This is a genomic window from Aquimarina sp. Aq78, from assembly GCF_900299525.1.
Taxonomy (GTDB): Bacteria; Bacteroidota; Bacteroidia; order Flavobacteriales; family Flavobacteriaceae; genus Aquimarina.
In genome coordinates this window covers 1-57,671 of record NZ_OMKA01000017.1, presented here as the reverse complement: position 1 = coordinate 57,671, position 57,671 = coordinate 1, and the positions used below count along the sequence as shown (strand labels likewise).

Annotated in this window: 54 protein-coding genes (1 of these 54 running past the window's edge); 39 read left to right on the top strand and 15 right to left on the bottom strand. The window is 32.8% G+C overall.

What is annotated here, in order from left to right:
- Positions 1 to 432: the 5' end (the start) of a PD40 domain-containing protein gene (locus DG435_RS11135; RefSeq protein ID WP_106794036.1), read on the bottom strand. The gene continues 501 nt to the left of window position 1, outside the view; 432 of the gene's 933 nt are visible here — the first part of the coding sequence; its start codon is at positions 430 to 432; the stop codon falls past the left edge of the window.
- A 13-nt stretch (positions 433 to 445) separates the two neighbouring features.
- Positions 446 to 1,123 carry a hypothetical protein gene (locus DG435_RS11130; RefSeq protein ID WP_106794035.1) on the bottom strand — a complete coding sequence of 226 codons (678 nt, stop codon included), beginning with the start codon at positions 1,121 to 1,123 and terminating at the stop codon, positions 446 to 448.
- A gap of 263 nt (positions 1,124 to 1,386) precedes the next feature.
- Here DG435_RS11130 and DG435_RS11125 point away from each other — a divergent pair, with 263 nt between their 5' ends.
- Positions 1,387 to 2,487, top strand: coding sequence for a DUF2911 domain-containing protein (locus DG435_RS11125; protein ID WP_159025692.1), 1,101 nt, complete (start codon positions 1,387 to 1,389; stop codon positions 2,485 to 2,487).
- A 47-nt stretch (positions 2,488 to 2,534) separates the two neighbouring features.
- Here the strand turns inward: DG435_RS11125 and DG435_RS11120 are convergent, their stop codons facing one another.
- The gene (locus DG435_RS11120) at positions 2,535 to 2,906 is read right to left on the bottom strand and encodes a hypothetical protein (RefSeq protein WP_159025691.1); all 372 of its coding nucleotides are present in this window, start codon (positions 2,904 to 2,906) and stop codon (positions 2,535 to 2,537) included.
- Positions 2,907 to 3,074: 168 nt separating this feature from the next.
- On the opposite strand from DG435_RS11120, the gene DG435_RS11115 reads away from it, so the two are divergent.
- The 5 genes from DG435_RS11115 (at position 3,075) to DG435_RS11095 (ending at position 9,327) form a co-directional block, all read left to right on the top strand.
- Positions 3,075 to 4,178, top strand: coding sequence for a sensor histidine kinase (locus DG435_RS11115; protein ID WP_106794032.1), 1,104 nt, complete (start codon positions 3,075 to 3,077; stop codon positions 4,176 to 4,178).
- A gap of 2 nt (positions 4,179 to 4,180) precedes the next feature.
- The gene (locus DG435_RS11110) at positions 4,181 to 4,948 is read left to right on the top strand and encodes a LytTR family DNA-binding domain-containing protein (RefSeq protein ID WP_106794031.1); all 768 of its coding nucleotides are present in this window, start codon (positions 4,181 to 4,183) and stop codon (positions 4,946 to 4,948) included.
- Between the two features lie 110 nt (positions 4,949 to 5,058).
- A complete protein-coding gene (gene nrdG, locus DG435_RS11105; RefSeq protein ID WP_106794030.1) occupies positions 5,059 to 5,508 on the top strand; it encodes an anaerobic ribonucleoside-triphosphate reductase activating protein in 450 nt (149 codons plus the stop codon).
- 6 nt (positions 5,509 to 5,514) lie between these two features.
- Positions 5,515 to 7,371: an anaerobic ribonucleoside-triphosphate reductase gene (nrdD, locus tag DG435_RS11100; RefSeq protein ID WP_106794029.1), complete on the top strand. Its 1,857-nt coding sequence runs from the start codon at positions 5,515 to 5,517 to the stop codon at positions 7,369 to 7,371.
- A gap of 162 nt (positions 7,372 to 7,533) precedes the next feature.
- Positions 7,534 to 9,327, top strand: coding sequence for a hypothetical protein (locus DG435_RS11095; RefSeq protein WP_108840606.1), 1,794 nt, complete (start codon positions 7,534 to 7,536; stop codon positions 9,325 to 9,327).
- A gap of 20 nt (positions 9,328 to 9,347) precedes the next feature.
- On the opposite strand, the gene DG435_RS11090 is transcribed toward DG435_RS11095, so the two are convergent.
- Positions 9,348 to 9,797 (bottom strand): Rrf2 family transcriptional regulator, encoded by a 450-nt coding sequence (locus DG435_RS11090; RefSeq protein ID WP_024772234.1) that lies wholly within the window; start codon positions 9,795 to 9,797, stop codon positions 9,348 to 9,350.
- Between the two features lie 102 nt (positions 9,798 to 9,899).
- On the opposite strand from DG435_RS11090, the gene DG435_RS11085 reads away from it, so the two are divergent.
- The 6 genes from DG435_RS11085 (at position 9,900) to DG435_RS11060 (ending at position 16,813) form a co-directional block, all read left to right on the top strand.
- A complete protein-coding gene (locus DG435_RS11085) occupies positions 9,900 to 10,274 on the top strand; it encodes a hypothetical protein (protein WP_106794028.1) in 375 nt (124 codons plus the stop codon).
- 260 nt (positions 10,275 to 10,534) lie between these two features.
- Positions 10,535 to 12,601 (top strand): TonB-dependent receptor, encoded by a 2,067-nt coding sequence (locus tag DG435_RS11080; RefSeq protein ID WP_234387151.1) that lies wholly within the window; start codon positions 10,535 to 10,537, stop codon positions 12,599 to 12,601.
- A gap of 25 nt (positions 12,602 to 12,626) precedes the next feature.
- Positions 12,627 to 13,475, top strand: coding sequence for a hypothetical protein (locus DG435_RS11075; protein ID WP_106794060.1), 849 nt, complete (start codon positions 12,627 to 12,629; stop codon positions 13,473 to 13,475).
- A gap of 161 nt (positions 13,476 to 13,636) precedes the next feature.
- Positions 13,637 to 14,581 (top strand): quinolinate synthase NadA, encoded by a 945-nt coding sequence (gene nadA / locus DG435_RS11070; protein WP_106794026.1) that lies wholly within the window; start codon positions 13,637 to 13,639, stop codon positions 14,579 to 14,581.
- 7 nt (positions 14,582 to 14,588) lie between these two features.
- Positions 14,589 to 16,178: an L-aspartate oxidase gene (gene nadB / locus DG435_RS11065; RefSeq protein ID WP_106794059.1), complete on the top strand. Its 1,590-nt coding sequence runs from the start codon at positions 14,589 to 14,591 to the stop codon at positions 16,176 to 16,178.
- Between the two features lie 11 nt (positions 16,179 to 16,189).
- Positions 16,190 to 16,813, top strand: coding sequence for a thioredoxin family protein (locus DG435_RS11060; RefSeq protein ID WP_106794025.1), 624 nt, complete (start codon positions 16,190 to 16,192; stop codon positions 16,811 to 16,813).
- Between the two features lie 65 nt (positions 16,814 to 16,878).
- On the opposite strand, the gene ric is transcribed toward DG435_RS11060, so the two are convergent.
- The 3 genes from ric to DG435_RS11045 are packed head-to-tail and all read right to left on the bottom strand — an operon-like array spanning position 16,879 to position 20,382.
- Positions 16,879 to 17,634 (bottom strand): iron-sulfur cluster repair di-iron protein, encoded by a 756-nt coding sequence (gene ric, locus DG435_RS11055; RefSeq protein WP_106794024.1) that lies wholly within the window; start codon positions 17,632 to 17,634, stop codon positions 16,879 to 16,881.
- A gap of 11 nt (positions 17,635 to 17,645) precedes the next feature.
- Positions 17,646 to 19,889 carry a nitric-oxide reductase large subunit gene (locus tag DG435_RS11050; RefSeq protein ID WP_106794023.1) on the bottom strand — a complete coding sequence of 748 codons (2,244 nt, stop codon included), beginning with the start codon at positions 19,887 to 19,889 and terminating at the stop codon, positions 17,646 to 17,648.
- A gap of 58 nt (positions 19,890 to 19,947) precedes the next feature.
- Complete coding sequence (locus tag DG435_RS11045) at positions 19,948 to 20,382, bottom strand: Rrf2 family transcriptional regulator (RefSeq protein ID WP_106794022.1); 435 nt, start codon at positions 20,380 to 20,382, stop codon at positions 19,948 to 19,950.
- A gap of 219 nt (positions 20,383 to 20,601) precedes the next feature.
- On the opposite strand from DG435_RS11045, the gene nirK reads away from it, so the two are divergent.
- The 18 genes from nirK (at position 20,602) to DG435_RS10955 (ending at position 37,363) form a co-directional block, all read left to right on the top strand.
- Positions 20,602 to 22,077 (top strand): copper-containing nitrite reductase, encoded by a 1,476-nt coding sequence (gene nirK / locus DG435_RS11040; protein ID WP_106794021.1) that lies wholly within the window; start codon positions 20,602 to 20,604, stop codon positions 22,075 to 22,077.
- A gap of 13 nt (positions 22,078 to 22,090) precedes the next feature.
- On the top strand, positions 22,091 to 22,882 hold the full coding sequence (locus DG435_RS11035) for a formylglycine-generating enzyme family protein (RefSeq protein ID WP_369871941.1): 792 nt from the start codon (positions 22,091 to 22,093) through the stop codon (positions 22,880 to 22,882).
- A 48-nt stretch (positions 22,883 to 22,930) separates the two neighbouring features.
- Entirely contained in the window at positions 22,931 to 23,554 is a 624-nt protein-coding gene (locus DG435_RS11030) for an SCO family protein (protein ID WP_234387150.1), read from the top strand.
- Between the two features lie 223 nt (positions 23,555 to 23,777).
- Positions 23,778 to 24,290 (top strand): c-type cytochrome, encoded by a 513-nt coding sequence (locus DG435_RS11025; protein ID WP_106794019.1) that lies wholly within the window; start codon positions 23,778 to 23,780, stop codon positions 24,288 to 24,290.
- Positions 24,291 to 24,338: 48 nt separating this feature from the next.
- On the top strand, positions 24,339 to 24,842 hold the full coding sequence (locus DG435_RS11020) for a hypothetical protein (protein ID WP_106794018.1): 504 nt from the start codon (positions 24,339 to 24,341) through the stop codon (positions 24,840 to 24,842).
- Between the two features lie 69 nt (positions 24,843 to 24,911).
- Positions 24,912 to 25,487 (top strand): fasciclin domain-containing protein, encoded by a 576-nt coding sequence (locus DG435_RS11015; protein WP_106794017.1) that lies wholly within the window; start codon positions 24,912 to 24,914, stop codon positions 25,485 to 25,487.
- A gap of 24 nt (positions 25,488 to 25,511) precedes the next feature.
- A complete protein-coding gene (gene nosZ / locus DG435_RS11010; protein WP_106794016.1) occupies positions 25,512 to 27,479 on the top strand; it encodes a Sec-dependent nitrous-oxide reductase in 1,968 nt (655 codons plus the stop codon).
- 102 nt (positions 27,480 to 27,581) lie between these two features.
- Positions 27,582 to 28,196 carry a hypothetical protein gene (locus DG435_RS11005; RefSeq protein ID WP_234387149.1) on the top strand — a complete coding sequence of 205 codons (615 nt, stop codon included), beginning with the start codon at positions 27,582 to 27,584 and terminating at the stop codon, positions 28,194 to 28,196.
- The gene (locus DG435_RS11000) at positions 28,183 to 28,629 is read left to right on the top strand and encodes a nitrous oxide reductase accessory protein NosL (protein WP_106794015.1); all 447 of its coding nucleotides are present in this window, start codon (positions 28,183 to 28,185) and stop codon (positions 28,627 to 28,629) included. Before DG435_RS11005 ends, DG435_RS11000 begins: the two co-directional genes overlap by 14 nt.
- 131 nt (positions 28,630 to 28,760) lie before the next feature.
- The gene (locus DG435_RS10995; RefSeq protein ID WP_106794014.1) at positions 28,761 to 29,999 is read left to right on the top strand and encodes a nitrous oxide reductase family maturation protein NosD; all 1,239 of its coding nucleotides are present in this window, start codon (positions 28,761 to 28,763) and stop codon (positions 29,997 to 29,999) included.
- Entirely contained in the window at positions 29,996 to 30,703 is a 708-nt protein-coding gene (locus DG435_RS10990; RefSeq protein ID WP_106794013.1) for an ABC transporter ATP-binding protein, read from the top strand. Before DG435_RS10995 ends, DG435_RS10990 begins: the two co-directional genes overlap by 4 nt.
- Positions 30,696 to 31,478, top strand: coding sequence for an ABC transporter permease (locus DG435_RS10985; protein ID WP_024772213.1), 783 nt, complete (start codon positions 30,696 to 30,698; stop codon positions 31,476 to 31,478). The genes DG435_RS10990 and DG435_RS10985 overlap by 8 nt, the downstream gene beginning before the upstream one ends.
- A 32-nt stretch (positions 31,479 to 31,510) precedes the next feature.
- A complete protein-coding gene (locus DG435_RS10980) occupies positions 31,511 to 32,719 on the top strand; it encodes a hypothetical protein (RefSeq protein WP_106795064.1) in 1,209 nt (402 codons plus the stop codon).
- Between the two features lie 188 nt (positions 32,720 to 32,907).
- The gene (locus DG435_RS10975; protein WP_159025806.1) at positions 32,908 to 34,167 is read left to right on the top strand and encodes an outer membrane beta-barrel protein; all 1,260 of its coding nucleotides are present in this window, start codon (positions 32,908 to 32,910) and stop codon (positions 34,165 to 34,167) included.
- Between the two features lie 189 nt (positions 34,168 to 34,356).
- The gene (locus tag DG435_RS10970) at positions 34,357 to 34,941 is read left to right on the top strand and encodes a HupE/UreJ family protein (protein WP_106795066.1); all 585 of its coding nucleotides are present in this window, start codon (positions 34,357 to 34,359) and stop codon (positions 34,939 to 34,941) included.
- 85 nt (positions 34,942 to 35,026) lie between these two features.
- Positions 35,027 to 35,458: a dCMP deaminase family protein gene (locus DG435_RS10965; protein ID WP_106795067.1), complete on the top strand. Its 432-nt coding sequence runs from the start codon at positions 35,027 to 35,029 to the stop codon at positions 35,456 to 35,458.
- Complete coding sequence (locus tag DG435_RS10960; RefSeq protein ID WP_106795068.1) at positions 35,458 to 37,041, top strand: S41 family peptidase; 1,584 nt, start codon at positions 35,458 to 35,460, stop codon at positions 37,039 to 37,041. Before DG435_RS10965 ends, DG435_RS10960 begins: the two co-directional genes overlap by 1 nt.
- Positions 37,042 to 37,057: 16 nt before the next feature.
- On the top strand, positions 37,058 to 37,363 hold the full coding sequence (locus DG435_RS10955; protein ID WP_024772207.1) for a hypothetical protein: 306 nt from the start codon (positions 37,058 to 37,060) through the stop codon (positions 37,361 to 37,363).
- Positions 37,364 to 37,406: 43 nt separating this feature from the next.
- Here the strand turns inward: DG435_RS10955 and DG435_RS10950 are convergent, their stop codons facing one another.
- Positions 37,407 to 37,607, bottom strand: a complete 201-nt coding sequence (locus DG435_RS10950; RefSeq protein ID WP_106795069.1) for a hypothetical protein — start codon at positions 37,605 to 37,607, stop codon at positions 37,407 to 37,409.
- A 14-nt stretch (positions 37,608 to 37,621) separates the two neighbouring features.
- Complete coding sequence (locus DG435_RS10945; RefSeq protein ID WP_024772206.1) at positions 37,622 to 38,194, bottom strand: MarC family protein; 573 nt, start codon at positions 38,192 to 38,194, stop codon at positions 37,622 to 37,624.
- A gap of 114 nt (positions 38,195 to 38,308) precedes the next feature.
- Between DG435_RS10945 and DG435_RS10940 the strand changes: the two genes are divergently transcribed.
- From DG435_RS10940 to dgt, 6 genes are all read left to right on the top strand, one after another.
- Entirely contained in the window at positions 38,309 to 38,878 is a 570-nt protein-coding gene (locus tag DG435_RS10940) for a DUF3109 family protein (RefSeq protein WP_106795070.1), read from the top strand.
- A 398-nt stretch (positions 38,879 to 39,276) separates the two neighbouring features.
- Positions 39,277 to 40,254, top strand: coding sequence for a ribonucleotide-diphosphate reductase subunit beta (locus DG435_RS10935; protein ID WP_106795078.1), 978 nt, complete (start codon positions 39,277 to 39,279; stop codon positions 40,252 to 40,254).
- Positions 40,255 to 40,624: 370 nt separating this feature from the next.
- The gene (locus DG435_RS10930; protein WP_106795071.1) at positions 40,625 to 43,087 is read left to right on the top strand and encodes a ribonucleoside-diphosphate reductase subunit alpha; all 2,463 of its coding nucleotides are present in this window, start codon (positions 40,625 to 40,627) and stop codon (positions 43,085 to 43,087) included.
- 143 nt (positions 43,088 to 43,230) lie between these two features.
- Entirely contained in the window at positions 43,231 to 43,728 is a 498-nt protein-coding gene (locus DG435_RS10925) for a zinc-ribbon domain-containing protein (protein ID WP_106795072.1), read from the top strand.
- Between the two features lie 7 nt (positions 43,729 to 43,735).
- A complete protein-coding gene (locus DG435_RS10920; RefSeq protein WP_106795073.1) occupies positions 43,736 to 44,476 on the top strand; it encodes a type II CAAX prenyl endopeptidase Rce1 family protein in 741 nt (246 codons plus the stop codon).
- A gap of 8 nt (positions 44,477 to 44,484) precedes the next feature.
- Positions 44,485 to 45,828 carry a dGTP triphosphohydrolase gene (gene dgt / locus DG435_RS10915; protein WP_106795074.1) on the top strand — a complete coding sequence of 448 codons (1,344 nt, stop codon included), beginning with the start codon at positions 44,485 to 44,487 and terminating at the stop codon, positions 45,826 to 45,828.
- Between the two features lie 7 nt (positions 45,829 to 45,835).
- On the opposite strand, the gene DG435_RS10910 is transcribed toward dgt, so the two are convergent.
- Positions 45,836 to 47,602, bottom strand: coding sequence for a 1-deoxy-D-xylulose-5-phosphate synthase (locus tag DG435_RS10910; RefSeq protein WP_106795075.1), 1,767 nt, complete (start codon positions 47,600 to 47,602; stop codon positions 45,836 to 45,838).
- A 98-nt stretch (positions 47,603 to 47,700) separates the two neighbouring features.
- Between DG435_RS10910 and DG435_RS10905 the strand changes: the two genes are divergently transcribed.
- A complete protein-coding gene (locus DG435_RS10905; protein WP_106795076.1) occupies positions 47,701 to 48,150 on the top strand; it encodes a nucleoside deaminase in 450 nt (149 codons plus the stop codon).
- An 84-nt stretch (positions 48,151 to 48,234) separates the two neighbouring features.
- Here DG435_RS10905 and DG435_RS10900 read toward each other — a convergent pair whose 3' ends face one another.
- From DG435_RS10900 to aspS, 4 genes are all read right to left on the bottom strand, one after another.
- The gene (locus DG435_RS10900; RefSeq protein ID WP_074409501.1) at positions 48,235 to 48,432 is read right to left on the bottom strand and encodes a cold-shock protein; all 198 of its coding nucleotides are present in this window, start codon (positions 48,430 to 48,432) and stop codon (positions 48,235 to 48,237) included.
- A gap of 88 nt (positions 48,433 to 48,520) precedes the next feature.
- Positions 48,521 to 48,775: a hypothetical protein gene (locus DG435_RS10895; protein ID WP_106795077.1), complete on the bottom strand. Its 255-nt coding sequence runs from the start codon at positions 48,773 to 48,775 to the stop codon at positions 48,521 to 48,523.
- A 103-nt stretch (positions 48,776 to 48,878) separates the two neighbouring features.
- Positions 48,879 to 50,666: a chloride channel protein gene (locus tag DG435_RS10890; RefSeq protein ID WP_108840605.1), complete on the bottom strand. Its 1,788-nt coding sequence runs from the start codon at positions 50,664 to 50,666 to the stop codon at positions 48,879 to 48,881.
- A 60-nt stretch (positions 50,667 to 50,726) separates the two neighbouring features.
- Complete coding sequence (aspS, locus tag DG435_RS10885) at positions 50,727 to 52,475, bottom strand: aspartate--tRNA ligase (RefSeq protein WP_106795095.1); 1,749 nt, start codon at positions 52,473 to 52,475, stop codon at positions 50,727 to 50,729.
- Positions 52,476 to 52,829: 354 nt separating this feature from the next.
- Between aspS and DG435_RS10880 the strand changes: the two genes are divergently transcribed.
- Both DG435_RS10880 and DG435_RS10875 read left to right on the top strand, forming a co-directional pair.
- Positions 52,830 to 55,805, top strand: a complete 2,976-nt coding sequence (locus tag DG435_RS10880) for a SusC/RagA family TonB-linked outer membrane protein (protein WP_234387197.1) — start codon at positions 52,830 to 52,832, stop codon at positions 55,803 to 55,805.
- 16 nt (positions 55,806 to 55,821) lie between these two features.
- Positions 55,822 to 57,165: a RagB/SusD family nutrient uptake outer membrane protein gene (locus DG435_RS10875; protein ID WP_106795096.1), complete on the top strand. Its 1,344-nt coding sequence runs from the start codon at positions 55,822 to 55,824 to the stop codon at positions 57,163 to 57,165.
- Between the two features lie 83 nt (positions 57,166 to 57,248).
- Here DG435_RS10875 and DG435_RS10870 read toward each other — a convergent pair.
- On the bottom strand, positions 57,249 to 57,671 hold a 423-nt coding region (locus DG435_RS10870), incomplete at its 5' end, for a T9SS type A sorting domain-containing protein (protein WP_159098259.1).

The following is a 57,671-nucleotide window of genomic DNA, read 5'->3' as shown; positions in this document are numbered from 1 at the left end:
CATAGTATTAGTAAGTATGGTTTCGTTTTTTCCGTTTTTATCGGCTATAAAAATATGAGTGTCTCTTCCTACGTTTTTTTCATAAACGATCATATCTCCTTTTGGAGAAAATACACCATTGGTGTAGTAGTTTGACGAATGACTGATTTTTTTTGTAGAGGTAGTAGTAAGATCATGGATAGCCAATTTCCAACCACCATAACGATAGGTGTTAAAAAGAATTGTTTTTCCGTCTGGTGAAATATCGGGATTATATTCTCCCATCCCAGATGAATAAGGAATAACTACTTTTTCACTAGAACCGTTTGGATCTATACTTAATATAGACCACCCTCTATCATTGTTTAGTTTTCTGGCAAAAAGAATTTTGGATTGCGAATATCCTCCAATAGCTATTAAGCAGAAAAGAAAGGTTGTTTTAAGCAAATTCATTGATTTTAATTCTCTATTTCTTAGTTAACAAGTTATCTAATTCTTCAACATAAGTGTCGATTATTTTATACTGTACATCTATATTCAAACTCTTTAATTTTTTAACTATATTTTGCTTTATCTGCAGTGCATTTTTATCTTTTTTAGTGTAAAACAATCGTATTGGGATTTTTAGTTTAGTCAATAGATCGTACTCTTTGTTATTATAATGCTCCCAATAATTACTAGATAATAGAGTAAGAGAGGCTGGGGGAGATTCTAAGACAGTGATATATGTTTGTGCAGGAATACAACCATCTTTATACCCTATAAAATGAATCTTTTGATGTTTTACTTTATAGTTTTTCTTTACGAATTTTAAAAAGTCGTTGAAACCATGATGAATTGGATGACTTATCCAATCTGGTTGGCCAATAGGAACTTTTGGTACAATAATTATAAAATCATAATTTTTGTGATTCATCCATAGGTTATTTACCGACCAAATCGCTTGATCTTTTTTAGCATCAACTGCAGCAAATGCTACTGCTGTATTATATGTTTTGTTGTTATCATAACCTTCGGGAAGTAGTACCGTATACTCAAATGTAATACCGTTAAATGCTTTATATCTTTTAAATCCCTTCGCTTGCGCTGATAAAAAACTTGTATTTACAAAAAGGGCTACTATGAATATTAAAAATGATTTCATTTTATGTTTTTAAGGGTGTCTAAATCTTATATCTCAACAAAATTATAGAAGATGTACTTTTTAAAAAACCAATTTGTGACAGATGGTTGATGATGTGACGATTGGTTAATTTGGATCATTTTTTTATGCTGTATAAAGCAAGTTGTCACAAAGTTAACAGTCTGCCACAATCTTCTTTCTAAGAGCATACTCCTGTGATAATTTTACATCCATAAATAAATTATAAAATCATATTTAGAATGTTAAACGGTAAATCTATCAACATGAAAACATTAAAGATTAATCTGTGGCTTGTCACTGTTTTACTATTGACAACTTACAGTTACGCACAGGCTGTGGTAACTACTCCTAAGCGAAGTCCAAGAGCCGAGTTTAGTCAAACTTTTGGTATAACAAAAGTTACTATTGAGTATGGAGCACCAAAAGTAAAAGTAGCAAGAGGAGACAGAACGGGTAAAGTTTGGGGTCAACTAGTACCTTTTGGATTGCAAAAAATAAATTTTGCTGGTAAAGGAGAAATCCCATGGAGAGCAGGAGCTGATGAGAACACTACTATTACTTTTAGCACGGATGTTAAAGTAGAAGGTAAAGATTTAAAAACAGGAACGTATGGTTTGCATATGATCATTAAGGATGAGAAAAATGCTACAGTGATCTTTTCTAAAAACACGAGTTCATGGGGGAGTTTTTGGTATACTCCGAATGAAGATGTTTTACGAGTGGATGTAGTAATGAGGGACAATGCATTTCATGATGTGTTGAATTATAGTGCTACCAAATTAGATACCAAACAAGCCGAATTTTCTTTAAGTTGGGAACATAAACAAATCCCCTTTAATGTTAGTGCAGATACACCAGTATTAGTAACCGACAATCTAAAAGATGAATTGAGAGGACAATTTGGTTTTGGGTGGAAAGGTAAATTCCAGGGAGCTCAATACCTTACAAGAGTAAATCATGAACCAGAATTGGCATTACAATGGATAAACGAATCTATTGGAGTGCAGAAAATGTTTCAAAATTTAAGCTTAAAAGCTAATATCCTATTTCAACAAGGAAAAACAAAAGAAGCAATGCCTTTTTTGGATGAAGCTGCAGATATGGCAAATAATAATCAATTAAATGGATTAGGGTATTTACTTATGACTAATAAGCAGTTGGATAAAGCAATATCTTATTTTGAATTAAATGTAAAACGAAACCCTAAAGATGCAAATGTACATAACAGTTTAGGTGAGGCATATAAAACTAAAGGTCAAAATAAAGAAGCACTTAAAATGTTTAAAAAATCAAACACATTAAATCCTCCAAAATTTGTAAAAGATAGTAATGATCAATTTATTAAAGAATTACAAGGGAAATAATTAAATACTAAAGAACCCGATTTGTTAGAGATTGATTGATAACAGGGTTATTTAGAGTAGCCGGCAGAAATAATATCTTTTTTGATATCATATTCTTTATTAGCATAGCATAATTTAGAATATCCAATTGAGATCTTATCTGCTGGCTTTATAGTATATGCTCTTACCATTTCATTTGTTGGATTACCAGGGAAATTAAATGAAGCTTTTACAGCCAAATCAATAGTTTTATCAGTAGTATTTAATACATACATAGCATCACCACATTTGTTAGCTTCCTTTTCAATTTTTAAAAAGGAAATTGCCTCTTGACCATACAAATCACCATGTGCATCAAAACCACCATTATTGTTATCGTATAATAAATGGTAAATTTCTATATAGGTTAATTCACTAATATTTTTTGAGTTAGAATTCACTGAAGTATTTTTTTCATTCTTGCAGCTATGAAATAGTATTAAGAAAGAACATAAAAAAAAGAAAACTTTTAATTTCATAAAGCGGTAATTTCTATTAAACAAATTTTTATAATAATATATAACTACTTTTAAAAGGAATTTCTAATAACAAATGTATAATTTTTAATTTTGACGTTTCGTTTTTTAAATCATAAAAACCTTCCTATATCTATAAAAAAGATAGTTTTAGCCGCATTGGCCGTAAGCCTGTTTTTTATTTTAAAAGCGTATACAAATCATTTGATTAATCAATTCAATTATCCGTTTAGTTGGATATTAATTTCTTTAAAAATAAGTATAGCTTACTTACTATGGGTAGTTTTGATTCCGCTTGTATATTCTCTGGTAAAAATGCTACAAGATAATAGTACAACTGTTCTATATAAGATTTTAATGTTTACAACTGGTTGTGTTGTACTAGCTGTTTTTCATCAAATTTTGAGTTCACGAATAAATGATTTTATAAATTACCTTAATAATGGTTATATGAAATCTTTTTTTGGCCGTAATAGTATAACAGTACTTGTTGTAGGAAGTTTCTCAAGTTTTATAGAGTTACTTGTGATTATTGCTTCTTTTTTAGCTTTGGATTATCAAAAAAAATATATACGAAATCAAAAAGAATTAATTGCAGCACAGTTAAATGCATTACGAATGCAATTGCAACCACATTTTTTGTTTAATACTTTACATTCTATAGCTGCGATGATAGATATTGATACAAAAAATGCACAGAAAATGTTAAGTAAACTTGGTGGTTTATTACGTAATGTATTAGAATACGATGCAGAACAAATGGTAACGGTTGCCGATGAATTAAACTTTATTAAAAATTATTTAGATTTAGAACAAGTTCGTTATCAAGACAGAGTAACAATAGATTATGATATCCCCGATGATGTTTTGGATATAAAAATTCCGAATATGATTTTTCAACCTTTAGTAGAAAATGCTGTAAAATACGGGATAATACCAACTATTGATGATGGTAAAATAGACATTACAATTAAGCAAGAACGTTGTAAAACGCTACAAGAAAATGCTTTGGTTTTGCAAATTACAAATACATATAATTCTAAAAGTACTATGGAGAAGCCAATAGGCACAGGAGTAGGATTAGTGAATATTAGAAAAAGATTACAACAATTTTATCAAAACCGTTTTGTGTTCACTTCACACTTTCAAACTAAAGAATTATATGTCGCAAGGATCACAGTACCAATTATTACATAGTTATGAGATTACGATACATGATTATAGATGATGAATATCTAGCCAGGCAGCGTTTAATTAAGTTGCTAGAAAATTTTAAAGATATTTTACTGGTTGGAGAATGTAGAAATGGAAATGAGGCGATAGAAAAAATTACATTAAAAGAACCCGATTTAATCTTTTTAGATATACAAATGCCAGATATGAATGGGTTCAATGTTATTTCTCGATTGCAACATAAGCCTTATGTGATATTTACTACAGCATATGATACTTATGCTTTAAAGGCCTTTGAGATAAATGCCGTTGATTATCTTTTGAAACCGTTTGATGAAGAACGACTGCATATTACTTTAGATAGAGTTTTTGAACTTAAAAAAAGAAAAAAAGCATCAAACTTAGAAGATAAGATTAAAAAACTGATCAGTAATTATGAATCTAAACCTTCTGATTTTTTAAATGAGATTATAATCAATGAAAAAGGCAGAGATGTAGGTATTAGCATAGATGATATCATCTATTTTAAAAGTGATGGCAATTATGTACAAATTATTACGCAAGATAAAACGTATCTGTACAGAATAACGATGAATGCTTTGTTTGATAGCCTGGATACATTTCAGTTTTTAAGAATTCATCGCTCTTTAATAGTAAATAAAGTATATATAAAGTCTTGTAGATATACGAGTAATAATGAATATCAATTAAGACTAAAAAACAATAAAGAACTTATTTCTTCAAGATCATACAAGTCTTCAATTTCTGATTACTTATCGACTTTAGAAACATAATTTTTCTTCCTGTTAATAACATTTTTAATAACTCATTTTTATTAATCTAAAAGGAGGAGTTTCTATTCTTATTTTTATAAAAGATAAAAAGGTCTTTTAATAGTGTAATAATGAATTTTTATGATTTTCATATAGTGCTTCAGGAAGTACCAGGGGAAATAAGTATATGTTTTAGTATTTCAGGATGTCCTTTAAGGTGTAAAGGATGTCATTCGCCTTTTTTATGGAAAAAAGGGAGTGGTGAAAAATTAACTAAAAAAAAATACAAAGATATACTCGATAGGTATTCTGGATTTGCCACCTGTGTCGTTTTTATGGGAGGAGAATGGCACAAGAAGGAATTGATAACCTATTTGAAATATGCTAAAAATAAAGGATATAATACCTGCCTTTATACAGGGTTAGAAAAAGTGAATGATAAAATCTTATCCCAATTAACTTGGATTAAAACAGGAAGATGGAATCAATCTTTAGGAGGACTAAATAGCGAAACCACCAATCAAGAATTTATAGAAGTAAAAACCAATAAGCGACTTAATTACTTATTTATTAAAAATTAAAAACTCATGATACGACTTTCAGATGATCAAATAGCAAATAAAATTGATTTTATAACCCATTACTTGGATTCTACAAATGCAGCAGATGGATCCAAAGTAGATGCTAATGCCAATGTGACTTCAAAAAACATTGCAACGATGGAGGCAGAGTTAAATAAAGACATTAATATACAAGTAAACAGAGCATTGGTAAAACAAAAAATAGCTACTCTGTATGGCAATGATCTAGCTGAAGAATACACCAGACAGATAGAATCACATGAGATTTATGTACACGATGAGACTTCACTAAAACCATATTGCGTTTCTATAAGTATGTACCCATTCTTATTAGACGGACTCACAAAATTAGGAGGTGAAAGTAAAGCTCCAAAACATCTGGAGAGTTATTGTGGTGAGTTTGTTAACCTTGTCTTTGCAGTAAGTTCGCAGTTTGCCGGAGCATTAGCTACCGTAGAGTTCTTGATGTATTTTGATTATTTTGCTGTTAAAGATCTTGGAGAAGATTATTTACAGACCCATGAAAAACGTATTGCAAATCATTTACAACATGTAGTTTATGCGGTTAATCAACCCGCTGCCGCAAGAGGTTATCAATCTGTATTCTGGAATATTTCTCTATACGATGAAGCCTATTTTAATAGTATGTTTGGAGATTTTGTATTTCCCGATATGACCAAACCAAAATGGGAAAGTGTAAAAAAGTTACAAGAATTCTTCATGAAATGGTTTAATAAGGAACGAAAAAGAGCTGTACTTACTTTTCCTGTAGTTACTGCCGCAATGCTTGTAAAAAATAATGCTCCTGTCGATAGAGAATTTACCGAAATGTGTGCACAAGAATTAAGTGAAGGAAACTCTTTTTTTATTTACCAATCCGAAAATGCAGATAGCTTAGCATCTTGTTGTCGTTTACGAAATGAAATTAGTGATAATACCTTTAGTTATTCTTTAGGTGCAGGAGGGGTAGCAACAGGGTCTATAAATGTAATCACTCTTAACATGAACCGGTTGGTTCAAAAAAAGGCTGATATTGTTGAAGAAGTACAAAAGATTCATAAATATCAGGTTGCTTACAGAAAACTTATAGACGAATATAATGAAGCGGGATTATTGCCTGTTTATCAAGCAGGCTTTATAGCATTAGATAAACAATTTTTAACAGTAGGGATTAATGGTATGGTAGAAGCTGCCGAGAGCCAGGGAATCGAAGCAAGCAATAACACTACATATAAGAATTTTGTGAATACCTATCTAAAAGCAATTTATCAAGAAAATAGAGCAGCAAAAGAAAAATATGGATTCATGTTTAACACAGAGTTTGTTCCTGCTGAAAATCTGGGGATAAAAAATGCAAAATGGGATAAGGAAGATGGATTATTTGTGCCTAGAGATTGCTATAACTCATATTTCTATGCAGTCGAAGATAATAAAGTAAATTCTCTGGATAAAATAATGTTACATGGTAAAGAGATTATACAATATTTGGATGGTGGCTCAGCACTTCATCTTAACCTTGAAGAGACTCCCAACAAAGACGGATTTATAAAACTAATTCATGCAACAGCTGCTGCAGGATGTAACTATTTCTGTTTTAATATAAGAATTACAATATGCAATGAATGCTCACATATAGATAAGCGCACTTTGTTTGTATGCAATGACTGTGGTTCTCATAATGTAGATCATGCCACTCGGGTAATAGGATATTTAAAACGAGTATCTAATTTTAGTTCTGATCGACAAAGTGAACATCAATTAAGACATTATCATACGCAACATGCGAAACCTAATTTAGTAAATAAAAGAATTGAAGTTTTGACAGAAAAACAACCAGAATATGAAATTGATCGACATGCTTAAAACATAGAAGTTATTAAAACATGATAATTGTCATATTTAGTTCTGATTCCATTAGTGATTTTTGACAGATACATATGTATTAGGTTTTAAAAAAATAGTGCCAATTTGATGCTATAGTTCTAATACATATTGATTAACCGATACAAAACTTAATTCGTTATAATGAAACTACATTCATTTCATATTCCCGTAATGGGAATAGGCTTTACTATTGATACTCCATTAAAAGTTTCTCATCTGGGAATAGATTCTGTGATTTCATTGGTTGATGATATTCTATTAGAAAAACTAAGAAAGATGTATTGTGATACATTCGAAATGCCATATAATGAAATCACAGAAAGTATAGAAGATTTTAGAGCTAAGAGGATTACTTCTTATCTTAATTTGATGAATGATCTGGCAGAAAAAAAGTTTAATCAACTTAAAAATATTACAACAGAGTGTAGTAATGAATTGAAGCAATATTTCAATATTTTACCAGATACTTCAATACTAAAGCAGCGATTTAAAGGATTAGCATCCAATGATTTCAATTTTAAAGGAATTAAGGATTTAATAGAAGCCAATTTATCGATGGGCAGTATTGATGTAAATATCATGACCAAAGTAGATAAAGAAAATTATCAAAAAAAAGAGAAACTATCTTCTAAGTATAATGATGCTCACGCAGCACTTAGAGGATATGCTAATAGCGAATTATCTTCATCCGTAATACTTTCTGCTGGGATGAACCCCAGACTGTATAGTTATATGGAAGAGTTTGAGGATTTTTACCCAAACCAGAACGGAGAAATTAAAAAGAAGATAGTTTTAAAAGTAAGTGATTATAGATCTGCTCTGATACAAGGAAAATTTTTAGCCAAAAAAGGATTATGGGTTTCAGAATATAGAATTGAATCCGGACTTAATTGCGGAGGTCATGCATTTGCAACAGATGGATATCTTATGGGGCCAATATTGGCTCAGTTTAGAGATCAGAAAGAAGAATTGATTTCTGAAATACATAAAATTATAGCAGAGGTATGGTCTCGTAAAAACCGAAATGTTCCGCAATCTCCTCTACCTGTTAAAATCACTGCCCAGGGTGGGGTGGGTACAGCAGAAGAACATCAGTTTTTATTAGAACATTACAAGGTAGATTCAGTAGGGTGGGGAACCCCATTTCTTTTGGTGCCAGAAGCAACAACAGTCGATAATAGTACATTAGATAAATTAGTAAAAGCCAAAGAAGATGATTTATATCTAAGTGATATCTCTCCTTTAGGAATACCATTTAATAGTTTAAAAGGAAATACAAAAGATCAGGAAAAGCTAACTTTAGTAGAAAAAAACAGGCCAGGTAGTTCATGTCCTAAAAAATTTGTCGCTCTAAATAAAGAATTTACTGAAAAAGGAATATGTACAGCATCACGACAATATCAGCATATAAAAATTAAGGAGCTGGATAAAAAGGAACTTTCTCAGGAAGATTATCAAAGAGAATTTGATCAAATCACAGAAAAATCATGCACCTGTGTTGGTCTGGGAACTTCTGCATTACTAAAATATAACTTAGATACTAAAGTTGAAGGAGAAGGAGTTTCGATATGTCCTGGGCCAAATATGGCTTATTTCTCTAAAATTATGAGTTTAAAAGAAATAACAAGTCATATTTATGGAGAATCTGATGAAGTTGTGCGAACAGATCGTCCTAACATGTTTATAAAAGAACTAAACATTTATATTGATTTTTTAAAGGATAAGCTTGAAGAAACAAAGCATTCTATAAATGATAAACAGAAAAAATATTTGTCAGTATTTGTGAAAAATCTAAAAGAAGGAGTTTCTTATTATGAAAACATTTTTGGAGGTATAAAAATAGCTTTTGAAAATTCTAAATCTCAAATTTTAAACGATTTGGATAATAGCAAAACGACTTTAAACCAAATAAACTCAGAAATTGATGATTTGTAAATGATATCTAGGTAAAGCTATTATTTTAGATCAAATCCTTTTAAAGAAATTACGGTTCCTTCTACTTCAATTTCTTCAACAAGTTTAGAAATCGTTTTATCTCTAAATTCATTTAATATTTTTTTCTTAAACGGTGATACAGTAGAATGTACAGGACATGGATTTTTATCGCTGCATTTTGATAGTCCTAAAAAACATTTATCAAATTTATGAGTACCATCGATGCAACAGATAACATCCCAAACTGATTTCTCTTTATTTTTTTTATCCAGAAAAAAACCACCTCCAGGACCTTTAGTAGAGGAAACCAGCTTATTAGAGGTTAATTGCCTTAATAATTTGGCCAAAAAAGGTTGAGGCGTCTCTAATTCTTCGGCAATTTTTTTTACTCCTATTTTATGAGTCTCATCAGAGTGTATTGCTAAATAAAGTATTGCTCTTATAGCGTATTTACAAGCGTTAGATAGCATAATAGCTTTTTTTTTAGATCAAATATAATAAAAAAGATCGTTTTGTCTTTTTTGTGACTTTTATCATATTTTCCTTACTGTAATAGGGGCTATATTTGCCGCATGAAAAGTACGGTAATTCTATTCGTTGCTATCCTGATGCTTATCAAGCCTCTTTGGCCTGTAGGAGAGTATATCATGAATTATGATTACATCGTAAAAAACCTCTGTATAAATAAAGATAGGCCTAGATTAAAGTGTGATGGTAAATGTTATTTAAAAAAACAATTAGCCAAAGAATCCGACTCAGAAAATAATCCATTCAAAGACAAAAAATCTAAGAATGAGATTCAACATATTGTTTTTTTTCAACTATTACTTGATTTTGATTTAAAAAATGAGCCAGAAAATACAGTTGAGAACAATTATAAAACTACACAAGAAATAATTTCCAAATTACTTATTACAGATATTTCTCCACCTCCAGAGTTTGGATAATTCAATATGAACTTATTTAAGCTTTTTGTTTTAAGCGAAAATTTAAGATTTTTTGCCATAATGAATCCTTTTTTGAGAAGCATAGCCATATAGTTACGTTACGAAAAAAAGTCAAAATTAAGGTGAATAAGAAAAATTTGCAGCAAAAAGTAAAAGCTTAAATGAGTTCTATAAATGTATTTGTTTTGAAGGTATGATATACCTCAAATACATGTGCATAAACTTATTTATATGTTGAATTATTTATAAAATATATTCTAATGAAAACTAGTATTGGTGTGACCTCTTTGTATAGGGTTTTGAGGGCACCGTTTAAAAGGGTAAATATGCTATGGTATATCCTGCTTTTTCTAATTACCCCCTGTTGGGTTAATGCCCAGGAAGAAATCCTAAACAAAGAGCCAGATACTATTATGCCGATCAATTTGGAAGAAGTGATTTTGATATCTGCCAGAAAAGAATTGGATTATCAAAAACAACCCAAACCATTATCGTCGTTAGATGAATATCTGGAGCTTTCACAAAAAGTGGGTATGATAAAACGAGGAGCCTATGCTTGGGAACCTGCACTAAATAATATGACATCAGAAAGACTTTCTGTTACTATTGATGGGATGCGAATCTTTGGTGCATGTACAGATAAAATGGATCCTATTACCTCTTATGTAGATGTATCCAATCTTGCTAAAGCCCATGTTGCATCGGGACAACAAGGATCAGAATATGGAAACTGTATAGGAGGCGCAATAGATCTGGAGTTAGATAAAAGCAATTTTAGAGAAACAGGATTCAAAGCAAGTTTAGAAGATGGATTCGAAACCAATAACCAATTAGTGGTTCTGGGGGCAGAAGCCAATTATTCAAATTCTGATTTTTATGTAGATGGAGATATCATTTATCGCAAAGCGGAAAACTATACCGCAGGAAATGGAGAAGAAATCAATTTTTCTCAATATACAAAGTATAATGTTTCTGTAAACGGAGGATATAAGATTGATAAAAACAAGGCACTTACAGCAACTGCTATTTATGATGAAGCACGAGATGTAGGTTATCCTGCATTACCCATGGATGTTTCTTTGGCACGTGCAATTATTACATCTATAAGTTTTGAACAAAATACTATAGGTGTATTTAGCGATTGGAAGTCTAAAGTGTACTTTAATAAAGTTACTCATGTGATGGATGATTCTCAAAGACCAGATGTACCTATTCGAATGGATATGCCGGGATGGAGTGATACATATGGGTTTTTCTCTGAAGTGAATTTGAAAACCAAAAAACAACACTTTTTGATGAAATGGGACGGGTTTTACAATACCTCTCTTGCAGAAATGACAATGTACCCTAATAACCCCAATGAGAACCCTATGTTTATGCTTACTTGGCCCGATGTACGAACTTGGAATACAGGTTTATATGCTGAAGATAAAATTAGCTTTAAAAAAAGTTCTTTAAAATTATCTGCGAGATTAGCAGTACAAAACAATAATGTAGCTGATGATTTTGGACTTAACAGTCTCAGAATCTTTTATCCAGATATGGAAGAATCCAAAACACGTTTTCTTAAAAGTGCTTCGCTGCAATATCATAAACATTTAGAACCTATTCACATCAATGCTGGACTGTCTTATGGAGAACGAGCACCATCAGTATCAGAAGGATATGGATTTTATCTTTTTAACAGTTTTGATAATCACGATTATATTGGTGACCCTAACTTAAAAAATGAACAATCTATAGAGGCTAATGCTAAAATTTCGTTAGAAAAATCTAAATTAAAAATTGCTCTGGAAGGAAATATTTTTCGAATGCCTAATTACATTATTGGTGAGGTAAATGAATCGCTTAGTACTATGACAATTGGTGCTGATGGAGTAAAAATATATGAAAATCTAGAGTATGCTGATTTGATTAATGTGTCTTTGAGTACAGAATACAAAATCATCCCAGAACTTGGATGGTCTGCTTCGGTATCCTACCATCAGGGAAAAGATGATACCAATCGCAATTTGCCTTTTATAAGTCCAGTGTCTTATCGATCAGGTATTCAATATAATAAGAATAGTTTTTCTGGATCAATTACAATGAAAGGTGCAGGAGATCAAACAAATTTTAATCCCGAATTTGGCGAAGATAAAACATTGGCCTACATCATTTTTTCTCTAACTCTGGGAAAAACCTTTTACCTAAATAACGATGTGGTATATGCCAAGGCAGGGGTAGAAAATATTTTTGATGAATACTATTCAACGTATACAGATTGGAAAAATGTTCCTCGAATGGGGCGTAATTTCTTCATCACATTTTCATACAAAATCAATTAAAAAAAACATAATTAAAAATAAACAAATGAAAACCATAAAATTAATTTTTACAGTAATCATACTTTCAACCATTTTTGTCTCATGTAGTTCTGATGATGACGAAATGATAGTAAATCCTATGGAAGGATTTAACCTGGTAACTTCTTTTGATGCTAACAATCATTCTATAGAATTGTATTCTAAGAAGAACGATTTTAGCATTGGGTATAATGAGGTGTACATACGTATTAAAGATATAGCGACAAAAAACTATGTTTCTCAATCCGAAATTTCTTGGATGCCTATGATGCATATGACACAAATGGAGCACTCTTGTCCAAAATCTACCTTGACTGTTACTGATGACAAGACGGTTTCTAAAGGGTTCTTGGTTTTTCAAATGCCAGGGAATACAGATGAATACTGGGATCTTACCATTACCTATAAAATTAGTGGAGAAGAATTCACAACAAAGAAAACCATAGATGTAATATCACCGGTAGATGGTAAACAAAAAGTAAATACATTTATGGGTAGTGATGGTACTCGTTATATTTTGACTATGACCGGGCCAGTAGATCCAAAAGTTGCAGTAAATGATTTTAGTGCGATGCTTTTTAAAATGGAAAATATGATGACTTTTTCTGTAGTAGAAAACTATAAAATTACAGTAGACCCTCGAATGCCTAGTATGGGTAATCATAGCTCGCCAAATAATGAAGATTTGAGCTATGATGGCACATCAAAAATGTACAATGGAAAATTATCACTAACCATGACAGGATATTGGAAAATTAACTTGAAATTATTAAACGAATCTCAAGAAGTACTAAAAGGAGAAGACGTTACTACGGATAACCTTGAAAGCAGTTTATTTTTTGAAATTGAGTTTTAAACCTCTCTTTTCTTTTGATGAAAGGCCACTCGAAAGAGAGGCCTTTTTTATGATGTATAAATGAGCTGTATGATAAAATAAGATAAAAAAGACTTTTTTATCTTTAATTATGACTTTTGTCATAGTATTCATATTCAAAGACCTCTATTTTTCGCGACGTAATGAATAGTATTGTAAAAGTGGAGTTAAAAGAAAAAATAAACAAAATAAAGGAAGAAAAAAATGCCGTAATCCTTGCACATTATTATCAACGGCCAGAAATACAAGAGGTTGCTGATTATGTTGGAGATAGTTTAGGATTATCCCAAAAAGCAGCAGAAATTGATGCAGATATTATTGTCTTTGCAGGTGTGCACTTTATGGCAGAGACTGCAAAAATCCTTAACCCTGCAAAAAAAGTGGTTTTACCAGATTTAACCGCCGGGTGCTCATTAGCAGATTCGTGCCCTCCCAATGCATTTGGTTCTTTTGTAGCATCACACCCTGATCATATTGTAATTACTTATATCAATTGTTCGGCAGAAATTAAAGCAATGAGTGATTTGGTTTGCACTTCTTCTAATGCTCTTAAAATTGTGGAATCGATACCAAAGGATACACCTATCATTTTTGCCCCAGATAAGAACCTAGGTAAATACATCATAAAACAAACAGGTAGAGATATGTTACTTTGGGATGGTAGTTGTATAGTACATGAAGCTTTCTGTATCGACAAATTACTAGATTTATATCAAAATAATCCAGGGTCGGTAATTATAGCTCATCCAGAATCTGAAGAGCATATTTTAAAAACTGCAAAATATGTAGGATCTACTGCAGGGATGATAAATTATGTCAAAGAACACCCTAAAGAGAAGTTCATAGTAGCAACTGAAGCAGGTATTTTACACGAAATGAAAAAGAAGGTTCCCGATACAATCTTGATTCCTGCTCCTGCCGAAGAGGATAATACGTGCGCTTGTAGTGAGTGTGGCTATATGAAAGTAAACACACTTCAGAAATTATATGATTGTCTTCATAATGAAACCCCAGAAATAAATGTCATAGAGGATATAAGAAAAAAAGCATTAACTCCTATTGTACGAATGTTAGAACTTTCTAAATAAAAGGATGATGATGTCAGTAGACTATTTAGTAATCGGTTCTGGTGCAGCCGGGTTAACTTTTGCGGTTAAAGTAGCAGAAAAATTTGAAGATAAAAGAGTTTGCATAATAACGAAGGCAGATGATGATGAATCTAATACGAAATATGCTCAAGGAGGGGTAGCGGTAGTATTAGATGCTAAAGAAGATTCTTTTCAAAAACATATACAAGATACTTTGGTTGCAGGTGACGGTTTGTGCGATCCCGAAATTGTTAAAATGGTCGTTAAAGAAGGCCCCAAAAGACTTAATGATTTAATTCAATGGGGAGCTAATTTTGATTTAGATTATAACGGGAACTTAGATCTAGGTAAAGAAGGAGGGCATTCAGAATACCGTATTGTTCATCATAAAGATATTACAGGTCGCGAAATAGAAACAGCATTACTAACTCGTATTCATCAATTGCCTAACGTTAGTATATTAAGTCATCATTTTGCAATTGATCTGATTACAGAACATCAATTGCAAATACAAAGTCATGAAAATATTTCTTGTTATGGGGCTTATGCTCTGAATCAAAAAACTGGAGAAATAAAAACGATAAAAGCCGCAGTAACATTGTTAGCAACAGGAGGTATTGGTAAAGTATACGGTCATACTACTAACCCTGTTATAGCAACAGGTGATGGAATTGCAATGGCATACAGAGCAAAAGCAAGAATTGAAGATATGGAATTTGTTCAGTTTCACCCAACAGCATTATACGAGGATAAAGATGGGCAATCGTTCTTAATATCTGAAGCAGTAAGAGGTTTTGGAGCATATCTACGAAATAAGAATGGACATAGGTTTATGTTAGATTATGACTCAAGAGGAGAACTTGCTTCTCGAGATATAGTTTCAAAAAGTATAGATAATGAACTTAAAAAATCTGGAGATTCTTGTGTTTATTTGGACTGTACCCATCTTCAGGTAGAGGATTTTAGAAAACATTTTCCCACAATTTATAAAAAATGCACAGCTAATCATATTAACATAGAAAAAGATTGGATTCCGGTAGTTCCTGCATCTCATTATTTATGTGGTGGTATTGAAGTTGACAAAAATGGAATGACATCTATTCAGAATTTATTTGCCTGTGGAGAATGTTCCAGAACAGGTTTACATGGAGCAAACAGGTTAGCTTCAAACTCCTTGTTAGAAGCTTTAGTGTATGCCCATAACAGTTACAAATACCTATGTTCTAATGCTGTACAATCGGTTTCAATATCTATTCCTAATTGGAATGATCAGGGAACTCATGTCAATAAAGAACACATCATCATAAAGCATAATACCAGGCAATTACAGGCCTTGATGAGAGATTATGTAGGTATTGTACGTAGTAACCACCGTTTGATGAAAGCTAAAGAACATTTAGACTTAATGTATAGAGAAGTAGAAGAGCTTTATAGAGATTCGAAGGTAAATACAGCATTATGTGAATTACGAAACATGATTAATATTGCGCACTTGATTATAGGGCAATCTTTAGAAAGAAAAGAAAATAAAGGAGGATATTTTAACATAGATAATAATAGTGCTTCTCCAGAAATTTTAGAAATACAGAACCCCTAATATATTATGATATGACGAATGAAATAATTAAAAAAAGTATAGCCAAAGGGATTTCCTATACAGCATATGTTGAACTAATAAATAGTCTTGTTGAAGAAGAAAGTACAACAGGAGTAGAACAGCTTAAGCAACGTATAGATTTTACCAAATTAAATGCAAGCCGAATGCGAAGACTCGATAAAACTCTTACGATTCCAGAGCAAGCCAAACAAGTTTTTCGAGATATGAAAGAAAAGCAAACCTGGCTTGTTCTTATAGAAAGTTGGTGTGCTGATGGAGCACAGACCATTCCTGTTTTAAATAAAATAGCAAAAGAAGTACCCGCTATTGACTTAAGAGTCTTGTTGCGCGATGATAATCCTGAGTTTATGGATCTTTTTTTAACAAACGGAACACGCTCTATACCTAAACTAATAATAGCCGATAATGATGGTAATGTATTAAATACATGGGGCCCAAGATCAACAATAGCCACAAATATGGTCATGGCTTACAAAGAAAAAAATAAAAAAATAGATGACTCTTTTAAAAAAGAATTACAAATCTGGTATAATAAAAATAAGGGAGAAGCTATTGTTGATGATCTTGTAAAAATGGCTGAAGACTCACTTACGTTAGAAAAAGATTTTGATTAATAGGTCCTGTTTACATATAAAAAACTTCCGAAAAATCTTTTCTCGGAAGTTTTTTATTAATGGTATTAATCTTCTACAAAGGGACAAGCCTTAGCCCCTTCTACAATCTTCTTTTCCATCTCTATTGCTTTTGGAAATAAAATATTATTCTCTAGATGGATATGTAAATGTAAATCCTTTTCAAATTCTTCTAACATTGAAAAAGTAACATTATATGTATTACAAGCATCTTCGGGAGGAGTATAATTATTTGATAATCCTGAAATTTTACGAAACCGTACTCCTTCGTTATCGTGTTCCTGCATCATCATCGAAATAGGATTCTCTACAGTTCCAAAATGTGGAGGTTGCACGTTATGATTTTGTTCCAGGTTTTTCACCATTTTTCTAACAAAAGGAAATAGTATAATTTCCTCTTTTTTCATATGTTGTGCAAGTTCACCAGAGGCTTCACTAAATAAAGTATGAATTTCTAATAACTCTGGATGGCGCCCTCCATGTACTTTGCAGAGTTTTTCTAAATACTGACGTAGTATCGGGATCTTTTCCTCTACATAACGGTGATGTTTCTTTTCTATATAATCTGCTAATAGATCAAGTGGCCAGGATTGATAATCAATAGTAACATCATCTTTTTGGGTTAAAACGTCGTTCAAATTCTCTAGAAGGGTTTCAACTTCAATTCCGTTTTTGTTGCAAACCTCTTCCAATGTTCTATCTCCTCTACAGCAAAAATCAATTCCATATTTTGAAAAAACGGTAGCAGTTCGATAATCCTTTGCAACGAATTGCCCTACCTTGGTTTTTATTAATGTTTCCATAATTTATTTATTTAAAATTGTTTTATTTTATTTTTTAATGTTAAGTCAAACACAAACCAGCAAGTAGTTACTATACCAATTGCAAAAATGATATCACCAATAGATCGTAGCCACTTTAAAATAATCATTGTAGGGTGTTGCATTAGTTCTGCAGAACGGGCATACCACATTCCATGATCCATACTTTCAAGTGCTTGCCATATACCTATTGGTAATAAGCTTAGCAGGGCCATTGCCAATAATCCTATATTTAAGGACCAAAAAGTAATTTTTAGTAATTTTTGATTCCAGAGGATGTCTCTGTATAAGCTTCTTAAAACAAAGAGCATTAAGCCTATTCCCAGCATACCATAAACTCCAAACATAGCTGTATGTGCATGAAGTGGTGTTGTATTAAGCCCTTGAACATAATACAAAGCAATTGGTGGGTTTATGATAAAACCAAAAATTCCTGCTCCAAGAAAATTCCAGAAGGCTACTGCTATCATAAAATAGATTGGCCACTTATAATCCTCAAGCCAACGTGTTGCTTTAGATAGTTTATAATTATGATATGCTTCATATCCAATAAGGGTAAGAGGAACAACTTCTAAAGCACTAAATGTAGCACCTAGAGCCATTATAGCAGTAGGAGTTCCAGAAAAATAAAGGTGATGAAAAGTACCCAAAATACCACCAGACATAAATATAATAGTAGCAAATAATACATTGTGAATAGCGGTTTTAGTTTTCAATAATCCTAGTCTTACAAATAGGAAAGCGATAACTACAGTGGCAAAAACTTCAAAAAAGCCTTCTACCCAAAGATGTACAACCCACCATCTCCAATATTCAGCAATCGCTAGATTTGTCTGTCTGCCCCACATTAATCCAGCACCATAGAACATGGCTATTGCAGTACAGGATATTAAAAACATGATGATGAGGTTTTTTTCTTCGGTTTTTCTCTTCAATACGGGTAGTAGTGGGCGAACCATTAAAGCCAGCCATAGAAATAATCCAATAAGTAGAAAAATTTGCCAGAATCTACCTAAGTCAACATATTCATATCCTTGATGTCCAAACCAGAAGTTCTCTATCAGATCGAGCTTTTGCATTACTCCCATCCATTGACCAAACATTGAACCTACTACAATAATCAAAAGGGCAATAAATAGAAAATTAACACCAAATACTTGAAATTTCGGATCTTTACCAGACACTGCTGGCGCAATGTATAATCCTGTTGCTAACCAAGCCGTTGCAATCCAGAAGATGGCTAATTGAGTATGCCAGGTACGGGTAACAGAATATGGAAGGATTTCATCCAAAGGTATCCCGTAAAACCCATTTCCTTCTACACCGTAGTGAGCAGTAACAATACCTAATAACATCTGAACGACCATTAAAAGGCTTACAGCCCAAAAGTATTTTTTAACTAATCGCATAGAAGGTGTCATACCTTGTTTTAATAATGGATCTTCTGATGGAGGAGGAGCATCTTCGTCTTCACCGGATTTAACATGATAGAAGACTAATACACCAATACATAAAATCAATAAAATAATACTTACTCCCGACCAGGTGTATAGGCTTGTAGTTGGGACGTTACCAACTAACTCATCTGCAGGCCAATTGTGAGTATATGAAATTACATCCTCGGGTCTTTCTGTAACGGTAGCCCAGGTAGCCCAAAAGAAAAAAGCATTCATTTTTTGCATTCGCTCTTCACTTTTAATAGTGTTTTTAGGAATTGCATAGTCTGATCGTAATTGATCAAACTTTGGATCATCGGTAAATAGATCTTTATAATAATTACTTAAATGATGTATAGCTTCAACTCTTTCTTTTGAAATAGAAATTGTATTGCTGACCTTATCATAAGTGTTAGTTCTTAGATCCTTTTGCAATCGTATTTTTAAGGCAGCCTGCTGCTCATCATTAATTTCATCATAACTTTTGTTGAAATCCGATTTTGCATATTTATTTAAGATAAACAGAGCTTCGCGATGTAACCAATCTGCTGTCCAGTCGGGCGCAACATAGGCCCCATGCCCCCAGATCGACCCGACCTCTTGACCACCAATGCTTTGCCAAATATTTTGGCCTTCCTTAATCGCTTTACCAGTGAAAACAACTTTGTTATCAGATGAAATAATCTTATTAGGTATGGGAGGAGATTGTTGATAAATCTCGTACCCATAATAACCTAATACGCCAAAGGAGAGCAGTATCACTGCTGTAAATCCTAGCCATAGTTTTCGTTCTTTATTCATTTTTTAGATATTGAAAAATTAATTCGGACAATTTTGTCCTGTTTAAGAGTAATTTTTTTTAGGTTTTTAAATATGAAGCTCCAGACTTGATCCCAAGAGCTAATTCTTCAAGGTTGGTAGATTCTAACATTTTCTTTAATTCTTCTCTTACGGAAGCGAATTTATGATGAACAGGACATGGGTGATCTTCTGAGCATTTATTGAGACCTAACCCACAACCAATATAAATACTATCACCATCTATTGCATCAACAATTTTTGCAAGTTGTATTGATGCTATTTTGTGTTTTTCTATTTCAAAACCACCGGCAGCACCTTTTATAGAATCCACTATATCATTTTTAGCTAGTTTTTGGAGAATCTTTGCAGTAAATGCTTCTGGCGAATCAATTTTGGCCGCAATATCTTTAAGGCTTACTCGCTCTCCTTGGTATGATTTTAAGGCGATAAAGATGGCAGCTTTAATTCCGTATTCACAGGCTTTTGAAAACATTCTATTCAAAAATTAGTTATAGTGCAAAATTAGTAATTATTTAATTAGGATAAAAATATCCGAATTAAATAATTACTAATTTTTTATTCCTGAATTTCAATAAAAGACTAATTAGTCTTAAAATATGATAAATATCATATTTCATGTGCTGCGGTAATTCTTATTTTTACAAAATAAAAGATAAAAAAGTCTTTTATTAATAGTAAAAGTAGTAAGAATATGAAATCAAAAAAACCATTTGTATTGTTATCTAGTACAGGATTGTTTATAGGCGTTCTATTGATGATCCTATCTGCCTGCTCACAAAACAAGGAAGCAGAGGCAAAGAATTATCTGGGGCCAGAAGGCATTCCTGTAAGTCAAGAAATGATTGCCGAATTAACTTCACCTCCCAATGTTCCTGGACCTACAGGAAGAAGAAAAGCGAAGAAACTTATCGTGAATATGGAGGTTCTAGAAGAAGAAGGAGAGATGACAGATGGAGTAAAGTATGTGTATTGGACGTTTGGAGGTTCGGTACCGGGAAGTTTTATAAGAACAAAAGTTGGGGATGAAGTAGAGTTTCACTTAAAAAATCACCCAGATAACAAACTACCCCATAATATAGATTTACATGCTGTAACAGGCCCAGGAGGTGGAGCAACATCTTCTTTTGTAGCTCCTGGACATGAAGCTCAGTTTTCTTTTAAAGTACTAAATCCAGGATTGTATGTATATCACTGTGCAACAGCTCCGGTAGGGATGCATATTGCTAACGGAATGTATGGACTAATACTTGTTGAGCCCGAAGAAGGTCTTCCACCGGTAGATAAAGAATATTATGTAATGCAAGGGGATTTTTATACCAAAGGAGAGAATGGAGATAGAGGATTGCAACCCTTTGATATGAAAAAAGCTGTAGATGAAGATGCAGATTATGTGGTTTTTAATGGAAAAGTAGGTTCGTTAACTGGTGATAATGCAATTACAGCAAATGTTGGAGAAACGATAAGATTATATGTAGGTAATGGTGGGCCAAACCTTGTATCTTCTTTTCATGTTATTGGCGAAATTTTTGATGTCGTTAGGGTAGAAGGAGGCGATCTTATTAATACGAATGTGCAAACTACTCTGGTTCCTGCAGGAGGTGCAGCTATCGTAGAATTTAAAGTAGATGTTCCGGGAACCTTCATTTTAGTGGATCACTCTATTTTTAGAGCATTTAATAAAGGTGCCTTAGGAATGCTCAAGGTACAAGGAGAAGAGAACAAGAAAATATACTCTGGTAAACAGGAAGAAGGAGTCTATCAACCAGAAGGAAGTGGAATCCAGGAAATGCCCGTTGAAGAGGGTGTAGTAAAAACCGAAGAAACGGCAAAATCACTACAAGAAAAAATGGAATTTGGTAAAGCTACCTATATGAGAACTTGTTTTGCTTGTCATCAAGCCGAAGGTCAAGGAATTCCTAATGCTTTTCCGCCTCTGGCTAAATCAGATTATTTAAATGCTGATCTAAACCGTGCAATTGATATTATACTAAACGGTAAAACAGGAGAAATTACTGTAAACGGTGAAAAATACAATAGTGTGATGACTAAACAAGACCTAACAGATGAAGAAGTAGCCAATGTGCTTACTTACATATACAATAGTTGGGGGAATTCTAAAAAAGAAGTAACAGCATCCATGGTTGCAAGTAAAAGAAACGCACATTAAAATTATAGAATAAATGCTAACTCCTCCTTTAAAAATAGTTTTCTTTTTTGCTATATGTATAGGATATACATTAAATAGTGTTATAGCACAAACAGAAAATATGGTTACTGTTAAAGGAGGGGTTTATATTCCTCTGTACGGAGTTGATTCTACGGCGGTAAAAGTCAATGATTTTTTGATGGATGTTTATCCTGTATCAAATAGTGAATTTTTAGCATTTGTTAAGAAATACCCACAATGGAAACGAAGCCATGTAAAGCGGTTATTTGCAGATAAAAACTATTTGGTACTTTGGAAAGATGATAATACTCTAAGTGATCAATTGAAACCTAATTCTCCTATAACAGGTATTTCTTGGTTTGCTGCCAAAAAATATTGTGAGTGTCAAGGAAAAAGATTACCAACTATTGATGAATGGGAATATGCTGCAATGGCAGATGATAAGACTATAGATGCAAGGAAAAAAGAAACCTATAATCAATATATTTTAGAATGGTACGAAACTCCTAAATCTTTTAATAACAGTATTGGATCTACTTTTAAAAATTATTGGGGTATATATGATTTACATGGATTAGTATGGGAATGGACATTGGATTTTAATTCTGTACTGATATCGGGAGAATCTAGAAAAGATGTAGATAAAGATAGTAATTTATTTTGCGGCAGTGCAGCCGTTGGAGCTTCAGATTTAATGAATTACGCTGCGTTTATGCGTTATGCTTTTAGAGGAAGTATGAAAGCAAATTATGCAGTCAAGAATTTAGGTTTTCGTTGTGTAAAAGACATTAATATAACTCCTTAAACCCACAAGATAAAACTCAAATATATAATGTATGTTAAATCATCAAATATGATCAAAATAAATATCATAAAAATTTTACTATTAGGAGCAATCATTGTGTTAAGCTCTTGTAATAAAGAAAAAAAACAAGAAGAAGTAGCTGTGTCTGAATCTAAATCCAAAGAACATAACACCTCTATTTCTGAACTTTCGATCTATAACTTGCCCTCTATTTGGACTACACAGGACAATAAAAAAATAGAACTCAAAGAATTAAAAGGAGATGTTCTTGTAATGGTAATGATCTATACCTCTTGTAAAGCAGCCTGCCCGAGATTGGTGGCTGATATGAGAGATATAGAAGCTCAAATTCCAGAATCTAAAAAAGAGAATATTAAACTCTTATTGGTAAGTATTGATCCAGAGACTGACACCCCCGAAAGGTTAAAAAAATTCTCTATTGAGAACGAAATGGAATCCGATCAATGGCTGTTTCTTAGAGGTACTAAATCAGATACAAGAGAATTTGCAGCTGTTCTTGCTGTGAATTACAAAAAAATATCACCAATGGATTTTTCACACTCTAACATTATAAGTGTTTTTGATCAGGGAGGAGAATTAGTCCATCAACAAGAAGGGTTAGGAGTAAACAATAAGGAAACCGTAAATAAAATTATTGAGTTGGCACATTAAGGTAAAAAGGGAATGTCGTCTTTTAGAACCCTAATTTATAGCCTTCGAGTTAAGAATTTTATGTTCAATTTTCTGAAAACCGTAAAATAAAAGACTAATTTGTCCGAAATATGACAAAAATCATATTTATCTCCCTATCCCATACCTAATTTTGTCTGATATAATCAAAATAATATTTCTCTTGAGAAATGAATTTTTGAACAATAATCTTAAATCTATTAAAATGATTAGACTAGACAAATTGATAATTTTATTCGCTGTTACTCTATTAATAAGTTGTGGAGGAAAAGAAGAAAAAAAGGAAGAACAAATTAAAATAGGAAAGAGCACAACAACTCAAAAAAAAGAAACCAAACCCGTTTCTACTGGCACTCCTGCATCGAAAAAAGTTGATCTTACAAATAAAGGAGTTGGACCAATCAAAAATTTAGTATTAGATGCCACTATTGACGAAAAAATGGCTGCTCAGGGAGCCGAACTCTTTAAGACAAAATGTACTGCTTGTCATAAAACCCATAAGAAGTTTATCGGACCAGCTCCCGTTGGGATCTTAGAAAGACGAACTCCAGAATGGATTATGAATATGATTTTGGATCCTGAAAAAATGATTAAAGAAGATCCACTGGCTCAAGAATTACTAAAAGAACATAATGGATCTCCAATGGCAAATCAAAGTTTAAAAGAAGAAGAAGCTAGAGCCATTTTAGAATACTTCAGAACTTTGAAAAAGGGATAGTATAAAAGGTTTTTATTGGAAATATTGTAACCTGTCTAAGGATAAAGAATGTTAAAGCAGATTGTTCAACCCACCATAATAAATTTAAAACAAGCAGAAGAAATATTTGCAGAATTACCACCTGCTATTTATTCCAGTACATCTGCAGCGCCTTATTACAGTAGTATAGGTGGGCATTTACGTCATATACTTGATATTTTTAAATGTATAGTTAATGGTATAGATTCGAGAATTATTGACTTAACCAAGAGAAAAAGGGGAACTATTGTAGAACAAAACCCAGTTGAGGGTCAGAGATATTTGAGAAAAATAATTTCTGACCTTGAATGTATTTCTGGTTTAGATCCTAGTATTGCTATTATTATAAAAGATGATCTTGGGATGGGGATGGTTGAGATTCCAACAACCCTTGGAGGAGGGTTAAACCAAGCTCATAGTCATGCAATCCACCATTTTGCTTGTATTGGATACATATTACATATTCATGGAACCATTTTACCAAATAAAGTTTTTGGATACAACCCTACAACACCCGAAAATCAGAGTATTTGATGCTGTAGGATTTATAGATTTTGTGCAGATCAATATCGACACAACAAAAAATAAACTAAACTAAATATTATGAAAACAACTAAAGCATTTTTTTTAATTCTAATGAGCTTTACCTTCTTGCTAAGTTGTAAAACAGAAACGAAGAAAGAGGAAACAAATTCAACACCAAAAAAAACAGTAACCGAAACCACTGAAAAACAAGGGCAAGCATTTATTCAAGATGATGAAGCGACCCCTAATGTGCTTAATATAGCAATTGGTTCTAAAGATCATACTACATTGGTGGCGGCTGTTCAGGCTGCCGGTTTAGAAAATGCCTTGGTGAATGCAGGGCCTTTAATGGTATTTGCTCCAACTAATGAAGCGTTTGATGCATTACCCGAAGGAACTGTAGAAAATCTGTTGAAACCAGAAAATAAAAACGCATTAGCAAACATTCTAAAATACCATGTAACACCAGGTAATTACTCAAAAGATTTTTTGAAAAAATTTAAAAAATTGGGTCAGTCTAATGGTGTAAATGTGAAAGTAACTAAAGAAGGCGAAGATGTTTTTATTGGTGAAGCCAAAATTGTAGCAAGTATTCCTGCCGGTAACGGGATTGTACATGTTATTGATAAGGTATTATTACCACCATCAAATTAATTAAACTAATAAAAAGATAAACCAATGAAACGTATATCTCAAATACTCTTTATTACAGCAGTACTTAGCTTGGTAATAACCAGCTGTGCAGATATTAATAAAGATAAAAAAATGACCGATGGAGCACTAGGATCTAATGCTGCAGAAAAAGTCTATGTAGCTCCTGGGGAGCATGATGAATTTTATGCATTTGTCTCGGGAGGATTTAGTGGACAACTATCTGTATATGGACTTCCATCAGGACGATTATTTAAAGTAATCCCTGTTTTTTCTCAAGATGCAGAAAAAGCATGGGGATATAATGAAGAAACAAAACCAATGCTTAATACCTCTTATGGTTTTGTGCCTTGGGATGACTCTCACCACCCAGATATATCGCAGACCAATGGAGAAGTTGATGGGCGTTGGGTTTTTATTAATGGAAACAATACCCCAAGAATCGCAAGAATTGACCTAAGTACTTTTGAAACCACAGAAATAATCGAAGTTCCTAATAGTGCTGGTAATCATAGTTCATCTTTTGTAACAGAAAATACAGAATATGTAGTAGCAGGAACTCGTTTTTCTGTACCTGTACCACAAGAAGATATTGCTATCAAAGAATATAAAGGAAAATTTAAAGGCGCTGTATCCTTTATAAGTGTAGATCCTGATCATGGAAATATGGAAATGGCTTTTCAGATTTTACTACCAGGTTTTAATTATGATTTAGCTCACCCGGGTAGAGGAGCTTCACATGGTTGGTTCTTTTTTACTACATACAATACAGAAGAAGCAAATTCTTTGTTAGAAGTAAATGCATCTCAAAATGATAAAGACTTCATCGCTGCAATCAATTGGAAAAAAGCAGAAGAATATATCAAACAAGGGAAGTTTAAAACAATGCCGGCTAATTATGCACATAATGTATATGATGAGAAAACACATACGGCGACTTCTACAATGAAGAAAGAAGTAAAAGTATTAGATCCTGCAGAATGCCCAGGTTTAGTATACTTTTTACCAACACCTAAATCACCACATGGTTGTGATGTAGACCCATCGGGAGAATATATTGTTGGTAACGGTAAACTTTCAGCCGATCTTACAGTACACTCGTTCAGTAAAATGATTAAGGCTATCGAAAATAAACAGTTTGATGGAGATGCTTATGGAATTCCGATTATCAAATTTGAAGATGCATTGGCAGGTGTTGTTTCTCAAGCAGGACTAGGGCCATTACATACCGAGTTTGATGGTAAAGGAAATGGATATACCACGTTCTTTATTTCTTCTGAAGTAGTAAAATGGAAGCTAGAAAGTTGGGAAGTAATAGATAGAAAACCTACATATTATTCTGTAGGCCACTTGATGATTCCTGGAGGAAACTCTAGAAAACCATTTGGTAAATATGTACTGGCGATGAACAAGATAACCAAAGATCGTTATCTACCAACTGGACCAGAAGTTACTCAATCTGCACAGTTGTATGATATTACAGGTGAAAAAATGGAATTACTATTAGATTTCCCAACTATTGGAGAACCACATTATGCAGCTGGGATATCTGCAGATCTAATAAAACCTCGTTCTAAAAAGATATATAAGTTAGAAGAAAACGAACATAAATATGCTGTTAAAAATAATGAAAATATAAGAGTAGAACGTGAAGGAAAAGAAGTACATGTATATATGACTATGATTAGAAGCCATTTTACGCCCGATAATATAGAAGGGATTAAAGTAGGAGATAAAGTCTATTTTCATGTCACAAATTTAGAACAAGATTATGATGTACCGCATGGAGTGAGTATAATCGGAGCCAATACTTCTGAGCTGTTAATAATGCCTGGGCAAACAGAAACTTTTGTTTGGGAACCTAAACAAGTAGGAGTCTGGCCATTCTATTGTACCGATTTTTGTTCGGCATTACATCAAGAGATGCAAGGATATGTAAGGGTATCACCTGCATCATCTAATATAGAACTTTCCTGGTCTTTAGGAGAAGATTGATTTCGGATTCTACCAGGAAGGAGATAGATTAGTTATATTTCCAAAAAAGCGAGAGGACAAAATCCCCTCTCGCTTTTAAATCAACTTAAAAAAATTGTAGTCATGAAGAAGAAATCAAGAATATTAATGCTTGTAGGAGTACTGTTACCTTTATTTCTGTTCGTATTTCCTCTTTGGAATATTACATTAGAAGCTCCTCAATATCCAACTCCATTAGGAATGGATATCTACATAAATGATTTCGCAGACATGCATCCTCATGATATTAAGAATATCAATTTGATGAATCATTATGTAGGAATGAAATACATTCCCGAATCGATTCCAGAATTCAGGATTTTTCCTATTGTGATTATAGTAATGGCCTTTTTAGGAATTATATTAGCCTTTAAAGCAAACTATAAATGGTTTTTGGGATGGTTTATAATAATGACCATTTTAGCCTTGGCAGGAATCTATGATTTTTATCTGTGGGAGCATGACTATGGGCATGATTTGGACCCAAAAGCAATAATGAAATTTACCAATCCAGATGGAACTGTTATGGGGTTTCAACCCCCTTTATTTGGAACCAAAGATATTTTAAATTTTAGAGCACACTCATACCCTCAATTAGGGGCATATTTTTTAGCAATAGGAATGGCTCTGACCTTTATTTCTTATTTTGTGGGAAAACGTGAAAAAACTTCAAAAGTCAATAAAAATGAAAAAATATAGCTTTAACAATATCGCCTTTTTTATTTTAGTGATTATGCTTTTTGGTTCGTGCAATGTTCAACCAGAAACAATACACTACGGAGAAGATAATTGTCATTATTGCAGCATGACTATTGTTGATAAAATTCATGGAGCAGAGATTGTTACAAAAAAAGGTAAAGTATTTAAGTTTGATGCTGTAGAATGTATGATAAATTATGCTGCAGAGATAGATAAAGAAGAGGTGTCAATCTACCTTTCTAATCATTACGATTCTCCAGAAGAATTAATTGATGCAACACAAGCTACTTTTTTGATAAGTAAAAATATATCGAGTCCCATGGGAGCATTTTTAACCTCATTTGAAAGTAAGGCGAGTGCAGAAAAAGTGAAATCTGAAAAAGGAGGGGATGTATTTACCTGGGAGGAACTTTTAGAACATCTAAAACATTAAAATAGAAATATATCTATTCAGTAACTAATAGATGAAAATACTTATCCCGATGAAAATTGGAAACTATTCGAATTCTATGTTGATCCATATTGATTCAGATCTAACCTATAGAAAAAGCAAATAATAAATAAATGTTTCAAATCAGGAAAATACTATTTCTGGCAATCTTTCTTCTGCCAGTGTCACTTCTCGGCAAGACTATAAAGGTCTGCAATTCCTGTGAAATAAAAACAATAAAAAGTGGTATAGTTATAGCCAAAGCACTTGATACAGTACTTGTAAAAAAAGGAAAGTATAACGAATTTAATATTGTGATTGATAAACCTTTGACATTATTGGGTGAAAATTATCCCATAATTGATGGGGAGTTAAAAGGAGGGATTATAAAAGTGATTTCTGATAATGTTACGGTAGATGGATTATTCATTATTAATGTAGGTACTAGTTATACAGAGGATTATGCGGCTGTACGGGTGGTGAAAAGTAAAAACTTTTTGATACAAAACTTAGTGTTAGAAAAGTTATTCTTTGGGATATATCTAGAGAAATCAAGAGATGGCAGAGTTTTTCATAATAAGATTATAGGTGATGCGGTAGAAGAATATAATTCGGGTAACGGTATACAACTATGGTATTCTCAAAATATAGATATAGAAAATAATATTATTACACATGTAAGAGACGGTATCTACCTTGAGTTTGCCAATGATTGTAGAATAAAAAATAACATAAGTTCTAATAACTTACGATATGGGTTGCATTTTATGTTTTCTAATAATGACCTGTATGAAAATAATACGTTTGAGAATAATGGAGCAGGTGTCGCTGTTATGTTCTCCAAGAAGATCAAAATGTTGAACAATACGTTTAAAGAAAACTGGGGAGCAGCATCCTATGGTCTTTTGTTGAAAGAGATCAATGATGCAGAAATAATAGGAAATATTTTTAAAGAGAATACAATAGGGATTAATATCGAAGGCTCTAATCGAATTAAGTATACTAAAAACAGTTTTGTAAAAAACGGTTGGGCCATCAAAGTACGTGGTGCATGTTATACAAATATATTTAGCAACAATAATTTTATGTATAATTCATTTGATGTCTCCTATAACAGTAAACTTAATGACAACAAATTTGACAACAATTATTGGAGTGGGTATACGGGATATGATTTAGATAAAAATGGTGTTGGAGATGTACCTTACAGGCCTGTAAAATTATTTTCGTATATCGTAAACCGGACCCCAGAAACAATTATCTTAATGAGGAGCTTGTTTATTGATATGATTGATTTTTCTGAAAAAGTCTCACCTGTATTTACCCCTGATGATTTACTTGATAAGTATCCGTTAATGAAAAAACAAGGATGATTAAAATTGATAATTTACATAAGGATTTTGGAAAGAATCAGGTTTTAAAAGGAGTCGATTTAAGTATTGCTGAAGGCGGGATATTTGCAATACTTGGACCAAATGGATCTGGTAAAACGACATTGATCAAATCTATTCTTGGGATGGTTATCCCAAATAAAGGAGATATTTTTATTGATGATACTCCAATTAAGAAAAGTTGGAAATATCGTGAGCAAATAGACTATTTACCGCAAATAGCTAATTTCCCTGCAAATCTTACAGTGCAAGAATTGATTAGAATGATCAAAGATTTACGAAATAAACCTGGAGATGATACTGCGCTGATATCCTCTTTTCAATTGAGCCCTTTTCTAGATAAAAAACTAAGTAACCTATCCGGGGGAACAAAACAAAAAGTAAATTTAGTATTAACATTAATGTTTGATAGTCCATTAATTATTCTAGATGAGCCTACTACAGGGCTTGACCCTATTGCCTTGTTAGAGCTTAAAAAAATAATACAAATAGAAAAAGAAAAAGGAAAAACCGTTTTGATCACTTCTCATATTATGAGTTTTGTTGAAGAGATAGCCGATGAAATCGTTTTTCTTCTCGAGGGTAAGGTATATTTCAAGGGAAATATAAGCACCTTAAAAGAAAAAACGAAGGAAAACGATTTTGAACATGCGATTGCTAATCTGCTAAAAGAAAATAATGCTTAAGATTTTAAAATATAGTTTTTACGACCTTATACGTAGCCGATGGAGTTATGTATACCTGCTTTTTTATTTGGCATTAGGATTTGTATTATTATTCCTCAATAATGATTTGTCAAAAGCTGTAATTACTTTGATGAATGTGATTATTATTCTTGTCCCTCTTATCGGAACTATTTTTGGAGTTATGTATTATTACAATTCTAAGGAGTTTACCGAATTACTTTTGGCGCAGCCCATTAAGAGATCGTCTATTTTTCTTGGACAATATTTAGGAGTAGCACTTTCATTATCTATGAGTTTGGTAATAGGGTTGGGGTTACCGTTTGCTATGTACGGCCTTTTTCAATCGAGTGCGATTTGGGAATTTTCCTTACTCCTAATTACTGGTACATTTTTGACACTAATTTTTACGGCGTTAGCATTTAATATTGCTCTGTATAATGAAAACAAAATAAAAGGGTTTAGCTATGCTATTTTGCTCTGGTTATTTATGGCGGTAATTTACGATGGTCTTTTTTTAATGTCATTAATCATGTTTGAATCCTACCCATTAGATAAATTTTCAATAGGAGTAACTTTATTTAACCCTATTGATTTATCCAGAATTTTGATATTATTAAAACTTGATATTTCTGCTTTATTGGGATATACCGGTGCAGTTTTTCAGAAATTTTTTGGCACTAATTTAGGAGTAATTTTATCTTGTATCGCACTTTCTATTTGGGTATTTTTACCTACATTCAACATCTATAGAAAATCTAAGAAAAAGGACTTCTAAAGCTATATTTGTTGTATTGAAGAAACTGTTGCATGATAAAATCAAAACGAAATGCCCTGATATCACTTGCCTTTTTTTTATTGGCAGCGGCACTTGGTGTTTTTTTAAGATTTTTATACGTTTTTGATATATCTGTAGATTATAGATATATTGTACATACACACTCTCATATAGCATTACTAGGATGGGTATATATTGGTTTAACAACCTTACTTTACAAATTATATTTAGGTAAGTGTAATGTTGATAAACGATATAGAATCATTTTCTGGTTTACCCAATTTACCTTATTAGGAATGTTGTTTAGTTTCCCTTTTCAGGGATATGCATTATTCTCGATAACTTTTTCTACACTATTCCTTTTTGCTTCGTATTGGTTTACTGGGTTTTTTATTAAAAATATACCAGAGAAGTTTAAGGATGCAAAATCTTACAAATGTATAAAGATTGCTTTGTGGTATATGGTTATTTCTAGTATTGGTCCTTGGGCATTAGGAGCAATAATGAGTACGCTAGGAACAAATTCTATTTGGTATAGACTGGCTATTTATTTTTATTTGCATTTTCAGTATAACGGATGGATGATACTAGCTTTATTTGGATTGTTGATTTTTATTCTTGAGCATCAAGAAGTATGTGTCTCTAATAGAGACTTTAGTAGCTTTTCTTGGACAATTAACCTCGGGATTATTTTAAGCTTTTTTCTTTCGGTATTATGGACTAGACCGGCAGATATTTATTATATTTTGGGAGGAGTAGGTGGCTTACTTCAATGTATAGCATTTTTGATATTTATTAGACTATTAATAAAATCAAAAACGTTATTAAACAACATATTCTCGGGTTTTCAAAAAAAACTATTAAAAACAATCGGTATTCTTATACTAATTAAATTTTTACTACAACTGATCTCGGCTTTTCCATATTTTGCAAACCTGGCCACTACTATTATTGATTTTACTATTGGTTATTTACATTGGACTTTTTTGGGGGTAGTAAGCATTAGTTTATTTTTATTCTTAGCATATTTTAAACTTATTAAAATTCCTGAAAAAGGATATTACATCTATCTTTTAGGATTTGTTCTCACTGAAGTATTGATTTTTTATAAAGGAGCTGTCATTTGGCTTGATTTTATTTTTTTCGAACACTATTTCATTACACTTTCAATAGCCAGTGTTGTGGTCTTAATTGGTATTAGTTTTCTTTTTATTGCTAATTTAAGGTCAATCAAAATATAACCTCAAAAGAGTAAAAATATTTTGCAAGTATACTACAGCTGTTCATTTTTAGATCATTTAGTTTTACCTAATAATTTTTACAAAAAAAAATTATGTCAGTTCCGAAAAATGAAACTGAGACCTATTATTATTGCAATGTAAAAATTGAATGTAGAAACTATATAAATACACATAAACTAAACATTGAAATGAAAAAACAATCACTTTTACTTCTGTTAATGATCTTAAGTATTACCGGTTATGCCCAAATCAAATTTGAGCAGGGATATTTTATTGATAATAATGGAATAAAAACAGAATGCCTTATTAAAAATGTGGACTGGCATGATAATCCCAGCCGGATTGAATATAAAATGAATGAAGATACTAAGGCTAAGATGGGCGATATAAAAAATATTAAAGAATTTGGGGTTTCTGATCTAAAATATATAAGAGAAACTGTAAATATTGATATGTCTAGCGAAGAATTGAATCATTTAAGTGCGAACAAGAATCCTGAGTTCAAAGAAGTAACTTTATTTCTGAAACATATAATACAAGGCGAAGCAAACCTATATCAATATGAGGAGGGGAACTTAATTAGATATTTTTACCAGGTAGGTGATAAGGATATAGAGCAGTTAATCTATAAAACGTATAGAGTTACACAAGAAATAGTAAACGGAGTAGCAAGAGAAAGAACGAATAAGATTGATAAAAATAATCGATACAAACAGCAGCTTTGGACAGATGTTAAATGCGATAACATCAAAGAAAGCGATGCTGCAAAAACTAACTATAAGAAAAATAGTTTAGTAAAGTATTTTATAAAATATAATACATGTAAAGATCCAAACTTTGTAAACACTCGTAAACGAGAAGGTAGAGATTTGTTTAACCTTACTATTAGACCAGGGGTTAATTTTTCTTCTCTTAAACCCAATATAGACCTATCTAATTTTGTTATAGATAATAGTAGTAGAGATATTAGTAATTTTGAAGATCAATCAGGTCTTAGGTTTGGGATTGAAGCAGAGTTTATTTTACCCTTTAATAAAAACAAATGGGGGATATTTATAGAGCCCACTTATCAGTCTTATAAATCAGAATTAGTAATAGAATACATAAATTTTCTTGGTACAAATACCAGAACTTATACTGTTGACTATAAATCTATAGAATTACCTATAGGTTTAAGACATTATATGTTTCTAAGTGATAAGTCAAAATTGTTTGTTAATGCTGCTTATGTATTAGACTTCGAGTTTGATTCAACACTTGTATTAAAGAATAATAGTTCTACCCCAATCGTTAATAAGTTAAAAAGCAAAACGAATATAGCAGTAGGTTTTGGATATAAATATAATGATCGATATAGTATTGAAGCACGTTATGCAACAAGCCGCGAAATAGGTGGCATATTTGATTATAATTCTTTCTCTGTGATTTTAGGTTATTCGCTATTTTAAAGAGAGTATTTTTCAGAAGAAAAATTTTGATAAATAAAAGAAAAACCCAGGAGTATGTTCTTGGGTTTTTTTGATTCTGGTAGTTTGTTGTGTTTCAGAATTTCTTAAATTTTTGATAAGAATTTTTTATGTATTTCTTCGTTCTTGTATTTAGTTGTACATTAGTCCCACACCTCAAAACCTAAAATTATGTCAGAGTTTTGGCTTTATATAAAGCTGGGTTTTGGTCACGTGCTAGATTGGCATGCTTATGACCATATTTTATTTTTAGTTGCGCTAACAGTAGGGTATACTTTTGATAATTGGAAACGTATTTTATTACTAGTTACCGTATTTACAATAGGGCATACATTGTCTTTATTTCTCGCAGCATATGATGTAGTATCAGTAAATTCGAGATTGGTAGAATTCTTGATTCCTTTGACCATATTGATTGCAGGTTTGTTTAATGTATTTACTGTAAAGAATACTTCAAAAAACAGTAAAATAGGAATCTTATATGGAGTAACTATTTTTTTTGGACTAATTCATGGATTGGGATTTTCTAGTTATTTTAGAGCAATTAGCAGTAATGTGAACTCTAAAATTTTGCCCTTAATTGAATTTGGATTAGGTGTTGAGGCTGCACAGATTATTATTGTTTTAATTGTTCTTATAGTTAGCTTTATATTTCAAACTTTTTTTCGATTTTCAAAACGAGATTGGATACTTGTTGTTTCTTCTATTGTAATAGGAATGGTAATCCCCATGCTTATCGCAAATAAAATTTGGTGAATAAGTGTGATTAGGGTTGTATTTGCCACATCGTAATAATATATTCGTACTTTGATTGTTATCAATACACTAGTCATTCTATTTTATGTCAAAAAAAAAACAACTGAAGTACGATAAAGCCTATCTAAGGATTGCAAGAGAATGGGGGAAATTATCTCATTGTGAAAGAAAAAAAGTTGGTGCGGTTATTGTAAAGGATAGAATGATTATTTCAGATGGATTTAATGGGACTCCAACAGGTTTTGAGAATCCATGTGAAAACGAAGAAGGATATACAAAGTGGTATGTATTGCATGCAGAAGCAAATGCGATTTCTAAAGTAGCTTCATCTACTCAGTCATGTAGAGGAGCAACATTATATATTACATTATCACCATGTAAAGAGTGTAGTAAATTGATTCACCAGGCGGGTATAAAACGCATAGTGTATCAAATTGGTTATAAAGATGACTCTGGTTTGCAATTTCTTGCTAAGGCTGGAGTAGAAATAGAACAGATTACGGATTTAGAAGAATAATGGGATATTCAAAAAAATACTTGCCTTTGTTTTTAGGTTTGGCTGTAGGAGCCGGAGTATTTTTGGGTAGTAAACTTGATTTTAGCAACCCTTCGGCAAAGCTATTTTCATATAACCCCAAAAAAGAGAAACTAAATAGGCTTATTGATTATATAGACTATGAGTATGTAGATGAAATCAATACCGATAGTATCGTCGAGGTTACGGTAAACAGAATATTAGAAAACCTGGACCCTCATTCGATATATATACCCTCAGAAGAACTTGAAGGGATTACAGAGAACATGCAAGGAGATTTTATTGGTATTGGAGTAAGTTATTACCCCTATAGAGATACAATATCTGTAATTAATACCATAAAAGGAGGGCCGAGTGAAAAATCTGGAATTAAGGCAGGAGATAGGATATTAATGGCAGATAGCGATACCTTATTTGGAGAACGACTTATAAGAGATGGGTTAGCAAATAGGTTAAAAGGAGAGCTAAACAGCCAGGTGCAACTTAGAGTATATAGAAAAGGTAAAGGCACATTTGATGTTGTAGTAAAAAGAGGACGCGTACCTATACAAAGTGTAGATGCATCTTATATGTTAGATGATAAATTAGGGTACGTAAAAGTAAACCGTTTTGCAGAGACAACCTATAAAGAATTTAAAACGGCAATGGATGAGCTAATTGAAGAAGGTGCTGAAAATGTAGTGATTGATCTTCGTGATAATGGAGGAGGGTTTATTGCTCCGGCTCTAAAAATGGCAGACGAATTTTTGAAAGATGATGTGCTGATTATGTTTACCAAAAATAAAAAAGGAGCCATCGAAAATAATTTTGCTACCAATAAAGGGAGTTTTGAACAAGGAAAAGTCTATGTACTAATCAATGAAAACTCTGCCTCTGCCAGTGAAATTTTTGCAGGAGCAATTCAAGATAATGATAGAGGTGCTATCGTTGGCAGACGTTCTTACGGAAAAGGTCTTGTACAAAGAGAAATGGCATTGGGTGACGGTAGTGCAATACGATTAACAATTTCAAGATACTATACACCAACTGGGAGGTCAATACAAAAGCCATATGCTAATGGAAATAAAGAGTATTTTAATGAGTATATGGAGCGATATAAGAATGGAGAATTGCAGAGTGCAGATAGTATTCATGTGGCAGACTCTCTAAAATTTAAAACTCCAGGAGGTAAAATTGTTTATGGAGGTGGGGGTATTATACCAGATATATTTGTTAGTAAAGATACTACACGTGTTGGTGAAACATTAGATTATATGTTACGTTCTGGTCGTATGGGAGGGTATGTATTCGAAGAACTAGATAAAAACAGGTCGTATTATAATGATTTATCTGAAAAGGAGTTTAATGAAAAAATCAACATAGATGACGTTTTTGCTGAAGATTTTTTAAAATATTCAAGACAAAGAGGAATAGAAATTGAGTTGAAAAATTATGAAGATCAATTAAAAAAATATTTGAAAGCGACAATGGCGCAACAATTATTTGGAACTGGAGCCTTCGAAAGAATTATAAATAACGATGATGCAATGATTAATAAAGTATTATCACTTTCTAAAGAAGAATAACTTATATCCGATATATATGTCAGAATTTGAAGAATATCTAGTAGCTATTGCAATATGCTCTCCGCTTTTTTTCTTTATTATAGCAGTTGCTTTTAGGTTGTTGGATAATAGTGCTTCTATTTTTTTAAAGCATGATATATTAGTTGATACCTCTTATGTTTCTGGTGATATAATAAGAGAACACATCCATAGTTCTGAAGATATAAAGCTTAAAAAATCCTTAATGCGAGCATTATTATTTAGAAAGCTGCATAACTTTTTTATGATCCTAATGGTAATTTCGATTCCACCTGTGATTATCGCTTGCTTCTTTGTGTTTTAAGTAGTGTTTTACTGTTAAACTAAAGCTGATAAAGATTCAGGAATTAATTACCTCTTTTCTTCTTTTGGATATTTTTAGAAACCAACAAGATTGACATTAACAGAACTACGCAAGCAGAAGAAAAAATGCCAATAAGAGCCGTTTTACTATCGCCAGTAAATAAATCATCAAAATCTAGATAAGTTATATTGTAAATGATTAAACCTGTTGCAATAGCAATTAGTAAGTATATAAAATATTTCATGTGTTTAATTCTCTTTAAAAAAGACCTTTAATATTTGTAGCAAATAATTTAACTGCAATAGCAAGTAGAATTACCCCAAAAATCTTTCGAATCACATTAATTCCTTGCTTACCTATTATTTTTTCTATCTTTTTTGATGATTTTAAAACAATATACACAAAAATAATATTGATTAGTATAGCAATTACTATGTTAATCGGGTGGTACTCTGCCCGTAAAGAAAGGATAGAGGTCATTGTACCAGCTCCGGCAATCAAAGGAAAGGCTAAAGGAACTACTGCAGCAGTTTCTGGCTCATCGTCTTTGTATAATTGGATACCTAATATCATTTCTAAGGCTAGAAAGAAAATAATAAAAGCACCAGCTACAGCAAAAGAATTAACGTCGATCCCGATAAGGTTTAGAATTTCTTTCCCTACAAAAAGAAAAACAACCATTAATATAGCAGCAACAATCGAAGCTTTTTCACTTTGGATATGTCCTACTTTTTTACGTAAATCAATAATAATAGGGATACTTCCTATGATATCTATTACCGCGAATAAAATCATACTTGCAGTAAATATTTCTTTAAGATCAAAGTTCATAGTAAAATGGTTTCAAAAATTTGAGCAAATATAAATAGACTTTATTAAATAAAGGTATTATAAAAAGGTGAATAAATTGTAAAAAATCTCTTGTATAAGAATTATCTTAGCGGCATGTTTCAATTAGGAAAAACCATAGTTTCTGAGGATATAATAGAGAAAGACTTTGTATGTAATCTTTCTGCATGCAAAGGAGCCTGCTGTATTGATGGTGAGGCGGGAGCACCCTTAGAAGAGTCAGAGACTCTTAAGCTTAAAGAGATATATCCTATCGTCAAATCTTATTTGAGAAAGGAGGGTGTCGAGGCTATCGAACATTACGGAACCCATGTTAAAACTGCTAATGGAGAATTAGAAACACCTCTAATTGATGGAGCAGATTGTGCATATGTGATTTTTGATCAAAAAGGAACAGCTATGTGTGCTATCGAAGAAGCCTATAACCAAGGTGAAGTTGATTGGAAAAAACCAGTATCTTGTCATTTGTACCCAGTTAGAGTACAAGAGTACACCGAGTTTTCTGCCGTAAATTATCACAAATGGGAAATCTGTGATGATGCCTGTACATTGGGTAAAGAATTTCAAGTACCAATCTATAAGTTTGTTAAAGAAGCTTTAATCCGAAAATTTGGAGAAGACTGGTATATAGAACTTGAAAACGTGGCAGCAAAATTGAAAAAATAAACCCCTTCTTTATATTTTTAGATATAAATAACTCTCTTTTTTTGTTCTTTTTTTTGTTAAAAAAAGAGTTTTTTCAGCTTACGGGTTTACCGTAAACAGGTACATTTTCCCTTCTTTGTTTTTCTGTTGAAAAACCTCGGTTAGCAAGTGAAAAATAAGAGATTTTTGAAGATGATGTTCACATTATCTGTATTTTATAAAAAACACTTAATATTTTGATTAACAAAGTGTTATGTGTGTTTTTGTGAAAGATCATTTTTGTTGCAAATTCACTTCGTGTTGAAAACTTTGTTGAAAACGTTTGTTAACTTTCCGTAGAACTTTTAACCTATTTTTTGATCTTTGTAATACCCTTAGGAAATAAGAAATTCTCTAAAAAAACAGCTAAAAAAAAAAGAATGAGCGCCGTAGAACCTATTTTGCAAGAAAACAAAGATCGATTCGTAATTTTTCCTATCCAACACCACGATATTTGGGAATGGTATAAGAAATCCGAGGCTAGTTTTTGGACAGCAGAAGAGATCGATTTGCATCAGGATATTACGGATTGGGCAACCAAACTTACTGAGGACGAACAATATTTTATCAAACATATTTTAGCATTTTTTGCTGCATCTGATGGTATTGTTAATGAAAATCTTGCAGAAAATTTTATAAACGAAGTACAGTATAGTGAGGCAAAATTTTTCTATGGTTTCCAGATCATGATGGAAAACATTCATTCAGAAACATACTCTTTATTGATCGATACTTATGTAAAGGATGAGAAAGAAAAGGATGTACTATTTAATGCATTAGAGAATTTTCCTGCAATTAAGAAAAAAGCAGACTGGGCATTACAATGGATAGAATCTGATTCTTTTGCAGAACGTTTAATTGCCTTTGCAGCGGTAGAAGGGATCTTCTTTTCAGGAGCGTTCTGCTCTATATTCTGGTTGAAAAAACGTGGATTAATGCCAGGGCTTACATTTTCTAATGAACTAATTTCAAGAGATGAAGGAGTACATTGCGATTTTGCAGTTCATCTTCATAACAAACATTTGATAAATAAAGTACCAAAAGATAGAATTAGAAAAATCCTGATAGACGCATTAGATATAGAGAGAGAATTTATAACAGAATCTCTTCCGGTAAGTTTGATAGGTATGAACTCTAAATTAATGACTCAATATTTAGAATTTGTTACCGATAGATTATTGGTAGAATTAGGATGTGAAAAAGAATATGAAACATCAAATCCATTTGATTTTATGGACATGATCTCTTTGCAAGGTAAAACCAATTTCTTTGAGAAAAGGGTTTCAGAATATCAAAAAGCAGGGGTGCTTAATAAAGACACGGAAGACAATAAGATAAGTTTTGATGCAGATTTTTAATCGAAAAGAAAATTAATAGTGTAACGTTGATTTCTTATGATTATCATTCCAACGAAAGTTGGATCCAAAACACTTTAAAATAAAGATATATTCATTCTGAGCTAATCAAAAACATTTCTTCTGTTTAATTCAGATTAGCTCAGTTTGATAAAGCTTTATAAGAAGCTACACAAAAAACAAAAAGGGACGAAAGTCATATTATTATTTTTTATCTATAGAATTACTCTGATTTTTGGATGTAGAGATTTCTTTTTAGTATCCAATTTCAAGGAGATGAAATATAGTTTTTGACCTTCAAATTATAAAATTAGTAACACGAATTATCATCAACTTCTTCATTAAGAAGAAAATTTAAAAACCAAAAAAAAGTATGTATGTAGTAAAAAGAGATGGGCGTAAAGAACCAATTATGTTCGACAAGATTACCGCAAGGGTAAGAAAATTATGTTATGGACTTAATCCACTAGTTGATCCTGTAAAGGTAGCAATGAGAGTGATAGAAGGGTTGTATGATGGAGTAACGACTAGTGAGTTGGATAATTTGGCTGCAGAAATAGCAGCAACAATGACTATAACACACCCTGATTATGCGAAGCTTGCAGCTCGTATCTCTGTTTCTAATCTACATAAAAATACAAAGAAAACTTTTTCTGAAGTCATTACAGACTTATATGAGTATGTAAACCCAAGAAACGGTAAAAAAGGACCATTGATAGCCGATGATGTATATGAGGTAATTATGGCTAATAAGGAAAAGCTGGATTCTACTATTATATACAATAGAGATTTTGGCTATGATTATTTTGGTTTTAAAACATTAGAACGTTCTTATCTATTAAAAATCAATGGCACAATTGCTGAACGTCCGCAACATATGCTTATGAGAGTTTCTATCGGTATCCATCTTAATGATCTTGATGCTGCTATAGAGACTTATGAATTGATGTCTAAAAAATACTTTACACACGCTACACCAACATTATTTAATTCGGGAACACCAAAACCGCAAATGTCATCTTGTTTCCTTCTGGCGATGAAAGATGATAGTATTGATGGTATTTATGATACGCTTAAACAAACAGCAAAAATTTCTCAGTCTGCTGGAGGAATAGGATTATCTATACATAATGTACGTGCTACAGGTTCTTATATTGCCGGTACTAATGGAACATCCAACGGTATTGTGCCCATGCTACAAGTATATAATGATACAGCTCGTTATGTAGATCAGGGTGGAGGAAAGCGTAAAGGATCGTTTGCAATATATGTAGAACCATGGCATGCTGATATTTTTGATTTTCTGGATCTGAAAAAGAATCATGGTAAAGAAGAGATGCGTGCACGTGATTTATTCTATGCAATGTGGGTACCGGATTTATTTATGAAACGTGTACAAGAAGATGCAGAATGGACCTTAATGTGTCCTAATGAGTGTCCTGGTTTGTTTGATATACATAGTGATGAGTTTGAAGAAGCTTACCTTCGTTTTGAATCAGAAGGAAAAGGACGAAGAACAATCAAAGCACGTGAGCTTTGGGAAAAAATCTTAGAATCTCAAATCGAAACTGGTACACCTTATATGTTGTATAAAGATGCTGCAAATCGCAAATCTAATCAACAAAATCTGGGAACTATACGATCATCTAATTTATGTACAGAGATATTAGAATATACTAGCCCAGATGAAGTAGCCGTATGTAACCTGGCATCTATTGCATTGCCAATGTTTGTGAAAAACGGAGAGTTTGATCATAAAGAACTCTTTAGGATTACAAAACGAGTAACTAAGAATCTGAACAGAGTAATTGATCGTAATTACTATCCGGTAAAAGAAGCAGAAAATTCTAATATGCGTCATCGTCCAATTGGATTAGGGGTGCAAGGATTGGCTGATGCATTTATCCAATTGCGTTTGCCATTTACCAGTGATGAGGCTAAGAAATTAAACCAAGAGATTTTTGAAACTTTATATTTTGCTGCAGTAACAGCATCTATGGAAGAAGCAAAAGCTGATGGACCATATCAAACTTATGAAGGTTCTCCAATATCTAAAGGAGATTTTCAATACAACCTATGGGGAATAAAAGATGAAGAATTAAGTGGTCGTTGGGACTGGGCAAAACTTCGTAAGCAAGTGCTTAAAAACGGAGTTCGTAACTCATTATTAGTTGCACCAATGCCTACAGCATCTACTTCTCAGATTTTAGGAAACAATGAAGCATTCGAACCGTACACAAGTAATATCTATACCAGACGTGTATTATCTGGAGAATTTATTGTCGTAAATAAACACTTATTAGAAGATTTAGTGAAATTAGGATTATGGAATGATAATCTTAAGGATGCTATTATGCGTGCAAATGGTTCAGTACAAAATATAGATATCATTCCGCAAGATCTAAAAGAACTGTACAAAACTGTTTGGGAAATGAGTATGAAAGATATTATCGATATGTCTCGTCATAGAGGATATTTTATCGATCAGTCTCAATCTTTAAACTTGTTCTTAGAAGGTGCTACTATGGCCAAATTAACTTCAATGCATTTTTATGCATGGAAGAGTGGATTAAAAACGGGTATGTATTACCTGAGAACGAAATCTGCGGTAGATGCAATTAAGTTTACGCTTAAAAAGGAAACTAAAGAAGAGCCTAAACCAGAGCAAGTAGCCGTAGCTGCTGCACAAGTAATGGAAGCGCAAGCAACCAAAGAAGAACCAAAACAAGAAGCTGTTGCACCAGAAGGAACAGCTCTTACTCCAGAAGAACTTCGTGCAATCATTGCACAATCTAAAGAAGGTGAAGGAGACGATTGTTTAATGTGTGGGTCTTAGACCTAGATTTATATAGGGCAAAAGGGAAGTTTTCTTAGGATACTTCCCTTTTTTGTTATTGAGAATATTATTCGTTTTCTTAAAATCAGGATTTTTTGTTACTTTTAGGCTCCTACCCAACTAACCTTACTATACTTTTTTATATGGAAAACATTACTATTCCTCGGATATTGTGTTCGCAATGTGAAACCGAAATTAATTCTGAAACTAAATTCTGTACCAATTGTGGTTATCCTGAAAATGGAGACGAAAAGGAAAAGGCACATTTTCATGCTAATAAAGTGATGAAAAAGAGTCAGACAAAGGATGACCAAAAGAAGATTAAATCAGCAAGAAAGACATTGTATTGGATAGCAGGAATCTTTTTTGTTTCTGGATTATTTTTATTTTTCGTTTTGAAAGATATACCTACTTTGATTTTCAGTGCCATTTTAGCTGCTATATTTTTGGTTTTAGCATATTGGTCACAGCATAAGCCATTTGCTGCATTATTATCTGCGTTGTTGTTGTATATAATGGTGATTGCTTTAAATGCAATTGTAGAACCTATGACCATTTTTAAAGGGATTCTTGTAAAAGTAATTATACTAAGTTTTTTGATTAAAGGAGTATATTCAGCTTCACAAAACGATAAAGACTAAGTATAGTATGATTTGTAAAGCTTGTAATACAATTTTAGAAAATGAAGTAAATTTTTGTCCAAATTGTGGTATAGCTACAGTAAAAGCCGAAATAGTAAAAAAAAGCGAACACCTTAATTTGGTTATAGCATTTTACGTTGTAATGCTTGCATTTCTAATTGTTACTGTTTTTATATATCGGGATGGTACATTAGTTGAAGAGATTGTTGTTGAAAGTATTTTTGCCTTGATTATTGTGGGGTTTACCTTTTACGATTTTAAAAACATTATAGAATTATATAGGTTTCCTAAAATCAACGTATTACTTTTTTTAGGAATCATTTTGGCTCCTTTTATAACTGCTTTTTTAGTTTACTACGGAATAGAAATCGTTAATGTATTATTGTTCGATGAATCTCAGAATTATTATCTAGAATATGTTGGCTATCCAAATGCCTTATTCTGGGCAATTTTATTTGTAGCCGTTCTTCCGCCAATTTTTGAAGAATTAGCTTTCAGAGGATTTTTGTTTAATCAATTGAATAAAATAACAAGTGCAAAAGCCACAATTATACTTACGGCATTTATTTTTGCTCTAATTCACCTTTCTGTATTATCATTATTATGGATATTTCCTTTCGGACTGTTATTAGGGTATTTAAGATATAGATATAAAACATTATGGTTAGGAATGATAATTCATTTCATACATAACCTGATAGTATTATCTTTGGACTATTATTATTATACCACATTGTTAGAATTTTAACTTTTATGATGAATTGGGAACAACTCTTGTCCTTAAAACGACAAGGAGATAGAAATAAAAGATTACGTAAAGAGCAAGACGAAACCCGGTTAGGTTTTGAAGTCGATTATGATCGCATTATCTTCTCTTCGGCCTTTAGAAGTTTACAGGATAAAACACAAGTTATTCCGTTATCCAAAACCAGCTTTGTGCATACACGATTAACACATAGCCTCGAAGTATCTGTAGTGGGACGTTCTTTAGGTAGAGTAGTAGGTAAGAAAATCTTAGAAAAACATCCACATCTTGCTGCTGTTCATGGATATCAGTTTAATGATTTTGGTGCTATCGTTGCAGCTGCAGCATTAGCGCATGATATTGGTAACCCACCCTTTGGGCATTCTGGGGAGAAGGCTATAGGAGAATACTTCAAAACAGGAAGCGGTAACCGATATAAAGATAAACTCACTCCTAAGCAGTATCAGGATTTGATTGATTTTGAGGGGAATGCCAATGGGTTTAAAATTCTTACAGAATCCCGCGAAGGGATAGAAGGAGGCCTTAGATTATCCTATGCGACATTAGGAGCGTTTATGAAATACCCTAAAGAATCATTACCTAAAAAACCAACGACACATATTGCTCATAAAAAATTTGGATACTTTCAGAACGATACCTCTTTTTTTAGAGAGGTAGCAGAAGAAGTGGGGTTATTGCAATATAAGATAGGTGATGAGGTTACTTATAGCCGCCATCCATTAACTTTTTTGGTAGAGGCAGCAGATGATATTTGTTATACTATTATCGATTTTGAAGATGGTATTAATCTGGGATTGATAGAAGAAGAATATGCTTTAGAATACTTGATCAAATTGGTAAAAGATACCATCAATACTTCAAAATATAATAAGCTTATTACTACAGCAGATCGATTAAGTTATCTTAGAGCACTAGCTATTAATACCTTAATAGGAGAAGCAGCAAGTATTTTTATCGAGCATGAAGAAGCCATATTATCAGGAACCTTTGATATGGCATTAATAGACAAAAGTAAATACGAAGCTCAAATCGATGATATCATTAAAATTAGCGTTGCTAAGATTTATCAAAGTCAGGAAGTAACCGAAAAAGAAATTGCAGGATATGAGATTCTTGCTACTCTTTTAGATCGCTATTGCGTGGCTACAGATAACTTTAATAAGGAAGAGAGTTCTAACTATGACAAGCTAATTTTGAGAGCCGAAGGCATTAATTTTGACTATACAAATGCAGATCTCTATACCCGTCTTATTGGAATAAGTAACTATGTGGCGAGTTTAACTGATGGTAATGCGCTGTTGAAATTTCAGAAGATTAAAGGATTGCAGATATAAAAAATGCTTAGAGGTATGTGTTGATTGTATTAAGAATTTTTTCAGGAGAAATCCCGCAAATGTTATGTAGTTGATCTACTGTGCCATGATGAATAAATTGATCAGGAATACCTAAAGCGACAATATTGTTTTTAAAATTATTCTGATTGGCAAAATCGAGTATTGAACTCCCAAAACCACCTTTGATAACGCCATCTTCAACAGTAATAATGGTGTCATAGTTCTGCACTATTTGTTTCAGTAGATCAATATCTAAAGGTTTTATAAAACAAAAATGATAGTGGCTAATTGTTTTTTCTATAGCTTCTATGGCCTTGGTTACATTATGTGCAATAGTACCTGTAGAAACTAAAGCGATTTTAGAACCTTTTTTTAGGCTGGTTGCTTTACCAATTTCTAGTTTTTGCATAGGAACTTCCCAATCGATAATATGCCCTCTGCCTCTGGGGTATCGTATCGCTATAGGGTGATCTAGCCCCAAAGAAGCAGTATAAAGTAAATGCCTTAGCTCAATTTCATTGGCTGGTGCTGCAACAATCATATTAGGGACGCATGAAAGATAGGCAATATCATAAACACCGTGGTGTGTTGCGCCATCTGCACCAACAATACCAGCACGATCAACACAAAAAATAACAGGCAAATTTTGTAAAGCTACATCGTGGATTACCTGATCATAGGCACGTTGTAAAAAAGTAGAATAGATTGTGCAAAATGGGATTAATCCTTGTGTTGCCATTCCGGCAGCAAGGGTGACCGCATGTTGCTCAGCAATGCCAACATCAAAAGCCCGATCAGGCATTTCTTCCATCATGTATTTTAGAGAACTCCCAGTGGGCATTGCAGGTGTAATACCTATAATCTTTTTGTTTTTTCTTGCAAGTTCAAGAATAGTAAACCCAAAAACATCCTGAAACTTAGGTGGTAATCCTGTATTATCTTTTGAAATTAGATCCCCAGTCGAAGCATCAAATTTACCCGGAGCATGGTATTTTACCTGGTCCTCTTCAGCTTGTTTTAAACCTTTTCCTTTGGTGGTAATAATATGTAAAAGTTTTGGGCCTTTTGTAGTTTTTAGTTTTTCTAAAGTTTTGAGAAGCATAGGTAAGTCATGCCCGTCAATAGGACCAAAATAATTAAAATTTAATGCCTCTATAATATTATTTTTTCTAGGTCTAACTCCGATCTTAGCTTTAGTAAGGTATTCTTTGAGAGCACCTACACTAGGGTCGATACCGATAGCATTATCATTAAGGATAACCAGCATATTGGTGTCGGTTACTCCGGCATGATTAAGTCCTTCGAAAGCCATTCCACTAGCAATAGAAGCATCACCAATTATTGCGACATGCTGTTTTGTGATATCTCCTTTTAATTTAGATGCAATTGCCATACCTAATACAGCCGAAATAGAAGTAGAAGAGTGCCCAACTCCAAAAGTATCATAATCACTTTCAGTACGCTTAGGAAACCCACTTATACCATCCAATTGTCTATTTGTATGAAAGATATCTTTTCTTCCGGTAAGGATTTTATGAGGATAAGCCTGATGGCCCACATCCCAAACAAGAAGATCATTGGGGGTGTCAAAAATATAATGTAGAGCAATAGTAAGTTCTATCACTCCTAAACTTGCTCCGAGATGACCTTCTTTAGCAGCAACAATATTGATCACAAAATCCCGAAGTTCTCTGGCTAGTTTGGGTAACTGATCAGTAGATAACTTTCTTAGATCAGATGGATATTTGATATTGGATAGAAATGATTGTTGCATAGCACAAAAGTACTATTTTGTAATGGTTCTTTATATACTTTTTATTTCATTCAGAATGCAAATATTTTTATTTAGCTTTACCTAAAATTTAATAGTATATGTTAGACCCATTGGATGATTCTTACTATATGAAGAAAGCGCTTCAGGAAGCAGAATTGGCGTATGAAAAAAATGAAGTTCCGATAGGAGCGGTTATAGTAGTTGAAGATCGAATTATAGCCAGAGCTCATAACCTTACAGAATTACTAACTGACGTTACAGCTCATGCTGAAATGCAGGCAATAACGGCGGCAGCAAATTTTTTGGGAGGAAAATACCTTAAAGAATGCACATTATATGTAACCCTTGAGCCCTGTCAGATGTGTGCCGGAGCGTTATATTGGAGTCAGATCAAAAAAATAGTATTCGGCGCGGTTGATGAACGAAGGGGATGTGCTGCAATGGGAACAAAACTTCACCCAAAAACTGAAATTATAGGTGGTGTTTTGGAAGAAGAATGTGGAGCACTACTTACCAGATTTTTTATTGAAAAACGAAACCTTAACTGAAGATCAATTTTTTGTGTCAAGCGTTAATTAAAAATAAAAAAACACTACGATCGGTAGTGCTTTTGAAACTTTGGAGTATGCGCTCTATCCGTGAATTATACGCACATTAGCTGCAGTAAGTCCTTTTCTTCCTTCCTCTTCATTATACTCCACTTTGTCACCTTCATTTAATGCCTCGCCATCAATTCCTGAAGCATGAACAAAAATGTCTTTTCCTGTTTCGTCGTTTGTAATAAATCCGTAACCTTTTGATTCATTAAAAAATTTTACTGTTCCTTCCATTGTAATAAGATAATAAGTATTTGAATAATAAAGGTAGTTTTAAATTTTTTATGAATTGTTATCAAAGTATGAATATTTTAAAAATTTATCAGTTACTATTTTCCCTATTTGCCTCATAATCCCTCATTTTCTTTAAGTTTTCTTCGGTAAGCATATAGTCTTTAACTTTTTTGTTTTTCCATCTGTGATAGATAAAAATTGGCATTAGAATAAAAGAAGAAGCTAATATGCCAATCCCGACTAATTTATCACCGGTACCATGATCTCCCGAATTTTTGAAGTAATATCCAACACATATAAGTATGATAATAGCTATAAAGAGTATTCTAATAATATATTTCATGAGTTTTTAAGGTATTGTGAAAATAAATTCATTAAAAATTGAGATTTCCCCCAGATAATAGCAATACTTGTTTTTATAACAATGTTATGATGGATTAGGAGTTTTATCGTGTAAAATTAATCAACTTTCTGCGATATGCAGTAAGAAGTTTTGATTTTGAAATAAAACCAAAATACTTGCCATTTTTAATCACAGGTAGATTCCAGGCTCCAGTATCCTGAAATTTTTTCATTACTGTTTTTGCATTGTCATGTTCATAAATTATAGCAACCGAGGTTTGAGCCATCAAGGTATCTACTGTTATTTTGTGATATAAGGTAATGTCAAACATAATATCTCTAATGTCATCTAGTGAAACCATTCCTATGAGATGATCAGATTCATCAGTAACAGGAAATAAGTTCCTATTTGATTTTGCGACGGCTTCGCTTAAAAGTTGCTTTAGGGTATAGTTTGGTTTTACCGAGATAAAATTAGTTTCTATACAGTCTTCGAGATTCATTAAAGTCAAAACGGTTTGATCCTTGTCATGGGTCAATAAATGACCTTGTTTTGCGAGTTCTCGGGTGTAGATATTATGTTCTATTTTATTTTTTGAAATTATAAATGATATTGAAGTCGTAATCATTAACGGAACAAATAACTCATAACTAGAAGTGATTTCTGCAATAAGAAATATTGAAGTTAGTGGGGCATGTAATACCCCGGCAATAAGCCCAGCCATTCCTAGTAACGTGAAATTGGCTTCAGAAACATGAAACCCCATTCCTAGATTATTAATTACTTTAGATACTACATTACCTAATGCACTACCCATAACCATTGTTGGGATGAATATTCCTCCAGAGCCTCCTGCAGCAAAGGTAGCGGTCATGGCAACAGCCTTAAAAATGGTAATACCTGTTAATAAAGCAATGACAATCCATATGTTACTAGTCATAGCGTCAAATGGAGTTTTACCGATAGCAGTTAGATGATCACCGTGTAATAAACCATTTATAAAACCAAGACCTTCACCATAGAGTGGAGGAATAAAATATAACATGATTCCGATAGCAAGTCCGCCAATTAATAACCGATGAATCTTTTTAGAAAACCGATCAAAAAAATGTAGTATTCCAAAATACATCTTAGTAAAATATATAGAAGCAAATGCAGTTCCGATTCCTAAAATAATGTAAAATGGAGTATCGTAAATATCAAATTTTTCTAAAACATTAAATCTAAATAAAACTTCATCGCCTAAAAAAAAATAAGAAGTAATTATTGATGATACTGAAGCAAAAAGTAAGGGTAACAAGGAAGTCAATGTAAGATCTAAACTAAATACTTCTACAGCAAAAACTAGCCCTGCCAAAGGAGATTTGAATACAGCAGAAATAGCACCTGCAGAAGCACAACCAATAAGTAATACTCTTGTTTTTCGATTAACATGAAATAAGGTGCTAAAACTAGAACTTAATGCTGATCCAGAACTAATTGCTGGGCCCAAAAGCCCTACCGAACCACCAAAACCTACTGTTATTGGTGCTAGAATGAGAGGTAAATATCCATGAATAGGCCTTATGACTCCATTTTTTTTTGAAAGCGAATGTAAAATAAGAGGGATCGCTGATTTTACATCTCTTTTAAATACATATTTTGTGAATATATAAACGATTAGTAAACCTATTATAGGAATGATAAAGTAAAAAGAAGCTTGCCAGGAGATGATATCACTTTCTAAAACGACCTGGATTAAATGAGTAATATTTTTTAATAGTAAGGAAACAAGCCCTGCTGTAAACCCAACAAGAATGCTTAGGATAAGAATAAAGGTTTTGTCAGAAATATGGCGATATCTCCATTTAAGTATCTTATAGAGTAGTGTCTTTTTTTTTGGGGGAGACATATTTACCTGACTTAACTAGTTTAAAGGTAATAAAAATCCCGCTCGTGGCGGGATTTTATATTATAAATCAAGTTTTATATTTAATTCTTTGAGTTGTTCGCTATCAATATTAGATGGTGCATCGATCATAATATCCCTTCCACTATTATTTTTTGGAAAAGCTATAAAATCCCGGATTGTTTCCTGGCCGCCAAGAATAGCGACTAATCTATCGAACCCAAAAGCAATACCACCATGAGGAGGAGCCCCATATTGAAAAGCATCCATTAAAAACCCAAACTGTGCCTTTGCTTCTTCTGGGGTGAATCCCAAATGATCAAACATTAATGCCTGCGTTTCTTTATCATGAATACGGATAGAACCACCACCAATTTCATTTCCGTTTAAAACAAGATCATATGCATTAGCACGAACATCTCCTGGTTTAGTGTCTAATAAAGCAATATCTTCTGGTTTTGGAGAAGTGAAAGGATGATGCATAGCATGATAACGTTCTGTTTCTTCATCCCATTCTAATAATGGAAAATCTACTACCCATAGAGGAGCAAATTCTTCTGGATTTCTTAACCCTAGTCGTTCAGCAAGTTCCATTCTAAGTGCACTTAGTTGTGCTCTTACTTTGTTTGTTTGACCAGAAAGGACACAGATTAAATCTCCAGCTTTCGCTCCGGTTGCCTTTGCCCATTTGGCCAGGTCATCTTGGTCGTAAAACTTGTCTACAGAGGATTTATATGTACCATCTTCATTGCACTTTACATATACCATTCCGAGTGCTCCAACTTGAGGACGTTTTACCCAATCAATAAGTTTGTCAATCTCTTTTCTGGTATATGAAGCTCCACCAGGAACTGCGATCCCAACAACTAACTCTGCAGTATTAAACACATTAAATTCTTTGTGTTGAGCAATATCGTTAAGCTCACCAAACTTCATTTCAAACCTTATATCGGGTTTGTCATTACCATAAGTTCGCATGGCCTCATCATAGGTCATTCTGGGGAAATCACCAATATTGACTCCTTTTATTTCGGATAATAAATATTGGGTAAGTCCTTCGAATATGTTTAAAATATCTTCTTGCTCGACAAATGCCATTTCACAATCTATCTGCGTGAATTCGGGTTGTCTGTCGGCTCTTAAATCTTCATCTCTAAAACATTTTACAATCTGAAAATATTTATCCATTCCACCAACCATAAGTAGCTGCTTAAACGTTTGTGGTGATTGTGGTAATGCGTAGAATTGTCCTTCATTCATTCTGGATGGAACAACAAAATCACGAGCTCCTTCGGGGGTGGATTTAATTAAATACGGAGTTTCAACTTCGATAAACCCTTCATTCGAAAGATAATTTCTTACTTGCATTCCTACTTGATGTCTAAACATCAAGCTATTTTTCACAGGATTACGACGTATATCCAGATACCTATATTTCATTCTAATATCTTCTCCTCCATCCGTTTGATCTTCTATAGTAAAAGGAGGGACGATAGATTCATTAAGAATCGTTAATTCATTCACCAGAATTTCAATTTCCCCTGTAGGGATATTTTGATTTTTAGACTCACGTTCAATTACCGTTCCTTTTATCTGGATAACAAACTCTCTTCCGAGAGTTTTAGCTTTTTCGACAATTAATGCTGGTGTACGCTCTTCATCAAATATCAATTGAGTGATCCCATAACGATCTCTAAGATCAACCCATATCATAAATCCTTTATCACGAGTCTTTTGCACCCATCCTGATAAGGTGACTTCTTTTTTGATATCTGAGGCGCGTAGTTCACCGCACGAATGACTTCTATACATATGTTATATATTAAGGCTGCAAAAATAAGAAGATTTATGGATTAGTTGATGATTGATGGTTGATAGTTTTTATGAGAATATAATTGCGATAGATTGTTTTAATGTTTCTTAAAAGTATAGTATATATTAATTTGATGCTCATACGTGATTATATCAGTTGTTAATTTGATCGCTACATCGAGACAAATTCCTTAATGTTTTATTAAATACTAGCCAGAAACTTTAAATCTTTTTTTAGTTTTTCAATACATAATAGGCAGTATTTTGGCTGTTTTTATGCGAACAATTGTTAGTTTTAACATTGTTTTATCAATATCTTTTAATAGATTTAACCAAACATTTAAACAGATCATTATGAAAAAACACAATCATTTTTGCAAAATGAAGATTTTGCTATTACTAATTTTTGTTCCGACTTTGTTGTTGGCTCAGGAGACTATTACGGGAAAAGTAGTCGTTGAGAGCACTGGCGAAGGAGCTCCTTTTATGAATGTTATTGAAGAAGGAACAAATAATGGTACCTCCAGTGACATTGATGGTAACTTTAGTATTACTGTGAACAGTTTACCAGTAAACCTAAAAGTATTTGCATTAGGATTTGCAGAAAAAACTGTATCTGTAGCAACTGCAGGAAATATCACGATTCAAGTAGCTGAGTCTACAGAATCATTAGAAGAAGTGGTAGTTACAGGATTGGCTACCTCTGTAAAGAGAAGTAATGCTGCAAATGCCGTAGCATCAATTTCGGCAGAGGAATTAGTAGGATCAACACCTCCACCAACATTGGACGGTGCGTTATACGGAAAATTTGCAGGAGCTATAGTAAGTGCAAATTCGGGTGCTCCAGGAGGAGGATTATCAGTAAAACTTAGAGGGATTACTTCAATTGCAGGAAATTCTCAACCTCTATATATTGTTGATGGTGTATATATTGACAATTCATCTATTGCTGCAGGATTAAATACAGTATCAGGTGCGGCTGCAGGAGGAAGTGCATCAAATCAGGATAATCCAACAAACCGTATTGCTGATATAAATCCAGATGATATAGCGAATATCGAAATATTAAAAGGAGCTTCGGCTGCTGCTATTTATGGGTCAAGAGCTTCTGCAGGGGTAGTTATAATTACCACTAAGAGAGGTAAGGCAGGAAAAACAAGTATTAACATTACTCAGTCTAATGGTTTTACTCAAGCGATCAGATTATTAGGAGTACGTAATTATACAGAACAAAATATAACAGCTTCTGGTAGTTTTGATAATGATGATTTACAAAACTTTATTGCAGCTAGAAATGCAGGACGATTAGTAGATTATGAAGAAGAACTTTTTGGTGAGGAAGGATTTATTTCAAAAACAAATCTTAATGTAAGTGGTGGTGGAGAAAAAACAACTTTTTACGCTGGGATTTCACATCAGAATGAGGACGGAATAGTTAAAAGAACAGGATATGAGAAGACATCATTACGATTAAATATTGATCATAAAATTACTGATAATATTAAGCTTAGTTTAAGCAATAATTATATTCAGTCGTCTTCTGATAGAGGATTTTTTAATAATGATAATACAGGTACTACCATTGGAGTTGCTTTAACATCAACAACTCCTTGGTTAAATTTATTTCCTGATGCTAATGGAGTATATCCTGATAACCCTTCTGGGGCTTCAAATATTCTTCAAACCAGAGATTTAATTACCAATAATGAAAAAAATAAAAGATTCATTGCGGGTGCTAACCTAGACGTTAATATTTATAAAAGTGATCATTCTAATTTGAAAGCTGTTTTAAGAGCAGGGATTGATGCATATACTTTTGAGACTTTGGCTCTATTTCCAAAAACATTACAATTCCAGAACCCCGATAATGGTGGTGTAGGAGGAGTTTCTGCTCAGGGAACTACAAGAAATACAAATAATAACTATTCTGGATTTTTAGTACATAACTATTTTACTGATAGTAATCTTAATTTTAGAACTCAAGTAGGTTTGACAAGAGAACTTTTTGATCAAAACTCGGTGTTGACTACAGCAACTGGTTTAGTATCTGGGCAAACAAACTTAAATTTATCTGCAGCAAGAAATATTGTACAAAACAGACTAAAACAAGAAGATTTTGGATTTTTTGTACAAGAAGAGATTAATTATCAAGATAAGATCATAGGAACCATTGGAGTTAGAGGAGATAAATCATCTAATAACACAGATGTAAATCAGTTCTTTTATTATCCAAAAGCTTCGCTGGCAGTTAATATACCTAAATTTGGTTTTTGGAGTTTAGATCAGGTTAATGAACTTAAGCTAAGAATTGCTTATGGTGAAGCCGGAAACTTTCCGTTTTTTGGAGCAAATACAACTATTTTCACAAATACTGCAATTGCTGGTTTAAGTGGAATCACACTAAACGGTCAATTAGGAAATACTGACATTGAGCCAGAAAGACAAAAGGAGTTAGAATTTGGATTTGATTTAGGATTATTAGATAATAGAGTAGGGTTACAGTTTACATATTATCAAAAAAAGGTTGATGATTTAATAATTTCATCGGCAATAGAGCCATCAACAGGTTTTATTTCTCAGGTAGTTAATGCTGGTAATTTAGAAAATAAAGGTTTTGAAGTAAGTTTAAATGCTGTTCCTATTAGTAATGATAATTTTGAGTGGTCTACTTTTGTTACATTCTTTAAAAATACATCAGAAATAACAAAATTAAACATCCCAGCTTTTAATACGGGAGCTTTTGGAGCTACCTTGGGAACATTTAGAATAGAAGAAGGTAAAAGTGCAACACAGATCGTAGGGATTACACCTAATGGGTTAGCAGTTTTAGGAGATGCTGAACCTGATTTTCAAATGTCTTTTCAGAATAGTTTAAAATATAAAAACTTTGATTTGTCATTTTTATGGCAATGGAAAAAAGGTGGTGATAATGTAAACCTTACAGCTCTATTAACTGATTTAAATGGTACTAGTGCTGATTATGACGATATTGATTTAGATCCAGCTGGTGTTTTAGGTAATGGAGATTACAGACAAAGTCAATTAGGAGTCTCTGCAAGACCTTTTGTTGAAGATGCTTCCTATTTAAGACTAAGAGAACTAGGATTATATTATAATGTGCCTAGTAAGATCTTACAAAACTGGTTTGGTAAAATTATTGAATCTGCAAAAATCGGATTCTCTGGAACCAATATAATTAATGTATTTGATTATAACAGTTATGACCCTGAAGTTTCGAATTTTGGATCTAATGGGATATCAACAGGGGTAGAAGTTACTCCATTCCCATCGTCAAAAAGATATTTGTTTCACTTATCTGTGAGTTTATAAAAAGAAAGAAATGATTATGAAAAATATATATAAAATAGTTGGTGTTGCAGTTCTTGGTTTTATGACGCTTACTTCATGTGATATTGATGAGGTAGGAGATTTAAATGGGCCTACACTAGAAAATATAATAGATAACAGTACCAAAGGAGATATACAGGATTTGGTTGGTGGTATACTATCCGATATGAGAGTTAGATTAGGAACTTATTATGATGATGTAGGCGTTATAGGTCGTGAATATTATCGTTTTTCAAGTTCTGATCCTAGATTTACATCGGATTTATTAGGGAAAGATAAGGCTGTATTAGATAATAATACGTTTTATACAACAGGTCCATGGGGTGCTCGCTATGGTACAGCAAAAGGAGCTAGTATTCTAGTACAAGCTATCGAAAATACTTCTCCTGCGTATAGTGAACAAGAGAAAAATGGACTAAGAGGAATAGGAAAAACAATTCAGGCTTATGAATTACTTCTTAATCTGAATTTGACATATCAAGGAGGAATAAGAGCAGATATCAGCAATCCAGAAAGTTTAGGTCCATTTTTAGGGTTTACACAATCTTTGGATGCTATAGAAGCATTATTGGTTTCGGGTGCTACAGATTTGAGTAATGCAGGAAGTGAATTTGCAGTTAATTTATCATCTGGTTTTACAGGGTTTAATACTCCGGCTACTTTTCTTCAATTTAATAAAGCAATCTCGGCCAGAGTAGCTGCGTATCAAGGAGATTTATCTGCTTTGTCAGGATATTTGACAGATTCTTTTCTTAGTCTTACCAATTCTTCTGATGATTTAGCCAATGGAGTATACTATGTGTTTTCTGCCGATGGTGGTGATCTAAGAAATCCAATGTTTTTTGCTTTAAATGCTTCTACAGCGGGGGTTAGAGTAGCACATCCTAGCTATATTACTGATATTGGTGCTACAGATAGTAGACGTTCTAAAGTAGCTCAAAGAAGTTCATCTATAACTTCTGATGGTCTTTCAGGAGATTATGACTTTAGACTATATACCACAGATGTAGATCCTATTCCACTAATTAGAAATGAAGAATTAATTCTTTTATATGCTGAAGCTAATCACATAAGTAATCCAACAAATGCTGTAACAGCAATTGATTTGGTAAGAAATGCTGCAGGAATTGGAGCTTATGCAGGTGGTACTAGTCCAGCTGAATTGCTTGACGAAATTCTAAGACAACGTAGATTTTCATTATATGGAGAAGGTCATAGATGGATTGATATGAGACGTTTTGATAGATTAGGAGATTTGCCTATCGATAGAGTAGGTGGCGGTGATGTTGAACCAGATGATGTTTGGGTTCAGTTCCCTATACCAGCAACAGAGAATCAATAGATTACTCTTTTTAAGATAATAAACGCCGCAAATTTTTGCGGCGTTTTTTTATGAACTTCTCTTAGAATAGATACCATTTATCATTACTTCACAATCACTTTTCTGATATGATTTCCATATGGTGTTTCTAATACCAGGGCATATACTCCAGAGGGTACTTGTAATGTAAAAGGGATTTCATATTGTTTTTTACCAGATTGTTTTTTTTGAGTGAGTATAGTGTTATTAGTTAGTTTGAATATTTTAATACTAATATCTTTTTGTTCTTTCAGGGTTACTTTTGCAGAGAATTTTCCATCAGAAGGGTTTGGATATACGCTAAATTCTCTGATATTTCCTAGCTGTTGATTTTGATTATCCTGGTTTTGCTCATCTGTTATCTCCTTTTGTAGTACCAATATTTTTTGAGTAAATGTATCCTGACAGTTTCCTAGTTTAGAGATCATAGTGATTTCATATTCTCCCGGTTTATCAAAATACAATTCAATAAGATCTTGATCTTGTGT

What these genes read in the sequence shown, in the direction of transcription:
- DG435_RS11130 (WP_106794035.1), bottom strand. Translation starts at nt 1,123, where the DNA reads ATGAAATCATTTTTAATATTCATAGTAGCCCTTTTTGTAAATACAAGT.
- DG435_RS11125 (WP_159025692.1), top strand. Translation starts at nt 1,387, where the DNA reads ATGAAAACATTAAAGATTAATCTGTGGCTTGTCACTGTTTTACTATTG.
- DG435_RS11110 (WP_106794031.1), top strand. Translation starts at nt 4,181, where the DNA reads ATGAGATTACGATACATGATTATAGATGATGAATATCTAGCCAGGCAG.
- nrdG (WP_106794030.1), top strand. Translation starts at nt 5,059, where the DNA reads ATGAATTTTTATGATTTTCATATAGTGCTTCAGGAAGTACCAGGGGAA.
- nrdD (WP_106794029.1), top strand. Translation starts at nt 5,515, where the DNA reads ATGATACGACTTTCAGATGATCAAATAGCAAATAAAATTGATTTTATA.
- DG435_RS11095 (WP_108840606.1), top strand. Translation starts at nt 7,534, where the DNA reads ATGAAACTACATTCATTTCATATTCCCGTAATGGGAATAGGCTTTACT.
- DG435_RS11090 (WP_024772234.1), bottom strand. Translation starts at nt 9,797, where the DNA reads ATGCTATCTAACGCTTGTAAATACGCTATAAGAGCAATACTTTATTTA.
- DG435_RS11085 (WP_106794028.1), top strand. Translation starts at nt 9,900, where the DNA reads ATGAAAAGTACGGTAATTCTATTCGTTGCTATCCTGATGCTTATCAAG.
- DG435_RS11080 (WP_234387151.1), top strand. Translation starts at nt 10,535, where the DNA reads ATGAAAACTAGTATTGGTGTGACCTCTTTGTATAGGGTTTTGAGGGCA.
- DG435_RS11075 (WP_106794060.1), top strand. Translation starts at nt 12,627, where the DNA reads ATGAAAACCATAAAATTAATTTTTACAGTAATCATACTTTCAACCATT.
- nadA (WP_106794026.1), top strand. Translation starts at nt 13,637, where the DNA reads ATGAATAGTATTGTAAAAGTGGAGTTAAAAGAAAAAATAAACAAAATA.
- nadB (WP_106794059.1), top strand. Translation starts at nt 14,589, where the DNA reads ATGATGTCAGTAGACTATTTAGTAATCGGTTCTGGTGCAGCCGGGTTA.
- DG435_RS11060 (WP_106794025.1), top strand. Translation starts at nt 16,190, where the DNA reads ATGACGAATGAAATAATTAAAAAAAGTATAGCCAAAGGGATTTCCTAT.
- ric (WP_106794024.1), bottom strand. Translation starts at nt 17,634, where the DNA reads ATGGAAACATTAATAAAAACCAAGGTAGGGCAATTCGTTGCAAAGGAT.
- DG435_RS11050 (WP_106794023.1), bottom strand. Translation starts at nt 19,889, where the DNA reads ATGAATAAAGAACGAAAACTATGGCTAGGATTTACAGCAGTGATACTG.
- DG435_RS11045 (WP_106794022.1), bottom strand. Translation starts at nt 20,382, where the DNA reads ATGTTTTCAAAAGCCTGTGAATACGGAATTAAAGCTGCCATCTTTATC.
- nirK (WP_106794021.1), top strand. Translation starts at nt 20,602, where the DNA reads ATGAAATCAAAAAAACCATTTGTATTGTTATCTAGTACAGGATTGTTT.
- DG435_RS11035 (WP_369871941.1), top strand. Translation starts at nt 22,091, where the DNA reads ATGCTAACTCCTCCTTTAAAAATAGTTTTCTTTTTTGCTATATGTATA.
- DG435_RS11030 (WP_234387150.1), top strand. Translation starts at nt 22,931, where the DNA reads ATGATCAAAATAAATATCATAAAAATTTTACTATTAGGAGCAATCATT.
- DG435_RS11025 (WP_106794019.1), top strand. Translation starts at nt 23,778, where the DNA reads ATGATTAGACTAGACAAATTGATAATTTTATTCGCTGTTACTCTATTA.
- DG435_RS11020 (WP_106794018.1), top strand. Translation starts at nt 24,339, where the DNA reads ATGTTAAAGCAGATTGTTCAACCCACCATAATAAATTTAAAACAAGCA.
- DG435_RS11015 (WP_106794017.1), top strand. Translation starts at nt 24,912, where the DNA reads ATGAAAACAACTAAAGCATTTTTTTTAATTCTAATGAGCTTTACCTTC.
- nosZ (WP_106794016.1), top strand. Translation starts at nt 25,512, where the DNA reads ATGAAACGTATATCTCAAATACTCTTTATTACAGCAGTACTTAGCTTG.
- DG435_RS11005 (WP_234387149.1), top strand. Translation starts at nt 27,582, where the DNA reads ATGAAGAAGAAATCAAGAATATTAATGCTTGTAGGAGTACTGTTACCT.
- DG435_RS11000 (WP_106794015.1), top strand. Translation starts at nt 28,183, where the DNA reads ATGAAAAAATATAGCTTTAACAATATCGCCTTTTTTATTTTAGTGATT.
- DG435_RS10995 (WP_106794014.1), top strand. Translation starts at nt 28,761, where the DNA reads ATGTTTCAAATCAGGAAAATACTATTTCTGGCAATCTTTCTTCTGCCA.
- DG435_RS10990 (WP_106794013.1), top strand. Translation starts at nt 29,996, where the DNA reads ATGATTAAAATTGATAATTTACATAAGGATTTTGGAAAGAATCAGGTT.
- DG435_RS10985 (WP_024772213.1), top strand. Translation starts at nt 30,696, where the DNA reads ATGCTTAAGATTTTAAAATATAGTTTTTACGACCTTATACGTAGCCGA.
- DG435_RS10980 (WP_106795064.1), top strand. Translation starts at nt 31,511, where the DNA reads ATGATAAAATCAAAACGAAATGCCCTGATATCACTTGCCTTTTTTTTA.
- DG435_RS10975 (WP_159025806.1), top strand. Translation starts at nt 32,908, where the DNA reads ATGAAAAAACAATCACTTTTACTTCTGTTAATGATCTTAAGTATTACC.
- DG435_RS10970 (WP_106795066.1), top strand. Translation starts at nt 34,357, where the DNA reads ATGTCAGAGTTTTGGCTTTATATAAAGCTGGGTTTTGGTCACGTGCTA.
- DG435_RS10965 (WP_106795067.1), top strand. Translation starts at nt 35,027, where the DNA reads ATGTCAAAAAAAAAACAACTGAAGTACGATAAAGCCTATCTAAGGATT.
- DG435_RS10960 (WP_106795068.1), top strand. Translation starts at nt 35,458, where the DNA reads ATGGGATATTCAAAAAAATACTTGCCTTTGTTTTTAGGTTTGGCTGTA.
- DG435_RS10955 (WP_024772207.1), top strand. Translation starts at nt 37,058, where the DNA reads ATGTCAGAATTTGAAGAATATCTAGTAGCTATTGCAATATGCTCTCCG.
- DG435_RS10950 (WP_106795069.1), bottom strand. Translation starts at nt 37,607, where the DNA reads ATGAAATATTTTATATACTTACTAATTGCTATTGCAACAGGTTTAATC.
- DG435_RS10945 (WP_024772206.1), bottom strand. Translation starts at nt 38,194, where the DNA reads ATGAACTTTGATCTTAAAGAAATATTTACTGCAAGTATGATTTTATTC.
- DG435_RS10940 (WP_106795070.1), top strand. Translation starts at nt 38,309, where the DNA reads ATGTTTCAATTAGGAAAAACCATAGTTTCTGAGGATATAATAGAGAAA.
- DG435_RS10935 (WP_106795078.1), top strand. Translation starts at nt 39,277, where the DNA reads ATGAGCGCCGTAGAACCTATTTTGCAAGAAAACAAAGATCGATTCGTA.
- DG435_RS10930 (WP_106795071.1), top strand. Translation starts at nt 40,625, where the DNA reads ATGTATGTAGTAAAAAGAGATGGGCGTAAAGAACCAATTATGTTCGAC.
- DG435_RS10925 (WP_106795072.1), top strand. Translation starts at nt 43,231, where the DNA reads ATGGAAAACATTACTATTCCTCGGATATTGTGTTCGCAATGTGAAACC.
- DG435_RS10920 (WP_106795073.1), top strand. Translation starts at nt 43,736, where the DNA reads ATGATTTGTAAAGCTTGTAATACAATTTTAGAAAATGAAGTAAATTTT.
- dgt (WP_106795074.1), top strand. Translation starts at nt 44,485, where the DNA reads ATGAATTGGGAACAACTCTTGTCCTTAAAACGACAAGGAGATAGAAAT.
- DG435_RS10910 (WP_106795075.1), bottom strand. Translation starts at nt 47,602, where the DNA reads ATGCAACAATCATTTCTATCCAATATCAAATATCCATCTGATCTAAGA.
- DG435_RS10905 (WP_106795076.1), top strand. Translation starts at nt 47,701, where the DNA reads ATGTTAGACCCATTGGATGATTCTTACTATATGAAGAAAGCGCTTCAG.
- DG435_RS10900 (WP_074409501.1), bottom strand. Translation starts at nt 48,432, where the DNA reads ATGGAAGGAACAGTAAAATTTTTTAATGAATCAAAAGGTTACGGATTT.
- DG435_RS10895 (WP_106795077.1), bottom strand. Translation starts at nt 48,775, where the DNA reads ATGAAATATATTATTAGAATACTCTTTATAGCTATTATCATACTTATA.
- DG435_RS10890 (WP_108840605.1), bottom strand. Translation starts at nt 50,666, where the DNA reads ATGTCTCCCCCAAAAAAAAAGACACTACTCTATAAGATACTTAAATGG.
- aspS (WP_106795095.1), bottom strand. Translation starts at nt 52,475, where the DNA reads ATGTATAGAAGTCATTCGTGCGGTGAACTACGCGCCTCAGATATCAAA.
- DG435_RS10880 (WP_234387197.1), top strand. Translation starts at nt 52,830, where the DNA reads ATGAAAAAACACAATCATTTTTGCAAAATGAAGATTTTGCTATTACTA.
- DG435_RS10875 (WP_106795096.1), top strand. Translation starts at nt 55,822, where the DNA reads ATGAAAAATATATATAAAATAGTTGGTGTTGCAGTTCTTGGTTTTATG.